Genomic DNA, 56,633 nt, shown 5'->3' on the forward strand with positions numbered 1-56,633 from the left:
CGCGGCCGCGCAGCCATCTCTCCGCCGCGCGCGAGCGCGACACGGCCAGGCCTGCCTGGATCGAGCGGCTCTTGAGCGACACCACGACGGCGTCGACCTCGGGCAGCGCGAGATCGTCCGCCGGCACGCCGATGGTCTGGACGGTGCGCAAGCCCGCGCGCGTCAGCGTGTTGGCGAGGTCGGAGGCGCCGGTGTAGTCGTCGGCGATGCAGCCCAGCGCAAGAGTCACGGCTTCACTCCAGCATAAGGCCTGAACCAGGCGAGCCCATCGGTGGTCTTACCGCGGGGATTGTATTCGCAGCCAACGAAGCCGGCATAGCCGAGCCGGTCGAGCTCTTCGAACAGGAACGGATAGTTCAGCTCCTCGCCGTCGGGCTCGTTGCGGGACGGGATGCTGGCGATCTGGACGTGACCGATGATCGGCATCATCTCGCGCAGCCGCATGGTGACGTCGCCGTGAATGATCCCGCAGTGATAGATGTCGAATTGGAGCTTCAGGTTTGGAAGGCGGAGCTCCTGGATCAAGTCGCGCGCGAAGCCGAAATCGTTGAGGAAATAGCCGGGCACGTTGCGCGCATTGATCGGCTCGATCACGACGTCGATACCGTGGGGCGCGAAGAACTCCGCAGCACACGCCACCGATTTGTAGAAGGCCTCGATCGCGACGCGCTCGCCGCGATTGGCGATGCCCGCCATCAGGTGCAGGCGCTTGACGCCGGTCGCCTTGGCATAGGGCAGCGCCGTCTCCAGGCTTGCCTTGAGATCATTGAAGCGCGAGGGAAGCGCCGCAAAACCCTTCTCGCCGGCGTTCCAATCACCCGGCGGCAGGTTGAACAGCGCTTGGGTCAGACCGTTGCGTTTGAGCCGCTCGCCGACCACCTCGGCCGGATGCTCATAGGGAAAGAGAAACTCGACGGCGGTGAAGCCGGCCTGGGCGGCGGCATCGAAGCGTTCGAGGAACGGCACCTCGGTGAACATCATCGAGAGGTTGGCGGCAAAACGGGGCATTGGAGTCCTCTTGCTTACTTGTCGCCGGGAAGCTTCACGCCGGTGACCTGCGCATACATCCGCGCCACTGACGCATCGTCATCGCGGCCCATGCCCGCGGCTGCCGTCATCAGGAACATCTGAAGCGCGGCGGCTGAGACCGGCACCGGGAATCTGGCACTACGCGCCATGTCCTGGATGATGCCGAGGTCCTTGACGAAAATCTCGACCGCGCTGCGCGGCGTGTAATCGCCGTCGAGCACATGCGGCATCCGATTCTCGAACATCCAGGAATTGCCGGCGGAAGCCGTGATCACCTCATAGACCTTGCGGATGTCGAGGCCCTGCTTGGCCGCGAAAGCCATCGCTTCGCTGGCGGCCGCGATATGCACGCCGGCGAGGAGCTGGTTGATCATCTTGAAAGCCGCCCCCTGCCCCGCGGCATCGCCGAGCTCGTAGAGCTTTGCGGCCATGGCGTCGAGCGCGGGCCGCGCCGTGGCAAAAGCGGCGGCGCTGCCGGAGGCGAGGATGGTCAGCTCGCCTTGCGCGGCACGCTGCGCCCCGCCGGAGATCGGCGCATCCAGATAGTGCCGGCCGGTCGCCTCCAGCTGCTTGGCGAGGCGCCGCGCCACGTCCGGGTCCATAGTCGCCGAGGATATGAAGACGCTGTCCTTCGGCATGGTCTCAGCCGCGCCATCCTTGCCGAACAGGATGGCCTCGGTCTGGGCGGCATTGACCACGACGCTGACGACGATTTCGGCAGCTTTGGCTGCTTCGGCCGGCGTCTTTGCGCCCGCGCCGCCGTCCGTCACGAAACGCGCGACGGCGTCGGCCGAGACGTCGCAGCCAGTAACGGCATGGCCGGCGCGCTTCAGCGAAGTCGCCATGCCGTATCCCATCGAGCCGAGCCCGACGACGGCGATACGCTGATTTTGTGACGTGGAGGCGGACATATGCAACTGACCCTTGCGAGCGTTTCCCGAATAGCCGCCCTTTGCGGCAGCTTGGCAACCGAATAACACGGCTTGGCCGCCCTGCCAAAGCGTGAGACAAGCAGGCATGACGGCCATGAGCAACGAGACAAGGCTGCGCGAGGATATCTGCCGCTTCGGACGGTCCCTGTTCGAGCGTGGGCTGACGCCGGGCTCCTCTGGCAATATCAGCGTGAGAATGGACGATGGCGGCTGGCTGGTGACGCCGACCAACGCCTCGCTCGGCTTCCTCGATCCGGCGAAGCTGTCGCGGCTGGATAGCCAGGGCCGGCTGGTTTCGGGCGATGCCCCGACCAAGGAAGTTCCTCTGCACACCGCGCTTTACGACACGCGCGGCAGTGCGCGCGCGATCGTGCATCTGCACTCCACCCATTCGGTCGCGCTCTCGATGCTGCCCGAGATCGACCCACGCGCCGCGCTGCCGCCGATGACAGCCTATTATTTGATGAAATGCGGCGCCACTGCGCTCGTGCCCTATTACCGGCCCGGCGATCCTGCGGTTGCCGATGCGATCAAGGGGCTGGCGGGGAAATACTCATCCGTGCTGCTCGCCAATCACGGCCCGGTGGTTGCCGGCGACACGCTGGAAGCGGCCGTGTTCGCGACGGAGGAGCTGGAGGAGACGGCGAAGCTGTATCTGCTGCTGCGCGGGATGAACCCGCGGTATTTGTCACCGGAGCAGGTGACGGATCTGGTGAAGGTGTTCGGGGTGGCGCTGCCGGAGCATGGGCACGGGCATTGAGCCCGGCTCTGTCTTCGTCATTGCGAGGGGCCCTTGCGACGATGCGGCGGACGGCGGCCACCACATCCACCGACGTCATCCTGAGGTGCGAGCCTTGCGATGCCATGCATCGCAAGGTGAAGCCTCGAAGGATGGGCTAGGCGCTCGCGGCCCATCCTTCGAGGCGCGCAAGGGCGCGCACCTCAGGATGACGGCTGAGCTTGTGGCTACAGACCAGAAAGCTACAGCCCCAGATACGCTTTGCGCACGTCCGGATTGCCCCTGATCTCGGCTGCCGCGCCCTGCATCAGCACACGGCCGGTTTGCAGGATGTAGGCGCGGTCGGCGATCTCCAGGCACTCCGCCATGCGCTGCTCGACGATCAGGACGGTCATGCCGGTGTCGCGGATGAGCTTCACGGCCTGGAAGATTTCATCCACCAGCTTGGGCATGATGCCCTGCGAGGGCTCATCCAGCATCAACAGCCGCGGGCGCGTCATCAGCGCGCGGCCGATCGCGAGCATCTGCTGCTCGCCGCCGGAGAGCGTCTCGGCGCGCTGCTCCAAACGCTCCTGAAGGCGCGGGAACAGCCTGAAGACGAGATCGAGCGGCTCTTCGCGGTTCGCTGCGCCCCGGTAGAGATAACTGCCGAGGCGAAGGTTATCGCGCACCGACAGACGTGGAAACAGCCGGCGGTTCTCCGGCACGTAGGCGATGCCGGTGGCCGTGATGTGATGCTGCGCCATGCCGTCGAGGCGCTTGCCGTCGAACGTCACGGTGCCCGAACGCAGGCGCTCGGCGCCGGCGATGGATTTGAGCAGCGTCGACTTGCCCGCGCCGTTGGCGCCGGCGACGCAGACGATCTCGCCCTTTTGGACCTCGATCGAGACCGCGGAGATCGCGACCAAGCCCTGGTAGGCCGTCGTGACTTCACGCACCCACAGCATGACGATCTCCCAGATATGCCTTGATCACCTTGGGATCGCGGACGACGTCGGCGGGCTTGCCCTCGACGAGCACCTTGCCGAGGTCGAGCACGATGGCCCGATCGACCAAGGGCATGACGATCTCCATGACATGCTCGACCATCAAGACGGTGATGCCGGCATCGCGCACCTTGCGCACCAGCGCCACGCCGGTCTGCGCTTCGGTCGGCGTGAGACCGGTGAGGACTTCGTCGAGCAGCAGCAATTTTGGCTCGGTCGCGAGCGCACGGGCGACTTCGAGGCGGCGCTTTTCGGCCGGCACGAGGTCGCTCGCGAGCACGTCGGCGCGCGCGGCAAGGCCGGTGAACTCCAGCACCTCATGCGCCTTGCGGCGCGCTTCGCGCATCACGGTGTTGCGCAGGAGCGCCCCGACGATGACGTTGTCGATGACACTCATGCTCTCGAAGCTCTTGACCACCTGGAAGGTCCGCCCAACCCCACGCTGGCAACGCTCGGCCGCCGGCAAGCTGGTGACATCCTCGCCGTCGAATAGAATCGAGCCTTGCGTCGGCGGCAGCACGCCGGCGATCAGATTGAACAGCGTCGACTTGCCGGCGCCGTTCGGCCCGATCAGGCCGACGATCTCGCCGCGTCCGACCGTGATCGAAACATCGCTGTTGGCGACGAGGCCGCCGAACCGCTGCCAGACGCCGCGGGTTTCAAGGAGCGCGGTCACCGCGTGGCTCCCTTCGCTTTTGAACGCGAGAACAGGCTCACCAGCCCCTGCGGCAAAGCCAGCGAGATCAGCACGATCAGCGTGCCATAGACGATGAGATCGACGCCGCGGCCGGAGCCGCCGATATAGGAGCGCGTGAGTTCAGTGAGCGGGATCAGGATCACGGCGCCGAGCAGCGGCCCCCACAGCGTGCCGATGCCGCCCAGCACCGCCGGCAACGCCATTAATAGCGAGAATTGGAAGCCCATGACGCTTCCGGGGTCGATATAGGAGACGAACTGCGCATAGAAGCTGCCGCCGACCGCGACCAGGAAGGCGGAGACCGCCGCAGCGCCCATCTTCGAGTTGAACACGACGACGCCAAGGCTCTCGGCCGCCTGCGGATTGTCCTTCACCGCCCGCCACCAATAGCCCCATTTGGAATCTTCCAGCCACCAGGTGACGAACCAGGCGACGCAGGCGAGCGCCAGCGCGAAGTAGAAGTATGGCAGTTTCGAGCGCGTGAACTGGAATTTCAGCCAGCTGTCGCCGCGCACGGGAATGTCGATGCCTAGCGCTGCGCCCGCCCAGTCCCAGTTCTGGATCAAGAGCAATCCGATCTCGGCGATCACGATGGTGGCGATCGCGAAGTAGTGGCCGCCGAGGCGGAAGCAGGGATAGCCCAGCGCCATGGCGATTACGGCCGAGATCAGCCCGCCGGCGATCATGCCGAACCATGGCAGCACGCCGAACTTGGTGAACAGCAGCGCAGTGGTGTAGGCCCCGAGCCCGAAATACAGCGCGTGCCCCAGCGAGATCTGCCCGCAATAGCCGGACAGGATGTTCCAGCTCTGCGACAACGCCGCGTACATCAGCGTCAGCACCATGATGTTCTGGACGTAGACGTCCTTGACGAACAACGGCACGATCGCTGCGACGGCCGCGAGGCCCGCAGCAGTGATGAGGTCGCGGCGGCGCCGCTCGACGAAATTCGTATCCATCACATCGACCCGAACAGGCCACGCGGCCGGATGAACACGACGAGCAGATAGACCGCGTAGATGCCGACCGACTTCAACGATGGCGGCAGGATCAACGCGGTGGTGGCTTCGACCAGGCCGACGATGATGCCGCCGGCAAAGGCGCCGAACACGCTACCGAAGCCGCCGAGCGCCACCGTGACATAGGCGATCAGCGCAAAGGATGCGCCGACGTCGGGATAAATGTAGAAGAAGGTCGCCATGATGGCGCCGGCAAGCCCGACCAGCGCGCCGCCAATGCCCCAGCCGAGCGCGAACACCCGGTTCTTGTCGATGCCGACGAGGGCCACCGCGCCGGGATCCTCACGGGTCGCCTCCAGCGCGCGGCCGAAATCGGTGCGGTTGATGAAGAGGTAGAGCCCGCCGAACGCGGCGATCGCGACCAGCGCGCCGAACAGCTGCGGCTGCGGAAGGAAGATGCCGGCGACCGAAACCGTCTTGCCGCCGAGCCATGAGTTGGGGACGCTGCGATAGTCGGCCGTGAAAAACAGCTGCGCCAGGCCGCGCATCACGATCGCAAGGCCAAAGGTCGCGAAGATCTGCACCATGCCGACATTGGCCTTGGCGCGCATCGCAAACCGCACGATCACGAGATAGACCGCCGCCCCCAGCACAAACAAGGCGGCGGCGGCCAGTGGCGCCGACAGCAGCGGATCGATCGCGAAGAACGTGAACAGGAAGAACGTCACGTACATCGCGAGCATCAGGAATTCGCCGTGGGCGAAGTTGACGACGTCCATCAGGCCGAAGATCAACGCCAGGCCAACGGCGATCAGTCCGTAGAGCAGCCCCATCAAGAGGCCGCTCGAAAGACTCTGGATAATAGTTTCGGCTGTCACGTGGCTTCGTCCCCCGCCCGGTCGCCTGATCGCTTATTTCATCGGCCAGATCGCATCGGCCACCGCCGCCTGCGTCGGGAAGATGGTGACGAACTTGCCGCCGACATACTGCAGGAGCACCGGGTCGGCGTCGTTGTTCTGGCCCATCTCGTCGAACTTGACGCGCTTCCAGGGCATGATGGTCTGCTCGCCCGGCATCTCGGTCGCGGCCAGCGCGTCGCGGATCTTCTCGCCGTCGGTGGATTTGGCGCGATTGATGGCATCAGCCATGATGATCATGGCCATGAACTGCCGCGACGTGTTGTCGTTGAGGTCCTTGCCCGACTTCGCCTTGAACAGATCGTTGATCTTGCCGACCATCGGGCGCTTCGCGGCGAGATCGAGAGAGAAGCTGCCGCGGGTGATCGCGCCCTCGAGCTTGTCGCCGACCGCGTCGTACAGCGCCTTCTCGGAGAAGCCGGCGGCCTGCGCCACGATGGCGTTCGGCTTGTATCCGAGCTCGGCCATGGTCTTGACCAGCAGGATGCCGTCGGTGGTGTAGCTCGACGGCATCAGCACGTCGGCATTGGCGGCCTTGAGCTGCTGCACCTCGGCCGAGAGCGACGGCGAGTTGGCGCGGTACTTGATGTCGGCGACGATCTTGTAGCCGCGCTCGTTGGCGAGCCTGGTCTGTGCGTTGGCGGAGTCGGTGCCGAAGATCGTGTCTTCGTGGAACAGCGCCAGCGTATTCGCCTTGGCGCCCTTCTTCTTCATCGCATCGAGGAAGTCGAACATCCCCGCCGAGAACATCTCGTCATGCGGCGAGGCGCGGAAATAGTATTTCAGGCCGCGGCGATGCAGGCTCGGCGAGGAGTTGTCCGCCGAGATGAACGGAGTCTGGTAGCGTTCGCAGATCTGGCTGATCGTGACCGCGACCGCGCTTTGATAGGTACCGAGGATGGCGCAGACCTTTTCCTGCGTGATCAGGCGCTCGGCTTCGGCCCGCCCCTTCTGCGGGTCGCCCTGGGTGTCGGCATAGACGAGACGGATCTTGGCGCCACCGAGACCCGGCAAGCCGACGCCCTTGGCGAGCGGAAGGTCGAGGTCCTGGTCGTTGTTGATGATGTCGACCGCCGTCTCGAACGCGCGCTGCGCATCGACACCCACCTGGGCGCCGGACCCCGACAACGGATAGGTCGCGCCGATCACCACTTCAGAAGTTTGCGCGCGCGCGGCTAGCGGCAGCAGCGCGGCAGCGGCGGTGGCTCCGAGCAGAACGTCGCGGCGAGTGATCGTCATTGGCAAAGTCCCCTATTATTCGAATTTTGCGTGTATCGCATGAAACGATTGTCAGATGGCGTAAAGCTCGAACAAGCAGCAGATGCTGCCTACTATATCACGGCCATGGTCCTGTTCTTCATATCCGTCACCAGCATCAGGCCGGGCGAATGCGTGATGGCGAACGGCAGCTTGGCAGCGTTGATGACCGATTGCGGCGTCACGCCGCAAGCCCAGAACACCGGGATCTCGTCATCGGCAACCGGCACCGGATCGCCGTAGTCGGGCTTGGCGATGTCCTTGATGCCGATCAGATGCGGATGGCCGAGATGCACGGGAGCACCGTGCACGGCGGGATAACGCGAGGTGATCTGCACCGCACGGATCGCATCCGCCGGCTTGAACGGACGCATCGACACCACCATGGGACCGGCGAACGGACCGGCCTCGCCGCAAGCGATGTTGGTGCGGTACATCGGCACGCGCACGTTCTGCTCGATGTGGCGGATCGGCATGCCCTCGTCGAGCAGCGCTTCTTCGAAGGAGAAGGAGCAGCCGAGCACGAAGGTGACGAGGTCGTCGCGCCAATGCTTGGTGACGTCGGTCGGCTCGTCCACGACCTCGCCGTCGCGCCAGACCCGGTAGCGCGGCACGTCGGTGCGGATGTCGAGATCGGCGCCCAGCGACGGGATGAAAGGGCTGCCGACGTCGGACATGCCGATGATCGGGCACGGCTTCGGATTGAGCTGGCAGAAGCGGTGGAAGGCGCCGGCATATTCGGCCGGCAGGATCGCCAGATTGCCCTGGACGAAGCCTGGAGCCACGCCGGCGGTGGAGGCGACCAATCCCCCGCGGTAGGCGAGCCGAGCCTTGCGGCTCGGAAGGGCGTCGGGCGTTTCAGTTTGCTGCGCTGCCACCAAAACAGTCATGTGATCGACCTGCCTATAAACTCGACAAAGACAAGCCAACACCAAGCGTGCTATAAAGTCTAATCGTCGTTTCTAATCAATCTCGATAAATCTATTTTATCGACTGGGAAAATCCTTCCAATGCTGGACTTCAGGTCGATCGAGACGTTCCTCTGGGTTGTGAAGCTCGGCAGCTTTCGCGGCGCCGCTCAACGCCTCAATACGACCCAACCGGCGATCTCCCAGCGCATCGCCCAGCTCGAACGCGAGATGGGCGTGAAGCTGCTCAACCGCGATCATCGCGTGGCCTCACCGACCCCGAGCGGCCGGCAGATGATGGTCTACGCCGAGAAGCTGATCGGCCTGCGCGCTCAGATGATGGCGGAGATCGGCGATGCTTCCGCGATGCGCGGCGTGATGCGGCTCGGCGTCGCCGAGACCATCGTGCACACCTGGCTGCCGCGGCTGGTGAAGAGCGTCAACGAGATCTATCCGAACCTGTCGCTGGAGATCGAGGTCGACATCACGCCGAACCTCACCGCGCGCCTGCTCGCGCAGGAGATCGAGCTCGCCTTCGTCGTCGGGCCGCTATCCGCTTCCGGCGTGCATAATCGCGTGCTCGCCGACTATCCGATCGGCTTCCTCGCCAGCCCCTCGCTCGGGCTCGGCAAGGGCCCCTTGACGCCGGCGCAGCTCGCGCGGTTTCCGATCATCACTTTCCCGCGCAAGACCAAGCCCTACGAGGTCGTGCGCGAGGTGTTCGACCGGCCGGAGCTGCCGCCGATCCGGCTGCATGCCTCCGCCTCGCTCGCGACCGTGATCCACATGGCGATCGAGGGGCTCGGCATCGCCGTGATCCCCGACGCCATCGTCGAGAACGAGCTGGCTGACGGCCGTCTGCAACTGCTCGATACCGATCTTGCGATCGCGCCCCTCACCTTCACCGCGAGCTGGCTCGCCTCGCCCGACGTCGTCGCCGTGGAGCGCGTCGCTGAGCTCGCCCGGCAGATTGCGCAGAGCAGCCTCGCGGTTGACGCGCCCGCGCTGGCGCGCCATTGAAAAAGGCGCCGGACAAGAGAGAGAACGACCGCATGAGCCGAGCCGCCACCAATCTGCAAATCGATTCCGCCCGCCTCTGGGGCTCAATCCACGAGACCGCAAAGTTCGGTGCGACGGCCAAAGGCGGCGTGCGGCGGCTGACGCTGAGCAACGAAGACAAGCAGGTGCGCGACTGGTTCCGCAAGGCCTGCGAAGACGCGGGCTTGGAGGTCCATGTCGACGCGCTCGGCTCGCAGTTCGGCCTGCGCAAGGGTCGCGACATGTCGAAGCTGCCCGTCGGCATCGGCTCGCATCTCGACACCCAGCCGACCGGCGGCAAGTATGACGGTATTTTGGGGACGCTCGGCGCGCTGGAAGTGATCCGCACGTTGAACGACGCCGGCATCGAGACCGAGGCGCCGATCTGCGTCGTGAACTGGACCAACGAGGAAGGCTCGCGCTTCGCACCTGCGATGATGGCCTCCGCCGCCTATGTCGGCGACTTCACCACGGACGACATTTTGTCGCGCAAGGACGCCGAGGGCACCACGGTCGGCCAGGCGCTCGACGGCATCGGCTATCGCGGCGACAAGCCGGTCGGCTTCCAGAAGCTCGGCTGCTTTGTCGAGCTGCACATCGAGCAGGGTCCGATCCTCGAGGCCGAAGGCAAGACCATCGGCGTGGTCGATTCCGGCCAGGGCGTGCTCTGGTACGACGGCAAGATTTCCGGCTTCGAGAGCCATGCCGGCTCGACGCCGATGCCGCTGCGGCGCGACGCGCTGGCGACGCTGTCGGAGATTGTGCTGGCGATGGAGGCCATCGCCAAGAAGCATGGGCCGAACGCGGTCGGCACCATCGGCGAGGCCGTCATCGCCAATCCTTCGCGCAACGTCATTCCCGGCGAGATCGCCTTCACCATGGATTGCCGCAGTGCCGACGGCGCCATCATGGACGCGCTCGATCGCGACTTGCGCGCCGCCATTGCCGAGATCGCCGGGCGCCGCAAAGTCGACGTCAAGATCGACCTGGTCTGGCGCAAGCCGCCGACGCATTTCGATCCCAAGCTCATCGCCGCGGTCGAGAACGCGGCGAAGACGCTCGGCTATTCCTCGCGCCGCATCACCTCCGGCGCCGGCCACGACGCCTGCAACCTCAACACCGTCATGCCGGCGGCCATGGTGTTCGTTCCCTGCAAGGACGGCATCAGCCATAATGAGCTGGAGGATGCGACGCAGCCGGACTGCGCCGCGGGCACCAACGTTCTCATGCATACCGTGCTGGCGATCGCCGGCGTCGCATCCTGATTGGAGACGAATATGCGCGGAGTTTTCGTCGACGCCAATGAAGCGCTTGCCGTGATCATGGAGCGGCTGGAGAAGCCTGGGGATCCCAAGGTCCGGATCCACAGGAACCCCGACATCAAGCCCGAGCAATATCCTGAAATCCTCGACGGCGCCGAGATCGCCATCGTCGATCATACGGCACTGCCGACCGAGGTCGCGAAGAAGTGCACCGGGCTGAAGCACGTCGTGTTCCTCGGCACCGGCGCGCGCAGCTACATGAATCCGGAGGAACTCGCCGAGCTCGGCATCTCCGTGCATCTGATCAAGGGCTATGGCGACACCGCAGTGGCGGAATCCGCGATCGCGTTGATGTGGGCCTCGGCCCGCGTCATCGCGATGATGGATCGCGAGATGCGCGGCGGCAATTGGCTGCGCGAGGACGGCATGCAGCTCACCGGCAAGACGCTCGGCCTGATCGGCTTCGGCGGCATCGCGGCGGAAGTTGCGCGCATCGCCTCCGGCAGCGGCATGAAGGTGATCGCCTGGAATCGCTCGCCGAAGAGCCACGCGGGCGTGGAGTTCACCGATCTCGATACCGTGCTGGCGAAGAGCGACGTCGTGTCGCTGCATCTGCTGCTCAACGACGAGACGCGCGGCATGATCACGCGCGAGAAGATCTTTGCGATGAAGCCCGGCGTCATCCTCGTCAACACCGCCCGCGCCGCGATCGTCGACGAGGCCGCCATGATCGACGCACTGAAGTCGGGCCACATCCGCCATGCCGGCCTCGACGTCTTCAACATCGAGCCGCTGCCGGGCGATCATCCGCTCACGAAATTGCCTAACGTGACGCTGTCGGCGCATTCGGCCTTCCGTACGCCGGAGGCGAGCGAGAACCTGATTGGCGCGGCATGGGAGCACTGCCGCCGGATCGTGAAGGGATAAAAGCAACAACAATGGCCGACTATCGCATCATCAAGGCAGAGCCGCTCACCAGCGCCATCCATGCCATCGTCAAGGCCGGCGGCTCCTCGGACCGTGAGGCCGAGCTCGTCGCCACCAATCTCGTCGAGGCCAATCTTAGGGGGCACGACTCGCACGGCGTCGGCATGATTCCGCGCTATGTGCAGAGCGTCACCACGGGCGGTCTCGCCGTGAACCAGCACGTCAAGATCGTCCTCGACACCGGTCCGCTGCTCACCCTCGACGGCCTCACCGGCTACGGCCAAGTGATCGGCCATGAAGCGATGGAGCTGGCCGCCGAGCGCGCCAAGCGCAACGGCGTGTGTCTCGTTGGCCTCTCCAACTCCCATCACATCGGCCGGATCGGCCACTGGGCCGAGCAGTGCATCGACCACGGGCTGGTCTCGATCCACTTCGTCAACGTGATCTCACGCCCGATCGTGGCGCCCTGGGGCGGCAGCGATGCTCGCCACGGCACCAACCCGTTCTGCGTCGGCATCCCGCGCAGGGGCAAGGACCCGATTGTGCTCGACTTCGCCACCAGCAGGATCGCGCAGGGCAAGACCCGCGTCGCCCACAACAAGGGCGTCGAACTCGAGCCCGGCACCATTATCGACAATGAAGGCAAGCCCACCGTTAATCCGCGCTATACCGTGATCCCGCCATACGGTGCCATCCTGCCGTTCGGCGAGCACAAGGGTTCGGGTCTCGCGCTGGTGTGCGAAATCCTCGGCGGCGCGCTCACCGGCGGACAGGTGGTCAAGGGCCCGTCCGACGGCAAATACAACGTCCTCAACGGTATGCTCTCGATCGTCATCGACCCGGATAAGCTCGGCACCGGCGAGAACCTCGCACGCGAGGTCGAGAGCTTCGTCGCCTGGCACACCGCCTCGTCACCCGGCCCCGGCATCGACAAGGTCAAGATCGCCGGCGAACCCGAGCGCGAGACCAAGAAGAATCGCCTCGCCGAAGGCATTCCGGTCGACCCGACCACCTGGCAGGACATTCTGGAGTCCGGGAAGAAGTTTGGGCTGGACCAGGCGACGATCGAGAAGATCGCGAGCTAGTCGGGAAGAGGCGGGTCCCTCGGCGTGCCCCGATCTCATGCAAAATTGCGCAAGAGAAACTGGACCGCGGCGAAAACGTCGGCGCACCTGCGGTGCGGATTGAACCGCCCCGCTTCGCATTGCGACAACGCGGATGTCCCGGCCTCTATCCGCCCCAGGGGTTCACATACTCTCCCGTCTCGCAAAGTTCGTGTCCGGTTCAAATCGGCAGCACGCCTCCGACCTCTACCTGCAACGGCTCGCCATTTATGAAAGCGAGCTCGACGAACCCGAGCGCACATTCACGGACAGCACAGAACGCCGCATCGACATCCATGCCTTTGGCCGCGATTTCGTACCGGAGTGCCAGGAGGGCTCCGACGAAGGCTATATCCTTCTGACCAACGGCATGAGCGAGCAGCGGATGCCTGGGGTACATGGCGACGCCAAGCCTCGCGCCGAGCTGATGTGGTACGTCCGCGAGCCGACGGAGGAGATTTGCGCCAATCTGCGCTGGCTCGCCAACCTGCCGTTCATCGACTCTACCTGGTTCGGCCTCGGTCACCGGGTCGCGTTGCCGAGACCGCCGGTTGCAGGAACGGACTTCGAGACTTTTCTGTTTCTCACGCCGATCATCGCTCCCGACAAGCGGATTGCCGAAACGCTGGAGATCGCGGGCGATCCAGTGGAGTTCCTGACCGTAAACCTGATCTCGCATCAGGAACTCGCACTGATCAAGTCCGAGGGACTGGATCCGTTTCTCGATCTCCTCGACGAGAACGACTATCCGCCGATCTTCGATCCGGCGCGGAAGTCGTACGTGTAGTCGAAGGGGTGAGTTATGCCAGCGGCCTGCGCTTTGCGCAGCCGCCGGCGAACCCACCCTACCCAATTCGCTTCAGTCCACCATATCCGCGACCGCCTTGCCGCACGCAGTGGTGTCGGCGTTGCCGCCGAGATCCTTGGTGCGCAGCGTGCGCTCGGCGAGCGTGCGCTCGATCGCCTCGACGATCGATTTGCCGGCTTCCTTCTCGCCGAGATGTTCGAGCATCATCGCACCCGACCAGATCATGCCGATCGGATTGGCGATGCCCTGCCCTGCGATATCGGGCGCCGAGCCGTGCACGGGCTCGAACACCGAGGGGAAATCCCCCTCCGGATTGATATTGCCTGACGGAGCGATACCGATGGTGCCGGTGCAGGCCGGGCCGAGGTCGGAGAGAATGTCGCCGAACAGGTTGGAGCCGACCACGACGTCGAACCAATCCGGATGCAGCACGAAGTTCGCGGTCAGGATGTCGATGTGGTACTTGTCCCACTTCACGCCGGGAAACTTCTTGGCCATCGCCTCCACGCGCTCGTCCCAATAGGGCATGGTGATGGAGATGCCGTTCGACTTCGTCGCCGAAGTCAGGTGCTTCTTCGGCCGCGACTGGGCGAGCTCGAAGGCGAATTTCAGGATGCGGTCGACGCCGGTGCGGGTCATCACCGTCTGCTGCGTCACGAACTCGCGGTCGGTATCCGGGAACATGCGCCCGCCGACGGAGGAATATTCACCTTCCGTGTTCTCGCGCACCACCCAGAAGTCGATATCGCCGGGCTTGCGGTTCGCCAGCGGCGACGGCACGCCGGGCATCAGCCGGACCGGGCGCAGGTTCACGTACTGGTCGAACTCGCGGCGAAATTTGATCAGCGAGCCCCACAGCGAGACGTGATCCGGAATCTTGGCGGGCCAGCCGACGGCGCCAAAATAGATCGCGTCGTGCTTGCCGATCTTTTCCTTCCAATCGTCCGGCATCATCTGGCCGTGCTTCTCGTAATAGTCCCAGGACGAGAAGTCGAAATGGTCGAAATGCACGGCGACCCCGTGCTTCTTCGCCGCCGCCTCGAGGACGCGCAGGCCCTCGGGCATCACTTCCTTGCCGATGCCGTCGCCGGGAATGACTGCGATCCGGTATTGTTTCTTGCTCATCGAGAACGTCCTTGGTTGGTTCGGCAGCCGCCGCCTTTGATCGCCTTGCAATGGACCAAACGCGGCGGCAGCGCAACGCTGCACTGCAATGTTGACGATGGCGCGACTGAGCGCCTACTGGTTTGATCCTGTTCCATCCCGCGAGAGTACCCCCTCATGGATTTGCATCTGCGTGGCAAGCGCGTCCTGATCACGGGCGCCTCCAAGGGCATCGGCGCGGCTGCCGCCGAGGCATTTGCCGAAGAAGGCGCGCACCTCCTGCTGGCTGCCCGCAGCGGCGACCAGCTCAAGGCGCTGGCGGATCGCCTGCGCTCGGCGCACCAGATCGATGCCGCAACCAGCATCGTGGACCTGCGCAAGACGGAGGACGTGGCACGGCTCGCGAAGGAAGCCGCCGACATCGACGTCCTCGTCAACAATGCCGGCGACATCCCGGGCGGCTCCATCGACAAGCTCGACGAGGCGACCTGGCGGCACGCCTGGGAATTGAAAGTGTTCGGCTATATCAACCTCACGCGGCAGATCTATGCGCAGATGAAGGCCAGGGGCGGCGGCGTGATCGTCAACGACATTGGCGCGGCCGGCGAGAAGTTCGATGCCAATTACATCTGCGGCAGCGCCGGCAATGCCGCGCTGATGGCCTTCACCCGCGCGCTCGGCGGCAAGAGCCTCGCCGACAACATCCGCGTTGTCGGCATCAATCCCGGCCCTGTCGGCACCGACCGTCACGTCACCCTGCTCAAGACGCGTGCCAAGCACCAGTTCGGCGACGAGACTCGCTACAAGGAATTCCAGAAGAGCCTGCCGCTCGGCCGTCCCGCACATGCGCGCGAGATCGGTGACCTCATGGCGTTCCTGGCGTCGGATCGCTCAGGTTATACCTCGGGGGTGATCTACACGGTCGATGGCGGCATCAGCGCCGGCTGGGGTTAGTTTCTTCCGTCGTTGCGAGCGAAGCAAAACGATCCAGGAATGCCCCAGCGGTCACAGACTGGATTGCTTCGCTGCGCTCGCAATGACGACAGGACAAGCACGGGAGTAAAATAATTGTCTCAAGACCTGATCCGCGAAACCGCGTGCACAGTCGTCGACAAATTGCGGTCGGGCGACGTCTCGCCGCTCGAACTGCTGGATGTGGTGGAGAAGCGCATCAAGGAGGTCGACGGCAAAGTCAACGCACTGCCGACGCTGTGTTTCGATCGCGCGCGGGATCATGCCAAGGCCCTGATGCAGAAGCCGGCCGGCGCGCGCGGCCTGCTCGCGGGCCTGCCGGTGCCGATCAAGGACCTGACTGACGTTGCAGGCGTGCTGAACACCCAGGGCTCGCCGATCTTTAGGGATAACATCCCCGCCAAGTCCGACCTCATGGTTGAGAACCTCGAGGCCAACGGCGCGGTCGTCTACGCCAAATCCAACACGCCGGAATTCGGCGCCGGTGCCAACACCTTCAACGAGGTGTTTGGCGCGACGCTCAATCCCTGGGATACTTCGAAATCCGCGGCCGGCTCCTCCGGCGGCGCGGCGGTGGCGCTGGCGACCGGCATGGCCTGGCTCGCGCAGGGCTCCGACATGGGCGGCAGCCTGCGCAGCCCGGCGAGCTTCTGCGGCATCGTCGGCATGCGGCCGAGCATCGGCCGCGTCGCGCATACGCCGAAGGCGGGCATCGACCGCAATCTCGGCGTGCAGGGGCCGATGGCCCGGAACGTCGAGGATCTCGCGCTTCTGCTGGACGCCATGAGCGGCGACTATGCCGCCGATCCGTTGTCGCTGCCGGCGCCTCTGACCTCGTTCCTGTCGGCCGCACAGTCCGGCAAGAGGCCCAAGCGCATCGCCTATTCGCCCGATCTCGGCATCACGCCTGTCGATCCCGAGGTCAAGGCGATCACGCGCAAGGCGGCTGAACGCTTTGCCGAGGCCGGCGCCGTCGTCGAGGAGGCACATCCCGACTGGCGCGAGGCGCATGAATGCTTCCACGTGCTGCGCGCCTTCGACTTCGCGATCAGCAAGGCACAGCTTCTCCGGACCAAGCGCGATCTGCTCAAGCCCGAGGTAATCTGGAACATCGAGGAAGGCCTCAAGCTCACCGTCGAGCAACTCGAGCGCGCCGAGGCCCAGCGCGTTGCTATGACCGCGCGCGCGGTCGAGTTCTTCAAGAACTATGATTTGCTGCTGACGCCCACCACGATCGTGCCGCCCTTCCCTGTCGAAAATCGCTATGTCGCCGAATGCGCCGGCAAGCGATTCGACAATTACGTCGAATGGCTCGGCATCGTCTACGCCATCACGCTGGCCTGCTGCCCGTCGCTGTCGCTGCCGTGCGGCTTCACGGCGTCCGGCCTGCCGGTCGGCGTGCAGGTGGTGGGCGCGCCGCGCGCCGATGCGCAGGTCATCGCCGGCGCGAAGGTGCTGGAGGACATTCTGGGTTTGCGCAGCACGACGCCGATCGACCCGAAGGTGAAGAACTGACGTATTCCCGATGACGACACCACCTCGCATCGCCCTCATCCACGCCCTCAAACACTCCATCGCCCCGATCGAGGCGGCGTTCGCGAAGGCGTCGCCCGCGGCGCGGTTGATGAACCTGCTCGACGACAGCCTGTCGGCGGATCTCGCGCGCGACGGCGCGCTCACCGAGGCCATGACCGAGCGTTTCCTGGCGCTCGGCAATTACGCCGCAGGGACCGGAGCGGACGGGATCCTGTTCACCTGTTCGGCCTTCGGCCCCTGCATCGAAGCGGTCGCGCGGGCGCACGCGCCGGTGCCGGTGCTGAAGCCGAACGAAGCCATGATCGAGCGTGCGGTGACCATGGGCAAGCGCATCGGCCTACTCTCGACCTTCCCGCCGACGCTGGCCTCGATGCCGCCGGAGTTTCCCACCACCGTCGAGGTCGTACCGAAGCTCGCCGAGGGCGCGCTGGCGGCACTCGATCGCGGCGACCGCGCAACGCACGACCGGCTGATCGCCGAAGCTTCGCGCGATTTGCGCGATTGCGACGTCATCGCGCTCGCGCAGTTCAGCATCGCCGCGGCCGCGCCGCTGGTCGCCAAAGTCACCGGCCGTCCGGTCGTGACAACGCCTGACAGTGCCGTCGACAAGCTAATGAAGCTGCTGAACGCGAGGACTTAAGTACCGGCCTTCTTGCGGCGCCGGGCATCCTTGATCGCAACGGCCAGAGCCCCCTTCGTCTCGTTGACAAAGTCCTCGACCAGCTCCTCGCGCGTCGCATGCGCCGCCTCGCCGGTGAACAGTCCCTGCTCGGCCAGCATCACCACGCCGTGCAGCGCCGCCCAGATCTTGAGCGCCTGCCGCTCGCGCAAATAGCCGACCGCCGGAGCCTCCAGGGCCTCGATCACGAGCGAAAAGGTCTCGCGCGTCGCCTCGTGCAGCTCGCTGCCCTTGGCCGCATATGAGACCGTGCGCGAGGCGAACATCAGCCGGTAGATACCGTTGCGACGCAGGCCGAAATCCAGCGTGGCCAGCGCGAGCCGCGACAGCTTCGATTGCTTCGAGGGCGTTGTCATCGCCTCGCGCAGAATTGCACTGAGCTGCCGGAAGGCTTCCGCCGTCACCGCCGCGAGCAAAGCCTCGCGGTCTGCAAAATGTCGATATGGGGCCGGCTGCGAAACGCCGAGCTGCCTGGCCAGCGCCTTGATGCTGATTGCCTCGGCACCGCCCCGTTCCGCTTCGCGCAGCGCGGCCTTGATCAAGGCATCGCGAAGATCGCCGTGGTGGTAGGTCTTCTCGGGCTTGCGAGCGAGTTGTGAGCGCATGTTGAACGAAGCCTATGAGATTGCGCTTGACAGGGGAAGTCCAACACGAATGTAATAGGCTATAACTTAGACAAGACCTAAATGAGGAAACGCGCCGCCTTCGGGGCAGGCGCCTACGACCGAGGAAGCCGCGATGACAGAGCGACTGAAGGTTCACGTCGATCCCGACAAGTGCCAGGGCCACGCCCGCTGCAAGGCGCTCGCGCCGGAGCTGTTCGAGCTCGACGAATACGGCAATGCCCATGAAGCCGGAGACGGCATCGTTCCGCCGGGCCTGGAAGACAAGGCCTGGCTCGCCAAGTCCAATTGTCCGGAAATCGCGATCAATGTGATCGAGGAGTAGCGCGCTTTCAGCGCGTTGCGCGTGCTTTCAGCGAACACGAGCCCTGGAGCTTCCGAGATGTCCGACGTCAGCCAGCCCGCCGCTCATCCGCCCGTGACCGACTGGGTTCACGATTTCGACCACACCGATCCGCAATGGACGGACGATCCCTTCCCCATCTGGGACGAGCTGCGCACCACAAGCCCGGTCGTGCACACCAATCGCTTCCTCGGCTGCTATCTGCCGACGACCTATGAGGCCGTGCGCGAGATCGCCAACGACACCGAGCATTTCTCCTCCCGTCGCATCATCGTCCGCGACGTGCGTCCCGAGATCAACAGAAACGCGGCTCCGCCGATCACTTCTGATCCGCCCGAACACAAGCCGGCTAAACAGCTTCTGCTGCCGCCGTTCACGCCCGACGCAATGAAAAAGCTCGAGCCGCGCGTCCGCGCCATCTGCAACGAGCTGATCGACGAATTCATCGCCGAGAAAAGCGTGGACGCGGCCGCGCGCTACACGAAGCACATTCCGGTGCGCGCGATCGCGCACATGCTCGGCATTCCCGAAGGCGACAGCGATCTCTTCGTCAACTGGATCCACATGATTCTGGAGCTGGGCATCAAGGACGAGACCAAGCTGCTCCAGGCCGTCCAGGAGATGAGCGCCTATTTCAGCGCCCATATCGAGGCGCGCAAGACGAAGCCGACCGATGACCTGATCTCGTATCTGATGAACGCGAGGGACAAGCAAGGCAATCCGCTGGAGGATTCCCACGTGCTGGGCTCGCTGCGCCTGCTCCTGATCGCCGGCATCGACACCACCTGGAGTGCGATCGGCTCCTCGCTCTGGCACCTTGCGAAAACGCCTGCCGATCGCGAGCGGCTGATCGCCGAGCCCGGCCTGATCCCGATCGCGGTGGAAGAGCTGCTGCGTGCCTATTCGCCGGCGACCATGGCGCGCGAAGTGGTCAAGGAGACCACCATTTCGGGTTGCCCGGTCAAGCCGGGCAACATGGTACTCTTGTCGTTCCCGGCTGCGAACCGTGACCCCAAGATGTTTCCGGACGCTGACAAAGTCGTGATCGACCGTCGCGAGAACCGCCACGCCGCTTTCGGTCTCGGCATTCACCGCTGCGTCGGTTCCAACCTTGCGCGCATGGAAATGCAGGTTGCGCTGGAGGAATGGCTCAAGCGCATTCCGGACTTCCGGCTCGATCCAGCAGGCACGGTGACATGGTCACAAGGCACGGTGCGAGGCCCCCGCCAGTTGCCATTCTTGCTCGGAAAGGCGATGTAGGCCTCTTCCAAATTGTAAGGAGAGGCCGGCGTGACAGAGCAAGCAACCAACCCGGCCTCCGACCACATCGACATCGCCGACGCCGAGCGGCGAATCAAGGCGATCTTCATCGGCTCCATAGGCAATCTCGTCGAGTGGTACGATTTCTACGCCTATACGGCGTTTGCGCTCTACTTCGCTCCTGCGTTCTTTCCCGGCGAGGACCCCGTCGTCCAACAGCTGAACGTCGCCGTCGTATTCGCGGCGACCTTCCTGATGCGGCCGCTGGGCGGCTGGTTCTTCGGCTACATCGCCGACCATTACGGCCGTCGCATCTCGCTCACGCTGTCCGTCGTCTTCATGTGCTTCGGCTCGCTGATCATCGCGCTGACGCCGACCTACGCGACGATCGGTTTCGCCGCACCGATGATTCTGGCGCTCGCCCGCGTGATCGAGGGCCTGAGCCTCGGCGGCGAATATGGCGCCAGCGCCACCTATCTCAGTGAAGTCGCCGACCCCAAGCACCGCGGCTTCTATTCCAGCTTCCAATACGTCACGCTGATCGGCGGCCAGCTCACCGCGATCATCGTGCTGCTGCTCCTGCAAAAGGTCTTCCTCACCCCGGAGCAGCTGAAGGACTGGGGATGGCGCATCCCCTTCGCGATCGGCGCGGCGCTTGCGATCTTTGCCGCGGTGATGCGACGCGGCCTGCACGAGACGGAGGCGTTCGAGGAAGCCAAGAAGGTGGTGAAGCCGACCGGCTCGCTCAGCAACCTGTTGCGCTATCCGCGCGAACTCTTGCTCGTCGTCGGCCTGACCGCCGGTGGCACTGCGGCGTTCTACACCTTCACCACCTACATGCAGACCTTCGTCAAGCTCTCGGTTGGGTTGACCGAGGACCAGACCACGTTCGTGATCTTCGGCACGCTGATCTTCGCGACCATCCTGCAGCCGATCTATGGCGCGATCTCCGACAGGATCGGACGCAAGCCGCTGCTGATCTTCTTCGGTGTCGCCGGCACGCTCGCCACCGTGCCGCTGCTGATGGCGTTGAAGGAGACCAAGTCGCCCTTCATCGCATTCATCCTGATCTGCGCCGCCTGGCTGTTCGTCGCCGGCTACACCTCGATCAACGCGGTGGTGAAGGCCGAGTTGTTCCCGACCAATGTCCGCGCGCTCGGCGTCGGCCTGCCCTACGCCATCACGGTCTCGATCTTCGGCGGCACGGCACCTGCGATCGCGCTCTATTTCAAGAGCATCGGGCACGAGGAATGGTTCTATTTCTATCTTGCAGGCATCATCTGCCTGTCGCTGATCATCTATGCTACAATGCGCGATACCAAGCATGCCTCCGCAATGCATCGGCACGAGTAGGCCATGAACGACGAGACGCCATCCGACAGCAAGCTGACGCGCACCAAGGAGAAGTGGGCGCGCGAGGGCCGCTTTCTCACGGGGAAGATCACGCGGCCGGAGGACCAAAGGCTGCCGCCCGGCCAGCACCTCACCAAGGATTGGCCGGTGCTCGATCTCGGGGTCGTGCCGCCGGTGTCGCGCGAACGCTGGCGGCTCGACGTCTATGGCGCGGTCGAGACTCCCGTGTTCTGGACCTTTGCCGAATTCGCCGCGCAGAAGCAGGCCCGCTTCACCTCTGACATTCACTGCGTGACGACCTGGTCCCGCTACGACAACGAGTGGGAAGGCCTCGCGACGCGCGAGCTGCTCGCACTCTGCCAGCCGCGCGAGGACGCACACTTCGTCGTGCTGCATTCCTATGACGGCTACACCACCAATCTTGCGCTGGAGGATTTTGCCGCCGAGGACGCCCTGCTCGCCCATAGCTGGTCGGGTCAGCCGCTGACGGAGGAGCATGGCGGCCCGGTGCGGCTGGTCGTGCCGCATCTGTACTTCTGGAAGAGTGCCAAATGGCTCCAGGCGATCGAATTCCTGACCAAGGATGCGCCGGGCTTCTGGGAAGTCCGCGGCTATCATAACCGCGGCGATCCCTGGGCCGAGCAACGCTATTCAGGCGATTAGGATCAAGCAAGGACGGGGGAAGCCCATGCCGACGGAACGCTTTCAATTCACCGGCCAAGGCGGGCATCAGCTTTCGGCCGCGCTGGAGTTGCCGGACGGCGAGCTCGCTGCGTTCGCCCTGTTCGCGCATTGCTTCACCTGCGGCAAGGACACGCTGGCAGCCAAGCGCATCGCGGTCGCGCTTGCCGCCAAGGGCATCGCGGTCCTGCGGTTCGACTTCACCGGGCTCGGCTCCAGCGAGGGCGATTTCGCCAATTCGACGTTCTCCTCCAACGTTGCCGATCTCGTGCGCGCGGCCGATCATCTGCGCAACGTCCGCAAGGCGCCGTCGATCCTGATCGGCCATAGTCTCGGCGGTGCGGCGATTCTTGCTGCAGCGGGACAGATCCCTGAAGCCAAGGCGGTCGTCACCATTGCAGCGCCCTCAGATCCCGCCCACGTCACGGGTCTCTTCAGTGAGCATCTCGACAACATCCGTGCTCAGGGTGAGGTCGAAGTCTCGCTCGCGGGACGCCCGTTCCGGATCAAGCGCGAATTCCTCGACGATATCGCCGAGCACCAGCTGATGAAGGACATTACCGGCCTGCACAAGGCGCTGCTGGTGATGCATTCACCGGTTGACGACACCGTCGGCATCGACAATGCGACCAAGATCTTCGTGTCGGCGAAGCACTCCAAGAGCTTCGTCTCGCTCGACCACGCCGACCACCTGCTGTCGAAACCGGCCGATGCTCTCTACACCGCCGATGTGATCGCGGCCTGGGCAAGCCGCTACGTCGAGACGGCAAAGCCCGCCAAGGCGATGGATCTTCCCGAGGCGCCGCGACAGGTCGTGGTGCAGGAGACCCGCAAGAGCAAGTTCAACCAGATCGTCTCGGTCGGGCCGCACCATCTGGTGGCGGACGAGCCTGTGGCTGCCGGCGGCGAGGATGCCGGCCCCGGGCCCTATGATTTCCTGCTCGCAGGCCTCGGCGCCTGCACCTCCATGACCATGCGCCTCTATGCCGACCGCAAATCGCTGCCGCTCGACCGCGTCACCGTCACGCTGAAACATTCCAAGATTTACGCCAAGGATTGCGCCGAGTGCGAGACGCGGGAGGGCATGCTCGACCAGATCGAGCGTGACGTCACGATGGATGGCGCGCTCGATGCTGAGCAGCGCAAGAAACTGATGGAGATCGCCGACAAGTGTCCGGTGCACCGGACCCTGACGTCCGAGATTCGTATCGTGACGAAGGCCATCGAGTAGCGCCGCACTAGAAACAGGATGCCATTGTCCGTACCGCCGCGCTGATCTCGCTCTCATGCCAGGCCGCAAAGCCGAGCAGCAGACCGTGATCCCTGGGACGGCCGAGCGCAAGGCTGGACAGAGCTCGCGTTTCGACCCCGGCGGCGACCAGTCGCTTGACCACGGCCTGATCGGCCCGACCGCGCTTGAGGCGGGCGACGAGCTGGATACCGCCGGGCGGCACCTCGACCGAGAGCATGCCACCGAGATGCCGCTGCAGCTCCTCGACGAGATGATCGCGGCGCGCGTGATAGAGCCGGCGCATCCGGCGCAAATGCGCAAGGAAGTGCCCATCGGCGATGAATTCGGCCAGCGCTTCCTGGATGTGGCTGGCGGCGATAAGCCCCATATGCTGCTGCGCAATTTCCAAGGTGCTGACCAGCGCCGCCGGCGCGACCAGATAGCCAAGGCGGATGTCCGACCTCATCGCCTTCGAGAAGGTGCCGACATAGAACACGCGGCCATGGGCATCCAGCCCCTGCAAGGCTGGCACCGGCCGGCTGTCATAGTGGAATTCACCGTCGTAATCGTCCTCGACGATCCAGGTCCTGCCGGGTCGGCTTGCGGCGAGAAACTCGGTGCGGCGAGCCAGCGACATCAACCGGCCGGTCGGGTGCTGATGCGACGGCGTCATGAAGATCAGCTTCGGAGCGCCAAGCCCCGGTGTCCGCTGCATGCCCTGTTCGTCCAGCCTGACGCCGGTCAGGCGCGCGCCGGATGCGTGAAAGGCAGCCGCCGCGCCGGGATAGCCGGGGTCCTCAACCCATACATTGTCCCCCGGCGAAATGAGTGTGGCCGCAATCAGCGTCAGCGCGGCCTGCGCGCTCGGCAGGATCATGATCTGGTCCGCCGTGGCGCGGACGTCCCTGCTCGTCGCCAGGTAGTGCGCCAGCGCTTCGCGTAGGCGCAGCCGGTTGACCGGTCCGAGCTCGCGTCTGCCTGCATGGACGGCGCTGCGGCGCAGGCACCGCGCCCAGACCTCGTTCGGAAACTCCCTGAAATCGCCCAGCCCTGGGCGCAGCGGTTTGAGCTGGCCCCGGTAAGACATCGGCCAGTCCGCCCGCTGGAGCTTGGTGGCCCAGGGCGAGAGCCGAGGCTTGCGGGCGCGCTCGCCCGCTGCGGCGGCGCCCGCTTGTTCGATGCGTTCGCGCCCGTCGATCGTGACCACGGGACGGCGACCGTGCGACGCTGCGAGATATCCCTCGGCCGCCAGCTGCTCGAACGCGTATGTGACGGTGTTGCGCGAGACGCCGAGATCGCTCGCAAGCCGTCGGCTCGACGGCAGCGCGCGGCCTTTGCCGAGGCGCCGGGTGGCGATCAAGCTTCGGAGCTGGCTCGTCAATTGCGCCACCAGCCCCTCGCCATCGGTCCGCTTCAGCTCGATCAGCCCGGAAACCGTCGTGTCGGACACTGGCACCCTAATGTTCTCCAATCTGGCACTTCTTCGGATGCCAGTTGGAATGCTATCCGGCGACCCGGATTGCTTCAAGGACCTGCGACATGAGCACCCTGTCACCCCGCACCGCCATCGGCCTGTTCCTCATCGTGGTGCTGGCCTGGGGCGTGAACTGGTCGGTAACCAAGCAGCTCGTGCAGTTCGTGCCGCCGCTGTGGAGCGCGGCGATCCGGAGCTGGATCGCGCTGGCTGGCTTGTTCGTGCTCCTCGGCCTCAGCAACAATCTGGTGATCCCGGAGCGGCGCGACATTCCCGTGATCCTGAGCGTGGCGCTGCTGCACATGACGCTGTTCTCTATCCTGGTTGCGGGTGGCCTTCGTTTCCTGCCTGCAAGCAAGGGCGTCGTGCTCGGCTACACCACGCCGCTCTGGGTCGCACTGGCCGCGCCCCTGCTCGGAAAGGACACGCTGACCGCGCCAAAGCTCGCCGGCGCTCTGCTCGGGCTGATCGGCCTTGCCGTCATCCTCAATCCGTCCTCGATCGACTGGACCAACACCAACGTCCTGCTCGGCGCCGGCATGGTCATCCTGGCCGCGATCTGCTGGGCTGCGAACATCATCTATATGCGCGCGCATCGCTGGATCGGATCCCCGCTCCAGCTCTTGTTCTGGCAGGTGCTCGTGGCAACGGTCGTGCTGTCGGTCGGCGCGACAGCCGTGGACGGCCTCCCGCACGTGGCGTGGTCGTGGCGGCTCGTGTTGCTGTTTCTCTATTCGGGACTGATCGGAACGGTGCTGGCCTATTGGGCGATGTCGATGGTGAACAAGAGCATCTCGGCCCTGACGACGTCGCTCGGCACCACCGGAACGCCGCTCGTCGGCATCGCCAGCGCTGCGATCCTTCTGAGCGAACCCATCGACATGAGTCTTGCGGTCGCGGCGGCGCTGATTGTCACCGGCATCGGTCTTGCGACGCTCGGCGACCGGTTGCTGCGCGGTCAGGCCACCGCGAGTGGCTGAACCCGCAAGCTCCCGCGCAGGCCTGCCGTGGTGCCGAGCAGGATGCCGGCGACGGCAACGAACGAGCCCAGCGCCAGCGTCGATAGGCCGGTGAGCCCCTGCCCGATCGAGCAGCCGAACGCCATCACGCCGCCGATACCCATCAGCGCTGCGCCGCCGGCCGAACGCAGCATGTGTCGCGGCGAGGAATAGCCTTCGAGCTGAAAACGGCGCGTGGCCAGCGCGGTGATCAGGCTGCCAGCGAAGACACCGGCGACCGTCGCGACGCCGAAGTTGGGCGTCAGGCCGGTCGAGAGCATAGCGTATTGCAGGCTATCGGCGATCGGCGCGACGAAGGTGAGCGAAGTCACCGGCACTGGATTGAACTCGTCGGCGCCGAGGAAACCGGTGACGGACCAACCGCCGGCGACGAGCAGGCCGACGATGATGCCCGCCGCGACCTGCCCCGGCGAGCGCCGAAACGCCGGATGCGCGAATGCAAACAGGACCAGCGCGACGGCGATCGCAGAGGCCGCGAGCGCCCGCGAGGTCGCTTCAGCCGCACCGAACGTTGCCAACAGCGACGGCAGCGCATTCGAGTTGACGGTGATCTGCGAGGCCTGAACCAGCGCAATGCGCGCCGGCGCGATTAGGCCCTTCAGCGTCATCTGCGCAGCGATGGCGAGCACGATCACGACGACGAAAGACCTGAGATTGCCGCGCCCGAGCAGCACCAGTGCGCGCGAGCCGCAGCCGTTCGACAGCACCATGCCGTAGCCGAACAACAGGCCGCCGAGGAACAGCACGGGCACCGAGAAGGATTGTTGGAGATAGATCGATTTGCCGAGATCGACCGTGCCGCTGCCCGCGAGGAATTGGCTCGCGGCGATCGCAACGGCCATCGCCAGCGCATAGGTGCGCACCAGCCGCCCATCCCCCTCAGCAAGCCAGCCGCGTACGCTGCTCATCAGGCAGAAACCGCTGAGCAGGCCGACCGCGCCATAGATCAATCCAATGACGAGGCCGGCGAGGATGACGAGTTGAGTGGACGACTCCATTTCTAAGGCTTCAGGACCACGCGGTCGCGCGAGGAGCCTGCGACGGCGACGTAAGCCTCCTTGGCGCGGTCCAGCGGATAGACAGCGTCTGCCTTGATCGGGAACGGCTTCAGATGCCCGCTCGCAAAGCCCGGGCCGAGATTCCGAAGCACAGCGCCGGTTGCGGCCGAGGACAGACCCAGCGTGTCGATACCGACATAGGTGTGCTGGCCGCGATAGAACTCGAGAATGTTGAACTGCACGATGCGGTCGATCGCGGCGATCAGGATCTGCCGGCCGCGCAAGGCGAGCGACTTGTGAGCCGCCTGGAAATAGGGATCGCCGACCGTATTGAAGACGATGTCAGCACCTTTGCCGCCAGTCAATTCGCGTACGCGCGTGGCGACGTCGCTCGCAGAGGCGTCGATCACCCCGATGGGTGTATTAGCGTGGCCTTCATAGGCCTCCGCCTTGCGCACCACGCCAATGACGTCTGCGCCTTGCCAAGTCGCGATCTGCACGGCGGCCTGGCCGACCTTACCGTTGACGCCGAACACCAGCACGGTCTCGCCACGCTTCGGGACGCCGGCCCGGCGAAAGCCTTCCATGGCCGTGACGAAGGGAACGCCGATGCCCGCGGCTTCCTCCCAGGACACTGCCTTCGGCTTCTCCACCACGGCATCGGCTTCGACCACGAGATGGGATGCGTGGGTGCCGTCGCGGCGGATGCCGAGATCCCCGGACGAGCCGAACACCTCTTGGCCAATCATGCCGGCCGGCCCGTCGATCACCACGCCGGAATAATCACGGCCGGGTGTGCGCGGGAACACGGCGTAGGGCATCAGCCCGGTCGCAGCCTTGACGTCGGATGGATTGACCGCCGCAGCCTTCACCTCGATCAGGAGGTCGTCCGCACCGCGCGTGAGCGCGTGACGCTCGATCGCCGGCGCGAGCGCAGCGGCGTTTTCGGCCTTGGCATTGAGGCGCACGCAGCGCGCTTCGACTGTTTTGGCATCGGCTGGCGACATCGGAAAACCCGCGATTTCTCGCCGGCCTTGTCGCCTCTGCGGCCGGTCAAGTCAATCCGTCCAGTCAGTCCTTGGGCCGCTTGTCGTAGAGGCGTTTGGCCTTGCCGAGCGAGCGCTCCAGCGTGGCCGGCGCGACTACCTCCACCCTCGAACTGATGCCGATCGTGTTCTTGATGTGGGTCGAGACGCGCTCGGCATGATCGACGAGCCCCCGACCGTCCCAGCTTTCCGATCTCGCCTCGGCGATGATGGTCAATTCGTCCATCCGCCCTTCGCGGGTCAGTTCCAGGACGAAATGGCCGCCACACCAATCGGTCGCGAGCAGCACCTCCTCGATCTGGGTCGGGAATAGATTGACGCCGCGCAGGATGATCATGTCATCCGAGCGGCCCGTCACCTTCTCCATGCGCCGCATGCCCGGGCGTGCCGTGCCCGGGAGAAGCCGCGTCAGGTCGCGGGTGCGATAGCGGATCACCGGGAAAGCTTCCTTGGTGAGCGAGGTAAAGACCAGCTCGCCCTTCTCCCCGTCGGGCAGCACCGCGCCCGTCTCGGGGTCGATCACTTCCGGGTAGAAATGGTCCTCCCAGATGTGCAGCCCGTCCTTGGTCTCGATGCATTCCTGCGCGACCCCGGGGCCGATGACTTCCGAGAGGCCATAGATGTCGGTCGCATCCATGTCGAAGGCGTCCTCGATCTCGGCTCGCATTGCGTTGGTCCAGGGCTCCGCGCCAAAAATGCCGATCTTGAGCGAGCACTGTCGCGGATCGAGCTTCTGCCGCTTGAACTCGTCGAGGATCGCGAGCATGTAGCTCGGCGTCACCGTGATGATGTCAGGGCGGAAATCGTTTATGAGTTGCACCTGCCGCTCGGTCATGCCGCCGGAGATCGGCACCACGGTGCAACCGAGCTTTTCCGCGCCGTAGTGGACGCCAAGGCCGCCGGTGAAAAGTCCATACCCGTATGCATTGTGGATGATCATGCCGGTGCGGCCACCAGCGGCGCGGATCGAGCGCGCCATCACGGCGGACCACGTGTCGATGTCGGCCTGCGTATAGCCGACGACGATCGGCTTGCCCGTGGTGCCAGAGGAGGCGTGCACGCGCACCAGCTTTTCGCGCGGCACCGCGAACATGTTGAAGGGATAGTTGTCGCGGAGGTCCGTCTTCACCGTGAACGGAAATTTGGCGAGATCGGAGAGCTCGCGGAAGTCGGACGGATGCACGCCGGCCTTATCGAAGCCCTTGCGGTAATGCGCGACGTTATCATAGGCATGCTTGAGCGACCAGGCCAGCCGCTGCTTCTGCAGGGCCATGATCTCGTCGCGCGAGGCGCGCTCCTGCGCGTCCATCTCGGCGCTATAGGTGCTGCCACCTTCCTTGCGTCTCGTCAGAGCCATCCTCGTTTCCCCACATTGGTTCGTTCTTCTTATTTGTCTTGCTGCGGCAGCCACGTGCCCGGAATGACACGCGAATGCCCGCGGAATTCCGCGATGGCGGTATCGTCTACGGTTACGCGCACGTCGTAGATGCCGGAGCGGCCGCCGCGGGTGACTTCGCGCGCTTTTGCGACGAGGCGATCCCCAAGCTTGCCGGGCTTGATGAAGGTGATCTGACCCTGCGCCGCGACGACGCGCTCGTTGTGCGAGTTGCAGGCGAATGCAAAGGCGGAATCGGCGAGCGTGAAGATGAAGCCGCCATGGGCGATGCGCTGGCCGTTGACCATGTCCGGCCGCACCATCATCGCCAGCGTCGCGAAGCCCGGACCGATCTCGATGATCTCCATGCCGAGACCCTTGGAGGCGTCGTCCTCCGCCCACATCGCGTCGGCGCAGGCGCGGGCAATATCCTCAGGCGACAGCTCGGCTTTGACGTTCACGCGCTTCTCCCGGCGAAATTTTTGTTCATGATGTTCTGCTGCCACGCCAAGACTGTCAAACGTGGTCGTAGTCGACCACGACCCGTTCCGACGACGGCTTGGCCTGGCAGGTGAGAACAAAACCGGCCTTCAGCTCCCAGGGTTCCAGCGAATAGTTGATGTCCATCGGCGCCTCGCCTTGGACCAGCTTGGCACGGCAGGTCGAGCACATGCCGCCCTTGCAGGCAAAGGGCAGATCGACGCCAGCCCGTAGCGCGGCATCGAGGATCGCCTCGTCCTCGGCAACGGGCACGTCGCGACGCTTGCCGTCGATGATGAGCGATGCGATCGCCTTCGGCGGCGCGTCGGGCGCAACAGCCTTCCTCGGCCGCGGCTTGCCGCCGAACTCGGAGACGAAGCGCTCGACATGGATACGCTCCTCCGCGATGCCGAGACTGCGGCAGGTCGCTTCGATGTCCTCGCTCATGCCTGATGGCCCGCAGATGAAGACGTGATCAACGCTTGCCGCCGGCACCAGCGAGCGCAAAAGCACCCTCACCTTGTCGCCGTCGAGCCGGCCATGCAGGATCGGGATGTCCTGCTCCTCACCAGAGATGACGTGGAAGATCGAGAGGCGATCGATGAAGCGGTCCTTCAGTTCCTCCAACGCCTCGAGGAACATGATGTTGTCGCTGGTGCGGTTGCCATAGAACAGGAAGAAGCCACTGTCCGGCTCGCGCGCGAGGATCCCCTTGACGATCGACAGGATCGGCGTGATGCCGGATCCCGCGGCAAAGCCGACATGGATGCGCCCGCTATCGGCCGGCGGGATCACGCCGAAGCGGCCGGTCGGCGTCATCACATCGAGCTCGTCGCCGCATTTCAGCTCGTCGGCCGCCCAGCTCGAAAACGCGCCGCCGTCGACCTTCTTGACGGCGATACGGATTTCGCCGTCGTCCGGTCCGGAGCAGATCGAATAGGAGCGGCGAACCTCCTCACCATCGAGCGAGGCGCGGAGGGTGAGGTACTGGCCCGGTGTGAAGGCGTAGTCGTCAGCGAGCTCGTCGGGGATGGCAAAGGTCATCGAGACAGCGTCGGAGGCCTCGCGGCGGAGATCGCTGACGGCAAGTCGATGAAAGCGCGGTGCGGCGGCGGACATTACGGGCACCCCGGATTCGAACCGTCATTGCGAGGAGCCGTTGCGACGAAGCAATCCAGTCTGCTTCCGCAGAAACAGACTGGATTGCTTCGCTGCGCTCGCAATGACGATGGGGTTGGCATCACGGGCCTCAATGACACTTGAAATAATCGAAGGGTTCGCGGCAGGACTTGCAGCGCCACAGCGCCTTGCAGGAGGTCGAGCCGAATTCGGACAGCAGCTCGGTCTTGTCGGAGCTGCATTGCGGGCACGCGACGGCCTGCTCGCCGAACAGGGCGCGGCGAGAGCTTGCAGCGTGCGGCGGCGCGATGCCGTAGGCGCGGAGCTTGCGGCGGCCCTCCTTGCTCATCCAGTCCGTGGTCCAGGCCGGCGACAACACCGTGCGCACCTTGGGACGACGGAAGCCCGCGCGTTCCAGCGCGATCTCGATTTCGAGCGCGATCATATTCATGGCGGGGCAGCCCGAATAGGTCGGCGTGATCGCGACCTCGACATCATCGCCGTCGACTATAACGTCGCGGAGCACGCCGAGATCGGCGATGGTCAACACCGGGATTTCCGGATCGACCACGCTCGCCGCAACGTTCCAGGCGCGTTGGCGCAGATCGCAATCGTGCTCCAGCACCGTCACCATGTCAGCCCCGGGAAGGTACGCTGCATCGACTGCAAGTCGGACAGGAGGTGACCGAGATGTTCGCTGTGCCGGCCGGAGCGACCGCCCTGCTGCATCCAGTCGTTCTGCGGCAATTCGAGCGTCGCCTCGCGGACGACATCGGACAGGATCGTCCGCCAGTGGCCGCGCAAGCTCCCGGGATCAACGGCGATACCGGCCTGAATCAGGGCGCGCTCGCTCTCGTCGACCGCGAACATCTCGCCAGTGAAGGCCCAGAGATGGTTGATCGCTCCTTGCGCCCGGGCATGGCTTTCGTCCGTTCCGTCGCCAAGCCGGATGATCCACTCCGAGGCATGGCGCAGATGATAGGCGCTCTCTTTCTCCGACTTGGCCGCAATCGCCGCAAGCGTCGCGTCGCGCGAGGTCATCATCGCCCGCCAGTAGAGATCGGCGAAGGCGGAGTAGAAGAACTGCCGCACCAGCGTGTGGGCGAAATCGCCATTGGGCTGCTCGACCAGCAGCAGATTGCGGTACTGCCGGACGTCGCGCAGATAAGCGAGCTTGTCCTCGTCGTTGTCCTTGCCCTCGGCCTTGGCGGCGTAGCTGTAGAGCTCCCGCGCCTGACCGATCAGATCGAGCGCGATGTTGGAGAGCGCCATGTCCTCTTCCAGCATCGGCGCATGCCCGCACCATTCCGACAGCCTGTGGCCGAGAATCAACGCATCGTCAGCCCGGCGCAACGCGTAAAGCACCAGCGGCGTTTCGGAGACCTGGATGTTGGCGACGGCCATCACATGTGCCCCACTTCTTCCGGCACCTCGTAGAAGGTGGGGTGCCGGTAGATCTTCGATTCCGCCGGCTCGAACATCATGCCCTTTTCGGCGGGATCGCTTGCGGTGATCGCGGTCGACGGGACGACCCAGATCGACAAACCCTCGCCGCGTCGGGTGTAGATGTCGCGGGCGGCCTGCAGGGCCATCGTCGCGTCGCTCGCATGCAGCGATCCGACATGCTTGTGCGCGAGCCCGTTGCGGCTGCGAATGAAGACTTCCCACAGCGGCGTGTTCGGCGTGGCCATCGTGATCTCCCTATTCGGCAGCCTGAGCTGTCTGACGCTGCGCGCGCTTGGCTGCATAGGCGGCCGCCGCCTCGCGCACCCAGGCGCCCTCCTCATGCGCCTTACGGCGCGCAGCCATGCGGTCGCGATTACAGGGGCCGTTGCCGGCAAGCACCTGCTTGAACTCGGTCCAGTCGATCTCAGAGTAGCGCCAGTGCCCGTCAGCATCCTGGATCATGCCGGGATCGGGAATGGTGAGGCCGAGATAGTGCGCCTGCGGCACCGTGGCATCGACGAACTTCTGGCGCAGTTCGTCGTTCGAGAAGCGCTTGATCTTCCACTTCGTGGAGGTGTCGCTGTGCTGGCTCGTCGCATCGGGCGGGCCGAACATCATCAGCACAGGCCACCACCAGCGGTTTAGCGCGTCCTGCGCCATCGCCTTCTGCTCGTCCGAGCCGCGGCACAGCGTCAGCATGATCTCATAGCCCTGGCGCTGGTGAAAGGACTCCTCCTTGCAGACGCGGATCATCGCCCGCGCATAGGGACCATAGGAGCATCGGCACAGCGGGATCTGGTTCATGATCGCGGCGCCGTCGACCAGCCATCCGATGGTGCCGATGTCGGCCCAGGTCAGCGTCGGATAGTTGAAGATCGAGGAATATTTGGCCTTGCCCGCGAGCATGGCATCGACCAGCTCTTCGCGCGAGGTGCCGAGCGTCTCGGCGGCGGCGTAGAGATAGAGGCCGTGGCCGCACTCGTCCTGCACCTTGGCGAGCAGCGCCGCCTTGCGACGCAGTGTCGGCGCCCGCGTGATCCAGTTGCCTTCGGGTAGCATGCCGACGATCTCGGAATGAGCGTGCTGGGAAATCTGGCGGGTGAGCGTCTTGCGATAGGCCGCCGGCATCCAGTCGTTCGGCTCGATGCGCTCCTCGGCATCGATGCGGGCCTGAAACTGCGCGGCTTTGCCAGCGTCCTCCAGACCGCGATCGTCGGTCTCGGCCGTGTTCAGCGCCTGGGTGTACATGCGCATCCTCCCGATTTGTTGGGAGGGAATATATAACACAAATTAGTTCATGCAAGATATTTCTGTAACATGTCCGTCAGGCGCCAAACCTTCGCTCCAGGAGCTTCCGGGCCGGTGGCAAGGCTCCCTTCTCGTTGGTTCCATGGCCATCGAGCCATTGCTCCGATGGGGCAAGGAGCGCGCGATAGATCTCGCCGCAGAGGTCGCGGGCGGCCCGGCCCGGCCAATCCGCCGGCAGCAGGCTCTCGGGCAGCAGTGGATCGCGCAGCACGACCCGGCGGTAATGGTGGATCAGGAGGATGCGCGCGGTGAAGGCATCGGCTTCCGACAAATCGGTGCCGCGCGCGAGTGCGGCCTGAAGTGGCTCGAAGGTCTTCATGAATTTCAGATAGGCATCCGCGGTGCGCTGCAGCGGCCAGCTCGCGCTGAGCAAACGGCGGCCGCTGTCATCCTCCGCCGAGACTTCGAGACGGATCGCGCCTGCGGCTTCGTCCGGCACCGGCACGCCCGACGGCGCGACCCAGACGCCCGGCAACGGACTGCCGAAGCCGGCATTGCGGAGCGCTTCGCGCGAGGCGTCGCGGTCTTCCCCATTGCCGATCAGGAGCAACTCGAAGCGGCCCGTCCAGTCGGACGGCGGCGGATCGTAGATGTGACGCGTGGCGGCCTCGAAGGTCTGGCGGCCCTTGTCGGCGAGCCGGTAAAAACTGTTGCGACCGACTTTTTCGCGCGTCAGCCAGCCGTCCGCCGCAAGGCGCGACATCGCGGTCCGCACGACGCCGCTGTCGATGTCGAGGCTTTCGAAGAATTGCAGCAGCGTGCCGAGCCACACCACACCGCCACGCGGCACGATGGCGTCGCCAAACACGGTGATGACGATGGAGCCGGTGCGCGACGGCTCGCGCTTGAGCTGGTCGATGATGCGGGACAACGGATGCGCCATGCGCGAGGCATAGCGCGTTTGGTGCGGGCGCGACAATGGACGCGAGCGACGCCTTGTCTCCTCCCCGCTGACAGCGAGGTGAAGAAGTGCACTACCGATACGGGTCGGGATACACCATGCTGCGCCAGCCGCTGCGATCGAACGGGCGCCACTGGCCGTCCTTCTGCGCGAGACGGTCGGCGACCGCATAGACCGCCGCGGGATGATGGCCCATGCCGCAATGGCTGCTTTCGACCTCGATGCTCTCGGTCTGTGCGCCCGACTTCTCCATGCAGCCTTGCCAGGCGCAAACGCCGTCGGTCCGGCTGAAGATAGCGGTGGTCGGCACCGGCGGCGGCGCGGCGAGCTCACCGCCAAAACGCGGATCGACCTCGTCGGCCTTGCGCCCGCTCGCCCATTCATAGACGCGCCATGCGTTGGTCGAGCGCGGATCGCCGGCGAAGGGGCTGCCGAGCGTGATCACCTGGCGCACGCTGTCCGGCACCATCTTGGCAAGCTGGCGCGCATAGATGCCACCAAGGCTCCAACCGACCAGGCTGATCTTGCGGCCGTGGGTGTCGTTGAGCTCCCGGATCTGATCGAGCATCGCGTCCTGAACGCCGGGCCGCAGGCCGTAGTTACGGCCTTGGCGCCAACCAGCCACCGCATAACCCTTGCTGCTCAGAAATGTGCGCAGTGCGCCCGTGGACGTGTCAGAGGCCACGAGGCCCGGCAGCACCAGCACCGGATGCCCATCGCCGCGCGGCGCGAGGCTCAGCAGCGGCAGCGCGCCGAGGAATGCGCCGAACTCGTGGATCGCGCGCCCCTCCAGAAACATCAAGGTGCGGGACGGCGGGCGCAGCGTCTGGGCAGTTGCAGTCATCAAATTTCCCCTGGGAAGAATTCCTGGAAAGGCCGCCGGCTACGAGGCCGACAAATGGTCACGAATTCCAACACCCCGGCTTCTTGATCGTTCCGCAGCGCAACATGAATCAGCTAGGCGGCCGGTTCCCGATATACAAGCGGGAGAGAGGCGAGGCGACAATAGGCCCGCGCGTTAATGCCAACGGCCGTGACGCAAAAGTCACAACCATCGGAGCAGGAATTCTACGGAGTAGAGCGCAAGTCCGGCCAGCCCGCCGATCAGCGAACCGTTGAAGCGGATGTATTGCAGGTCGCGTCCGATGTTGATTTCGATCAGCGAAATCAACTGCGACATATTCCACGCCTTCACCTGGTCCGAGATGAAAGTCGACACGCCGCCTTTCTGATCGGCGACGAAGCTGCGCAGCACGGTCACCAGGCCCTTGTTGATCTCTCCGCGCAGTTCGGCATCGCCCGCGAGCGCCTCACCTGCGGCGACGAACATGCCGGCGAGATGATGCTGAAGCACCTGCGTCTCGCCGCTCGCGCTGCGCTCGATGAAGGAGCGCGTGTTGGCCCAAACGGTGCGAGCAAGGGCCGCAAGCTCGGGCCGCGCGAGGAGATCGCGCTTCAATCCGTCGATGCGGTCGATATAGGCTTGGTCGGTGCCGAGCCGATCGACGAAGGTCAGCACCATGCGGTCGAACTCGCCGCGAAACGGATGCTTGGGATCGCTGCGGACCTCATTGAAGAACGCGGTCGCGGACGCCACGATCTTGTTCACCAGGAATTTGTCGGCGCGATAGAGCCTGAGCAGCGTCGGTAATTCCGCGCGCACCTTGTCGCGGATCATCGCCATCGTTTCCTGCTGGTTCAGCGTCTCGTGCATCACGCGCAGGAGATCGTCGAACAGGATCTGGTGCCGCCCTTCCGCCACGAAGCCACGCAGCGTGCCGGCGGCAAGTGGCGCGAGATCGATCGCCTGCAACTGCGACGACATGCGGCGGATGATGAAGGTCATCAGGCCGGAGCTCTCGGTCGCGGAGACGGCTTCCGGCAACAGGCGCAGCGCGAAACGGGCCAGATCGTCACTGCGCTTGCGGTCGCGCAGCCAGTCGGCGACGAAGGAGCCGAAATCGATTTCCTTCAGCTTGGCCTCGACCGGGCCGGCTTCGAGGAAATGCACCTGGATGAATTCGCCGAGCTTGTCGGCAATGCGGGCCTGATTGCTCTGGATGATCGCGGTATGCGGGATCGGCAGGCCGAGCGGCCGCTTGAACAGCGCGACGACCGCGTACCAGTCGGCGAGCCCGCCGATGGTCGCGGCCTCCGCGAAGGCGGCAATGAAGCCGAAGACGGGATGCACGGGCAACAACCACTTTGCGACCACGAACAGCGCCAACGTCGCGGCCAGTACCAGCGTCGCCAATGTTTTCACACGGCGAAGCTCGGCCGCGCGTTCGGCGTCACCGGGAGTGTCGAAGGAATAGGTGGCGAGTGGGATCATGACTGCATCACCCTACTCGTCATTGCGAGTGAAGCGAAGCAATCCAGATTCTTTCCGCGGAGACATTCTGGATTGCTCGGTCGCAAGGGCTCCTCGCAATGACGGCGGCAACACAAAAACAAAGGCCCGCCGAAGCGGGCCCCAAATTCAGTTTGCCGTCAGGCGCAGGATCAGGCGGTCTTGGTGTAGACCTTGGCGAAATTGTCCTGAGCGGACTTCGCACCGTTGGCGGCGAGCTTGCCGAAATAGTCGGCGGTCGCCTTGGCGCGCGAGACGAACACTTCACCGCGTGCGCGGAGCAGGCTCGACTGGATCTCGACGGCCTCGCTGACCGACTTGGCGGACGCGAGCTTGTCGATGCCCGAGAAGAACGCCTCGGCGTCTTCGTAGATCGCCTGCTGGATGTTGCGGCTGATCTTGCCGGCCTCGGCGACGGATTCGGTCACCGCGTTCTCGACGGCGGCGGTCACCCGCTCGGAGCCGGCGAAAGCTTCGGCGGCGCGGTCCTTGGCGGTGTTGGCGGTCTTCTTGACGAACTCGCGGGCAGCCTCAGGAACTTCCAAATTCTGGATGTTCTTGAAAGCGTCCTTGAAGCCCTCGAAGGCGGTGTTGGTTTCGGTCGTCATGGGGTTCTCTCCATCCTCATTGGTCTGAGCTATGGGCTCACCCCGTCCGCGTTGGCCCGGGGCACGGCTTATATGACACGGTTAATTGTGCGTCGCAATATTCATATTGCACCGCGATATCACGAAATCGTGAACAGCCTTAACAAGAGGCACTATGCTGCCTCGCCGGCCAGAAGGTTCCCGGCTGCTGGTTCCTAATGCTGGACGGCCCCCGGCAGCCCATAAGCCTCCATCTGGGCCTGGACCTGCGCGATGTTGTGCCCGAGCACGACGATGTCGTGGGTTTTGCCATCGACGTCCCGGACATGATTGCGCAGCAGCGCCTCGGCCTTGAAGCCGAGGCTCTCGAACAGGGCAATCGCGGCCTGCTGGTCGACCGTCATCTGCACCGACAGCTTTTCCAGGCCGGCACCGAGCGCAAGCGCAAAGGTCTCCTGCGACAACGCCTTGCCCACTCCCTTCCCGCGCACATCGGACGAGACCACCATGCGGATCTCGCCGACATGGGGCGACCAGGAATGCGGATCGCGCACCAGCGTGCCGCAACCGACGACCCGACCGTCCGTCACCGCCAACAGGCTCGTGATGGCTCCGCGCTCGATCTCCTTGACCCAGGCCGAGAGCACCTTCGGCTGGCTGATATTGCGCGGCAGGAACAACAGATCATGGGTCGGAAGAGCTTGGCCGAAGGCGAGCACCGCGGCTTCGTCGCCGGGTGACATCAGGCGAACCTCGATATCGCCGGCATCGGTCTTGACCTGACGCGGATAGGAACGGTGCTCACTCATGTCGATCTCTTTCCCAGCCAGGAGTCCAGTTTCGGCCACAGCCGCTTCACCGCGTTGGCACCGGCGACCAGCGAGACGTGACCGCCTTTCAGCATCACCTCTTCCTTGTCCTCCGAACCGATTTTCGCGATCAGGTGCTTTGCCGCATCATAAGGCACGATGTGATCGTGCTCGGCCACCGCATGCAGGATCGGCACCTTGATGTTCTCGAGCTTCGCCGCGCGGCCGCCGACCGACATGGTGTCGTTGAACAGCTTGTTGTCCCACATCAGGTCCTTGGTGATCGTGCGGAAATATTCGCCGGCCAGCGGCAGCGTGTCGGTCGCCCAGCGATCGAACATCCGGTAGGACTTGACGAACTCGTCGTTCCAAATGTTCTCCCAGAGCTGGATCTGGCTTACCGTGCGCGAGGCCGGGCGCAGCATCTCGAACGAGGACAGGATCATCTCCGGCGGCACGTTGCCGACGCTGTCGACGAGACGGTCGACGTCGAAATAGCGGCGATCGGAGAAATTGGAGAACAGCTTCATCTCGCGGAAGTCGATCGGCGTGGTGAAGCAGATCAGATTCTTCATCGGCCCGTCCTTGTGGATCGAGCCGTACAGCAGCGACAGCACACCGCCGAAGCAATAGCCGATGACGGACACGTCCTGCTCGCCGGAATCGGACTGCACGCGGCGGACGCAATCCGGGATGAAGTCGAGGACGTAGTCCTCCATGCGCAGGCTCTTCTCCTCCGGCCGCGGCGCGCTCCAGTCCAGCATGTAGACGTCGTAGCCGCGTCTGAGCAGGAACTCGATGAAGCTCTGGCCGGGCACGAGATCGAGGATGTAGCCGCGATTGGTGGTCGCCATCACGATCAGCACCGGCACCCGGTAGATCTCATCCGACATCGGCCGGTAATGATAAAGGCTCATCGTGCCGCGCGAATGCAGCACGTCCTTGGGCGTCGAGCCGAGCGTGGGGCCGGAGGTCGAGAAATATTCGACGCCCTTGATGCTGCGCTGGATCGCACGCTGCACCTCGGACTGGATGCGCTCCGGGATAGATGCGAAATCAAGTCCCGTTTGCGCGTTCATGTCTGCGCTCCGCCTTCGGAGGGCGGGCGCTTCGTCCGCGGCGGCCGCGGCGCGCTGTCCAGGCCGGTCGACATTCCGGAACTTGCCGCCATCTGACTCAGCATCGACTTGATCTCGCCGATCTGGGCTTCGACGGATTGGAGCCGCTCGGCCAGTCCCGTGACCTGCTCCCGGCTCGGCAGGTTCATCGTGACGAGATATTTCTCCATGAGCTCACCGAGCTGCTTCTGAGCACCTGCAGCAACTCCGCCCGCACGGTTCATCGCCTGGGAAAACTCGGGTCGAGACATGGCCTGGTTGGCGAAGGAGTTGAACCCCTTCTCCATCTCGCCCATCATCTTCTGCCACATGGCGACGGGGTCATTGGTCTTGTCGGTCATCGGCGTCCTCCTGAAATCGAGAGCTTCGATGCCCTTCTTTTTCGGCCATACCACACCGTTGCGAGGGGCCGGTCAACCGGCAAGCAGCCCGGTGCCGCACTCACGGCTTCTTTGCCGCGCCAAAGCGTGCAATACAGCATTGATCAGCAGCGAGGGATCGCGACCGTGACCGTCCAGACCATCCGCGCCAATGGCATCGACATCTGCTACGAGATCTTCGGCAACGACAATGCCGAACCGCTGCTGCTGATCATGGGGCTCGGCGCGCAGATGATCCATTGGGACGATGCGTTCTGCGAGCAGCTCGCCGCGCGCGGCTTTCGCGTGATCCGTTTCGACAATCGCGACATCGGCAAGTCGAGCCATCTCACGGGAGGCAAACGGCTGACGCCGTTCGAGCTGTTGAAGCTGCGCTTGTTCCGGATTCCCGTGGCGGCGACCTACAAGCTGATCGATATGGCCAAGGACACGGTCGGGCTGATGGACGCGCTCGGCATCAACTCGGCGCATCTGGTCGGGGCGTCCATGGGCGGCATGATCGCGCAGGAGGTGACGCTGTCGTTTCCGCAGCGCGTACGGTCGCTAACGTCGATCATGTCGACCACGGGCAATCCGCGCGTGCCGGGACCGACACGCGAGGCGGCCGCCATGCTGATGGCGCCGCCGCCGCGCAGCAAGGAGGAATTCATGGTTCGCTTCGGGCAGACCTGGAAGGTGTTGCGCGCCGGGCATTTTCCCGAGGAGGAAGCGCTGGACGTCGGGCGGGCCGAGCGGGTGTTCGCGCGCGGGCTCAACCCGGCCGGCGTCGGCCGGCAGCTCCGCGCCGTGCTTGCCTCCGGCAGCCGCAAGGAACGGCTCCGCGGCGTGAAGATTCCGACGCTGGTCATTCACGGCACCGTCGACCCCCTGGTCCGTCCCGAGGGCGGCAGGGACACGGCTGAGTCGATCCCGGGCGCCAAGCTCCTGATGATCGAGGGGATGGGCCACGCGCTGCCGATGCGGTTCTGGCCGGAGATCATCGGCGCGATCGACAAACATGCACATGGCGCGGCGGCCCAGGCAGCTTAGCTCTTCTTCGCGATCCAGATCACATGTCGGGCGCCGCCGCCTCTTCCGGTGGCGCGAACGTTCACTTCGTTGACGTCGAAGCCGGCGCTGCGCAGACGCCTGGTGAACGCCGGATTGGGTCCGGACGACCAGACGGCGAGCACGCCGCCCGGCCGCAGCGCCGTCTTCGCCGAGGAGAGCCCGCTCGCGCTATAGAGCGCATCATTGCCCTTCCGGGTCAGCCCTTCCGGTCCGTTGTCGACGTCGAGCAGGATGGCATCGAAGGCCGATCGTCTTGCCCGGATGATCTCGCCGACGTCGGTTTCCTGGATGCTCACCCTGGCATCATCGAGGCTGTCGCCGAAGACCTCAGCCATCGGACCCCGTGCCCATGCGACGACCGACGGGACCAGCTCGGAGACTACGATCTTCGCCTTGCTTCCGAGCACGGCGAGCGCCGCGCGCAGCGTAAAGCCCATGCCGAGGCCACCGATGAGAACGATGGGCTTTGCGCCCGTCTCGATCTGCTTGGCCGCCAGCGTCGCGAGCGCCGCTTCAGAGCCCGACAGGCGGCTGTTCATCAGCTCGTTGGCGCCGAGCTTGATGGAGAACTCCTTGCCGCGCCGCATCAGGCGGAGCTCTTCGTCGGAGCCGGGGATTTTGGCGGTGTCGAGCTTTTCCCAGGGAATCATGCCAGAGCTTTAGCACGATTAATCCGTAGCCCGGATGGAGCGAAGCGTAATCCGGGAAACACTCTCGTGAGGAAAAGACCGCCCCGGATTGCGCTACGTTCCATCCGGGCTACGGCGGCGAGGGCTTGGCCTATCCTCCCGCCCAGACGTCGAGCACATAGCGGTTCCTCGCGCCCATCTCGTCGATCCAGCGTGCGCTGGCAGCGGCATCGCTGCCGCTCTTCTCGCCGTGGATCGCGACGAGGGCCGCCTTCACGTCGGGCTCCATCTTGCTGCCGTCACCGCAGACATAGATGATCGCGCCCTGCTCGATCAGCGGCCAGACCTTGTCCTTCTGTGCGGCGAGGACGTGCTGCACATAGGTCTTCGGCCCGTCCGCGCGCGAGAACGCCGTGAACAGCTCGGTGATGCCGCCCGCCGCGAGCGACTTGAGCTCATCGGCATAGAGAAAATCCTGGTCGGGATGACGGCAGCCGAAGAACAGCATGGCCGGCCCGAGCGTGGCTCCCTTGGCCTCGCGCGCCGCGCGCTCCTGGAGGAACCCTCGGAACGGAGCAAGTCCCGTGCCCGGGCCGATCATGATAATGGGCACGGATGGATCATCGGGAAGCCGGAAGCCGGCCTTGGTCTCGCGCACCGTCGCATAGATCGCATCGCCAGCGCGCCGATTGGCGAGATAATTCGAGCAGATGCCCTTGTAGACACCGCGGCCGGAAGCGGCGGGACCTTCGACCACGCCGACCGTGACGCTGCAACGCGCCGGATCGACCGACGGCGAGGACGAGATCGAGTAATAGCGCGGTGCCAACAGCGAGAGCATTTCCAGATAGACGTGGAACGGAAGCTCGCAAGCGGGGTATTCGAGCAGCAGGTCGAATACCGATTTGCGTTTGGCCAGAATCTCGCTTCGATAACGCTCGAGCGGCTCATCCTCCTCGCCGACGAAGGCCAGCAATTTCGGCTTGGTGACCGGGCACCGGGTATGCTCGGCCATCGTCTGGATCTGCTTGCGCGTCGCGACCTGCTGCAGCTCGACGAATTCGCTGAGCAGGCGGCCGACCGACACGGCCGCGCCGACCGGCAATTGTGCGCGGCGACCTTCGGCAACCTGAAGCCTGATCTGGTCGGCGGGCAGGAAGCCGAAGCGGCGGGCGACGGAATCCACCAAAGTCGGATCGTTGCGCGGAACAACGCTCAAATGGTCGCCGACGCGATACGTCAGGTTGGACGGCAGCTGCACCTCGATGTGGCGCGTCGAGCGCTCCGACGGATTGGCCCCGCTCTTGTTCTGAAGCTCGTCGTTGACCAGCACTTTCATCGCGACCGCGCCGCCCTGGGCCACGATGGTGTTGACGGCGGTCACCGCCACCGGCTCGATCGCATAGAGCGGATCGTCCTCCGCGGTCCGGGTGAAATTCCAGTCGATGCCGAATTCCTTGGTGGCGACCTGGGCCGCCGCCGGGAACCATTTCTGAAACTGGCCGTCGAGATCGCTGCGTGCATCGCCTTCGCCGCGCGGATAGACCGCGCGCGCACCGCGCTTCGCCAATTGCTCGTCGATGAAGCGCGGCACCGATTGATAGGTCGCCGCCCAGTCGCTGTTGCCGCAGCCGAACACGGCGTAACGCACGTTGGCAAAGGCATCGTTCGGCAAGTCGCTGCCGAGCCATTTGACGAACTGCGTGGCATTGTCGGGCGGCGCGCCGTTGTAGGAGGCGCAGATGATCAGCACGCCGCCCTCCTGCGGCAGCTTGCCGACGTAATCGTCGAGCGGTCCGAGATGCACGGCAAAGCCGTTGATCTCGGCGAGATCGGCCATGCGCGTTGCGAGCTCCTCAGCGGTGCCGAGATTGGAGCCGTACAGCACCAGCATCGGCGTGTTGTGGCCGGGCCGCGTGGTGGGCTGGCGCTGCGCCTTCGGCGCGGAAGCCACGGCCGCGACCGGCCCGCCATAAGCACCGCGCTCGCGGTCGGCACGTGGGCGCACCTTGATCTTGAAGCCTTCCGGCTTCATCGTCAGCGTTTCCTTCAGATGCATCTGGTAGCGCTGGTGGTCGATCAGCTTGAAGCGCTGGAGGATCATGCCTAGCGCGAGCGCAGCCTCATGCATGGCAAAGCCCCGGCCGATACAGGCACGCTGGCCATTGCCGAACGGCTTCCAGGCATTGATCGGCCGCTTGGCTTCCGCCTCCTTGCTGAAATTCTCGGGATCGAAGGCATCCGGGTTCGGCCCCCAGACCGATGGATCGCGATGCAGCGCCGTCACAAGGATGGTGGTGAACGTGCCCTTCCTAAGCCTGTACTTGCCGCCGCCGATGGTCTCGTCATTGAGCGGCGAGATGCCGTAGGCGGGCGCCGGCGGCCACAGCCGCAGCGCCTCCTTGAGGATCTGCGTGATGTAAGCGAGCTGCGTCACCTGCTGATAGGTCGGCTTCGCATTGACATCGGGCCCGAAGACGCGGTCGACCTCGTCATAGGCCTTCTTGAGAATGTCCGGATGCTTGAGCAAGGCGTAGAGCGTGTAGGACAACAGGCCGCTGGTGGTCTCATGGCCCGCGATCAGGAAGGTGTTGATCTGGTAGCGGATGTTGATGTCGTCGAGCTGCTCGCCGGTCGCACGGTCGACGCCGGTCATCATCGCGGCCAGCATGTCCTTCTTGTCGTCGATCCCTTCCGAGCTCTTGCGGCGCTCGGCGATGATCTCGTCGACCATCCTGTTCATGAAGGCGACGTCTTCGGCGAGCGTCTTGCGCCGCTTCTGCATCCAGATCTGCTCGAACGGCAGGCCGCGCGTCATCATGATGGTTTCGAGCGAGCGCACGAGCGACTCGACGAAGGGATGGTAGTCCCGCCGGTAGAACGAATTGAAGCGGTACTCGAAGCCGCACAGGCCGATCGTGTCCAGCGTCAGCGCCGTCATATCATGGACGACGTCGATCTCGTCATCGGCGTTGAGCCGCTCCCATTTTTGGACCAGCTGCTCGGCGATATCGACCATGCTCGGATGGTAGGACTGCATGGCGCGGTTCCCGAACGGCTGGAGCAGGATGTTGTGCGCCTTGCTCCAGTTCGGCTCCCTGGTATCGGCCGTGAACAGGCCGTCGCCGCCGACCGCACGTACGCGGCGCAGCGCGCCGCGTACCGTCTTGTCGAAGCGCTTCTCGTCGGAGAGTTCGTCGACGAGATCATGGCCGGAGACGACGACGATCGGCGAGCGCATCATGTCGAGCCAGAAGATCGGACCGAGCTCCTTGGCAAGCCGCGTCAGATGCTGCACGGGGGCGGCTGCATCGAGCGACAACATGTTGCCGACCACCGGCTTGGTCGGCGGATGCGGGATCGGATCCAGACGGTTCTTCGATGACATTAAAAGTGCTTCCCCCTACCTCAATATTCACCGCCGTCATTGCGAGCGAAGCGAAGCAATCCAGAGATGTTTCCGCTGTGGCAGGTCTGGATTGCTTCGTCACTTCGCTCCTTGCAATGACGAGCTTGCAATGACGGATTAGCCAAACCGCCTTCTACGCCATTCGATCAGCTTGGCGCTGACCTCTTCCGGCTTCTCCTGCTGCGTCCAATGGCCGCTGTCCTTCACCAGATACTTCTCGAGATCGCCGATCAGCTTTTCCATGCCGTCGGCCGCCGATGGCGGCAGCACGGCATCGTTCTCGGCCATGATCATCAATGATGGCAAGTGGACGTGATGGTCCAATTCCTTCGACCGCTCCCAATTGCGGGTGAAGTTGCGATACCAGTTGATGCCGCCGGTGAAGCCGGTTTTCGTGAATGTATCGACGAACACCTTCTTCTCATCGGCCGACAGGATCGGCGTCCGCGGATCATGCTTGGCGTCGTAATTCGCGATCATCTGCGGAAAGGCCAGGTTGATCCGGGGCGAAGCACCGACGCCGGCAATCGGTTCTTCGGCCGGCGTACCGGCCGGCCGCGCGACCGGCTTGCGCATGAAGGCATCAAAGGTTTCTTCGACGTGGCTGCTGAAGATCCTGTCCGGCTCGCGGGCGGGATCTTGGAACTGGACGATGTACATCTGGTCGCCGAAGCGCTGGCGGAACAGCGCGATCGGGTCCGCCGGCGCACGGTCCCAATGCGGCGTGTTCACGCCGACCACCCCCGCGACGCGCGCGGGATGCCGCAACGGCATCTGCCAGACGACGAAGCCGCCCCAGTCGTGGCCGACGAAGATCGCCTTATCGATCCCGAGATGATCGAGCAGACCGACGAGATCGCCGGTCAAATGCTCCATGTCGTAGTCCTCGACCGGCTCGGGCCGATCGGACGCGCCATAGCCGCGCTGGTCGGGCGCGATCACGCGGATGCCGGCTTCGCTCAGCGCCTTGATCTGGTGGCGCCAGGAGAAGGCGAGTTCGGGCCAGCCGTGGCACAGCACGACCGGCGGCTTGTCGTTGGCCGGGCCCGCTTCGTAATAGCCCATGCGAATTCCATTCGTCGTCGCGAACTTGAGCGGCGGCATTTCAATCATCACGAACTCCTACTCGGCAGCGCCCTTGATGTCCGCGGCCGGCGGCGCGTAGGCCGCCTCCAGCGCGGCGAACTCTTCCGGCAGCATGTCGCACATCACCTGCACATGCGGAATGATGTTGGCGCCGACGATGAAGCCGAAGTCGAGTTGGTCGCGATAGCTCTGCACGGTGATGTTGAGCGCCTGCCCGTGGGTCGAGATCGACACCGGGAAGATGTGCAAGAGCTCTGCGCCCGCCGCGTAGAGCGTCTGCCGCGGTCCCGGCACGTTGGACACCGTGATGTTGGCGGCCGGCGGCAGCACGTCGGACAGGTTCGAGCGGCTGTAGAGCAGCGCCAGGATCTGCACCATGATCGGCGCACCCAGCATCGAGATGTTGGAGACCTGCGGCATCAGCGCCCGCAGCGGGTGCGACATCTCCTTGGATTTGGTGGATTGCGCGATGATGGCCTCGAGCCGCGCCTTGGGATCGTCGATATTGGTCGCGATCGAACAGATCATGCCGAAAACCTGGTTGTTGGCCTCGGTGTTGCCCTCCTCGCGCAGCGAGATCGGCACGGCGGCGGTCAGGGATTTCGCCGGCAGGGTGCCGTATTGCCGGAGATAGCGACGGACCACGCCGGAGGCGAGCGCCAGCACGACGTCGTTCAGCTTGCCGCCGGCCTGCTTGGCCAGCGCCTTGGATCGCGACAGCGAGATCGACACGCCGGCGAAGCTGCGCTCCGAGGAGATGGTCTTGTTGAGCATGGTCGGCGGCGACACCATGCTGGCGAGGCTCTCGCGCGACTTGGGATCGGCGACCTTGCCGAGCACGTCGGACACGCTTTTGAGCACGGTCGGAATGTTGCCTGCAAAGCGCACAGCGCTCTCGATCTGGTACATTGCATTGTCGAACAGGATCGAGCCGATGTCGCTCTTGCCAGTGCGGGGCAGTTGCAGGTTCTTCGCCGCCTGCGAAGCGTCCAGCGGCTGGCTGAACAGCTGCTGATAGGAATCGAGTAGGTTCGCAGCGATGTCGCGCGGCTCCTGCCCCGGCTTCGCTCCCGCCATCGGCGGATCAACCTGCCGCGGGATCGGCGAGATGTCGTAGATCATGTTGGTCAGCGCCGCACCGGCGCCGCCGTCAATGGCGGCATGGTGCATCTTGGAATAGAGCCCGACCTCGTTGTCCTTCATGCCCTCGAACACGTAGAACTCCCAGAGCGGACGGGCCCGGTTCAGGAGCTTGGCGTGCATCCAGCCGACGATGCGCTCGAGCGTCGCGCGGTCGCGCGGCTGCGGCAGGCTGGCGCGGAAGATGTGGCGGTCAATGTCGAACTGGTCGTCCTCGACCCAGGAGGGATGATCGATGTCGAGCGGCGCCTTCTCCAGCCGCGCCTTGAGGATCGGCGCAATGTGCAGGCGCGAGACGATCATTGCCTTGAAGTCTTCGAAGAAGTCGCCCTTGTAATCGTCGGGCAGGCGAAAGATCGCCATGCTTCCGACATGCATCGGCATTTCCGGCGTTTCCAGATAGAGAAACGACGCGTCCAGTGACGACAGCTTCTTACCGTCAGCCATAGTTCCCTCCCGCAAGATTTCGACGGGCGCCTTGGCGGCGCTTCTCGTCAGGCCGATACTGCCTGTTCCGCCGGGGCATATGCAATGGCAAACGGCCCGGACCGGTCAAATGGCGCGAATTCCCCCTCCGGCTGCGCCAGGCGGTCCGCCACGGCCCACAGCGCTGCGGGGTTCACGCCGAGCCCGATATGGCTCGCCAGGTGCACCTCGATGTTCTCGGCGCGGTCGGACGGGCGCAGCAGGCAGGTCCGCCAGTTGACGACACCGTCGGCGCGCGAATAGATCGACGTCGTCGGCACCGGCAGGTCCCCGGCGATCGCCTCGCGCAACGCGGCCAAATCTTCAACCCGCTCGCCGGACATCGCCTCGTAGAGCCGCGTAGCGTGGGTCGCCCGCACGTCGTTGGCGAAGGGGCTACCGAGCGTCACGACATAACGCACCATGTCGGGCGCCCAAAGCGCGAGATCGCGCGCGTAGACGCCGCCGAGGCTCCATCCGACCAGGCTCACTTTGTGTCCCGTGGCGGTGTGGATCTCGGCCAGGCGCGACCGCAGAGAATCCCGCATCCGTGCCACCCCGCCGAGATTGCGGCCCATCCGCCAGGCATGTGCCTCATAACCGAGCTCGCTGAGATAGCGCCGCATCGGCGCCATCGACAGGTCGCTGGCGAGGAACCCCGGCAATGCCAGCACCGGATGGCCGTCGCCCCTCGGCGCCCGCATCAGGAGCGGCGAGAGCAGCAGGCTCGCGTTGAGCTCGAACAAGCCGCGCGCCTCGGCCAACAGCAGGCCGAGAGGTGGCGGACGAAGCCGGCCCTCTTCCCGCATCCCGTCCCGTCCCGGCGACACTATTTCTTCTTGTCGCTGCTGCGCGTGCCACCGAGGCCCGCCATCGTGACGAACATGTCCTGAAACCGCTCGGCAATCTTCGGATCGAAGGTGAACCAGCTCTGGATCAGCGATTCCGGCGAGACCTTCTCGATGTTGCTCAGCACCTGCTGCTGCAGCTTCTCCATCACCGCCGTCTGCATCGGTGCCACATCGGGCAAACCGAAGAATTGGCGGGCCTCCAGAGGGGTGCAGTCGATTTCAATGTTAACTTTCATATCCCCTCCGGATGAGATTCGAGCGGCCTGTCGCAGTATCGCCGCGACTTGTGGTACGACGCAAGCGACCTGATCCCGGCCCGACATGTCCCGCCCGCAATCGGCCAAGTATGGTCAACCAAAGTCGAAAGCCGCAAGTCCTCTATGCCCGGCGGCATGACCAGCATTGCTGCACAGCGGCGCAACTTTGGCGCGTTCCTTGCTGGATGGCGCTTGCACGGGTCGAGAACTCTGGGCAACATGGATTCATCGGCCGGCCGAACAAATCAAAAATCATCGGCACGGCAGTGTGGAGAGGGTCAAGAATGTCAGTAGGTCGAAGTCTGTTTGCGGCGACGCTCGCCGGTGCGCTTGCGTTGTCGGTCTCGCCGGCGTTGAGCCAGACGCTGCGCTATGCCAACCAGGGTGACCTGAAGTCGCTCGATCCTTATACCCTTAACGAAAGCACCACCCACGCCCACCTCGGCCACGTCTATCAAGGCCTGACCGCGCGCGACAAGGATCTCAAGATCATTCCGGCGCTGGCGGAAAGCTGGGAAACTCCGGAGCCGACCCGCTGGCGCTTCCATTTGCGCAAGGGCGTGAAATTCCACAACGGCGATCCCTTCACCGCCGACGATGTGCTGTTTTCCGCGGATCGCGTTCGCAAGAAGGGGTCCAATATGCAGACCCGCCTTGCAGCCGACGTCAAGGTCGTCAAGGTCGACGATTACACCGTCGACTTCATCCTGCCCTCGCCCAACCCCATCCTGCATAACTCGTGGGATGTTTGGTACATCATGGACAAGAAATGGGCGGAGGCGAACAACGTCGTCGATCCGACTCCGGTCGCGGCGACCACGCCGAGCTACGCCTCGCTCAATGAAAATGGCACCGGCCCCTTCATGATCGAAAGCCATCAGCCCGGCGTGAAGACCGTATTCAAGGCCAACCCCAACTATTGGGGCAAGGTGGAAGGTAATTTGAAGGAGATCATCTTCACCCCGATCTCTTCCGACGCGACCCGCGTCGCCGCGCTGCTGTCGGGCGAAGTCGACGTCATCGAGCCGGTGCCGATCCAGGACATCTCCCGCGTCGATTCCAGCCCGAACGCGCAGGTCCTGAAAGGGCCGGAGCTACGCACCATCTTCCTCGGCTTCGACCAGACCCGCGACGAATTGCTCTACTCCAACGTCAAGGGAAAGAATCCGTTCAAGGACGTCCGCGTCCGCGAGGCCTTCTACAAGGCGATCGACATCGAGCTGATCAAGACGCGCGTGATGCGCGGATTGTCGACACCGTCGGCGCTGATGATCGCCCCGGAATTGTTCGTGCTCTCCAAGGACTTCACGCGGCCGAAATTCGACCCTGACGGCGCCAAGAAGCTCCTGACGGGGGCCGGCTATCCCGACGGCTTCGAGGTCACCATGGATTGTCCGAACGATCGCTACGTCAACGACGCCGCGATCTGCCAGGCCGTGGTTGGCATGCTTGCCCGCATCGGCGTCAAGATCAATCTGCTGGCGCAGCCGAAGGCTCAATATTTCGCCAAGGTCTTGAAGCAGGGCAACTACCAGACCTCGTTCTACCTCTTGGGCTGGACGCCGAGCACGATGGATTCCCACAACGTGCTCTATGACATCATGGGCTGCCGCGACGATGCGAAATCTTCGCGTGGCGAGGCCAATCTCGGCGGCTATTGCAACAAGGAGTTCGACGCCATCACGGACAAAGTGCTGGTTGAAACCGACACCTCCAAACGCAACCAGCTGATCAAGCAGGCGTATGAAATCAGCATCAAGGATTGGGCCTACGTCCCGCTGCACCAGCAGGCTCTGGCCTGGGGCGTATCGAAGAAGGTCAACCTGCCGCAACGTGCCGACAATCTGGTCATGTTCCATTGGGCGACCAAAAAGGAATAGCGTCCGTTGAACACGAGGTTCCGGAAGCGTTAGGCGTCCGGGACCTTTCCTTTTCCGGCTGACAAGGACGTCAGCCGCACGCACACCCAAGGTCAGTGGAAGGCATGCTCGCTTTCACTCTTCGCCGCGCCATTCAGGCCATCGGCGTCATGTTCGCCGTCGGCATCATCGCGTTCTCGATGTTCCGCTTCGCCGGCGACCCCGTCAACCAGATCGTCTCGATCGACACGCCTGCGGCCGAGCGCGCAGCCGTGCGCAAGTCGCTCGGCCTCGACGATCCCGTGCCGGTCCAGTTCGTGCGCTATTTCGCCGATGCCGTTCAGTTCAAGTTCGGCGTCTCCTACCAGTTCCGCCAGCCGGTCTCGACGTTGTTGATGGAGCGGATGCCCGCGACCCTCGAACTCGCAATCTGCGCGACCGTCTTTGCGATGGTGCTCGGCATCCTGATGGGGGTCTATTCGGCGCTCAGGCGCGACACCTTGCTCGCCAAACTATTCCAGGCGGTGTCACTGATCGGCATCTCGCTGCCGACCTTCCTGATCGGCATCCTCCTGATCTATCTGTTCGCGGTGACATTGGGCTGGCTGCCCTCGTTCGGCCGCGGTGAAGTGATCAAGCTCGGCTGGTGGACGACGGGCCTGCTCACGCTGTCGGGACTGAAGGCACTGATCATGCCCTCGATCACGCTCGGCCTGTTTCAGATGACCTTGATCATGCGGCTGGTGCGCGCGGAGATGCTAGAAGTGCTGCGGACCGACTATATCCGCTTCGCTCGCGCCCGCGGGCTGACCACCCGCGCCATCCATTTCGGCCATGCGCTGAAGAACACGCTGATCCCCGTGATCACGGTGGCCGGGCTTCAGTTTGGCTCGGTTATTGCATTTTCGATCATCACGGAGACCGTGTTCCAATGGCCGGGCATGGGACTTATGTTCGTGCAGGCCGTGCAAAACGTCGATATCCCGATCATGGCCGCCTACCTGCTGATGGTTTCGCTGATCTTCGTCACCATCAATCTGGTGGTCGATATCCTCTATACCGTGGTCGATCCGCGCCTGCGCTCGACCGTCGGTCGCGCCGCATAAGGCAGCCTATGCCCGACGCAGTGGTTTCCAATTCCGGCGAGCAGAGTGCAAAGCCGCCCCGTGCCGCCCAGAGCTGGTTCAGCCGGGCGCTCGACAGCGACCTCTTCTATTCGTTCCGCCGCTCCAAGCTCACCATGGTGGCGGCGGCGATCACGCTCGTGTTCTTCCTGCTCGCGATCTTCGCCAACTGGCTTGCGGTGCAGAACCCCTTCGACCCCGCACAGTTGCAGTTGATGAATTCGCGGATCTCACCGTTGTGGACCGCGGACGGCCAGAGCCCGTTCCTGCTCGGCACCGACGAACAGGGCCGCGACGTGTTCTCCGCCATCCTTTACGGCATGCGCATCTCGCTCGCCGTCGGCGTCGCCGGGGTGATCTTCGCCGGTGCCCTCGGCATCGCGCTCGGCCTGATCGCCGGCTATTTCGGCGGCGCTGTTGACGGCGTGATCATGCGGATCGCCGACGTGCAGCTCACCTTCCCCGCCATCCTGATTGCGCTGCTGGTCAACGGCATTGCGAAATCGGTCCTCGGCAACCGCTTGGACGCCACCAGCATGCTGGTCGTGCTGGTGATCTCGATCGGCCTGAGTTTCTGGGTGGGTTATGCCCGCACGGTGCGCAGCTCAGTGATGGTCGAGAAGAACAAAGACTATGTAGCCGCCGCGCAGCTGATCGGCCTGCCCGCACCGAAGATCATGCTGCGGCACGTGCTGCCCAACACGATGGGTCCGATCCTGGTCATCGCCACGATCAACCTGGCGCTCGCCATCATCACCGAGGCGACGCTGTCCTTCCTCGGCGTTGGCCTGCCCGACACCATGCCTTCGCTCGGCACGCTGATCCGGATCGGCAACAACTATTTGTTCGCAGGCGAATGGTGGATCGTCGCCTTCCCCGGTATCGCGCTGGCGGCGCTGATCCTGTCGATCAACCTGCTCGGCGATTGGCTGCGCGACGCGCTCAACCCGAAACTCCGATGAGCGTGCGTTCCAAATGACCGAGCCCGTCCTCTCCGTGCGTGATCTTCATGTGGAGTTCGCCTCCCGCCGCGGCACGCTGCGCGCCATCGACGGCGTCTCTTTCGACATCGCCAGGGGCGAGGTGCTCGGCGTCGTCGGCGAATCCGGCGCCGGCAAGTCCGTCACCGGCCTCTCCGTGATCGGCCTGATCGATCCGCCCGGCCGCATCGCCGGCGGCGAGATCCATCTCGCAGGCCTGCGCATCGACAATTTGCGGCCCGAGGAGATGCGCCGCATCCGCGGAAAACGGATCGGCATGATCTTCCAGGATCCGCTCACCTCGCTCAATCCGCTCTACCGGGTCGGCGACCAGCTCGTGGAGACGATCCGAACTCATCTGAATCTGTCCGAAACGGCGGCCCGCCGCCGCGCCATCGACCTGCTGGCCGAGGTCGGCATCCCCGCGCCGGAAAAGCGCATCGACGGCTATCCGCACGAGTTCTCCGGCGGCATGCGCCAGCGCGTGGTGATCGCGCTGGCGATCTGCGCCGAGCCGGAACTGATCATCGCGGACGAACCGACCACCGCGCTCGACGTTTCCGTGCAGGCGCAGATCATCTCGCTGATCAAGCGGCTCGGGCGCGATCACGGCACCGCCGTGATGCTGGTGACCCACGACATGGGCGTGATCGCGGAGACGTCGGACCGCGTCGCGGTGATGTATGCCGGCCGCATTGCCGAGATCGGGCCCGTGCAGGATGTCGTGAAGAACCCGCTGCACCCTTACGCCAAGGGCCTGATGGGCGCGATCCCGACGCTGGCCGGAGACCACGACCGCCTCGTGCAGATCCCCGGCTCAATGCCGCGCCTGTCGGCAATCCCGCCCGGCTGCTCGTTTAATCCGCGCTGTGCGTTCGCCTTCGATCGCTGCCGGGTCGATCGCCCCGAACCGCTGCCGCGCGGCGCGCAATCGGTCGCTTGCCATCTCTATGACAATGTGCCGGCGGAGAGCGCAGCATGAGCGCTCCCTTCGTCCAGGCGACAGACTTGCGCCGCGTCTTCGACGTCTCGAAGCCCTGGCTCAACCGCGTGCTCGAAGGCGGGCACCTCGAATATCTCAAGGCGGTCGATCACGTCACCTTCGACATCCGGAAGGGTGAGACGTTTGCATTGGTCGGCGAATCCGGCTCCGGCAAGACCACGGTGGCACGGATGGTCGTCGGCCTGCTGCCGCCGAGCTCCGGCGACGTACGGATCGACGGTGTGTCGATGACCGATCCCCGGCAGGCGGCGGCACGGCGGAAGCTGCGCCGCCGCATCCAGATGATCTTCCAGGACCCCTATGCGAGCCTGAACCCGCGCTTCCGCGTCGATGCCATCATCTCCGAGCCGATCCGCGCCTTCGATCTGATCCAGGGTGAACGTGACATTCAGGCGCGCGTCGGCGAGCTGCTCAGCGTCGTCGGCCTGCACCCCGACGACCGTCTGAAATTTCCGCACGAATTCTCCGGCGGCCAGCGCCAGCGGATCGCGATCGCCCGGGCACTCGCATCGGACGCCGAATTCATCGTCTGCGACGAGCCGACCTCCGCGCTCGACGTCTCCGTGCAGGCGCAGATCCTGAACCTGATGCGCGACCTCCAGGACAAGTTCGGCCTGACCTACATGTTCATCAGCCACAACCTCGCCGTGGTCCGTCACATGGCGAGCCGCGTCGGCGTGATGTATCTCGGCCGCATCGTCGAGATCGCGGAGGGCCGCGAGCTGTTTGCGCGCCCGCGCATGCCCTACACCAAGATGCTGCTCGGTGCCGTACCTGATCTCGCGATGAGCGGCCGTCAGCGCATTCCGGTCAAGGGCGAGATCCCGAATCCGATCCATCCCCCCTCCGGCTGCGCCTTCAATCCGCGCTGCCCGCTGGCCTTCGATCTCTGCCGCAAGGACACGCCGGAGCTGATCGACGGCGTCGCCTGCCACGCGGTCAACACCGCGCCGGTGCCGGCGTGACGCGCGCGTGCCATGCAACCTGTGCATTTGGCGCTGGCGCGGCGCTGTGATCAATTGCGCGCGTCGCAAACGAGGTAGCCCATGGCCAGCAACGTCAATCCCGATCCGTTCACGACGAGGCCGGAGATCGAAGGCACGTTCGGGGTCGTCGCCACTACGCATTGGATCGCGACCGCCGTCGGCATGAGCGTTCTGGAAAAGGGCGGCAATTCCTTCGATGCCGGTGTCGCCACCGCCTTCACGCTTCAGGTGGTCGAGCCGCATCTTAACGGGCCCGGCGGCGACGTGCCGATCATCGTCCATGACGTCAAGCGTGGCCGCACCGAGGTGATCTGCGGCCAGGGCCCGGCCCCGGCGCGCGCCACCATCGCGCATTACAGGAGCGAAGGCCTCGACATGGTGCCCGGCACCGGTCTCCTCGCGGCCTGCGTGCCCGGCACCTTCGAATCCTGGATGATGCTGCTGCGCGACTACGGCACGATGCGCCTGCGCGACGTGCTGGAGCCCGCGATCTCCTATGCCCGCGACGGCTATCCGCTGGTCGAGCGCGCCTGCGCCACGATCCAGACCGTCGAGCAGCTATTCCGCAACCACTGGCCGACCTCGGCCGCGGTCTATTTGCCGAACGGCAAAGTGCCCAGGCCCGGCACGCTCTTCACCAACAAGACGCTGGCCGCGACCTATGCCCGCATTCTCGGCGAGGCCGAAAGCGGCGGCGGTGGCCGCGATGCCGAGATCGAGCGAGCGCGAAAGGCCTGGTCGGAGGGCTTCGTCGCGGAAGCCATCGACAAATTCTGTCGCACCCAGGAAGTGATGGACGTCAGCGGCTCGCCACATCGCGGCGTGCTCTCGGCCGACGACATGGCGCGCTGGCAGCCGACGGTCGAGGCACCGCTCACCTACGATTACGGCCGCTACACCGTCTGCAAAGCCGGCGTCTGGAGCCAGGGCCCCGTGACGCTGCAACAGCTCGCGCTGCTCAAGGGCTTTGCGCTCGACGGCCTCGACCCAACCGGTCCGGACTTCATCCATCTCCAGATCGAATGCGCCAAACTGGCCTTCGCCGACCGCGAAAAATTCTACGGCGACCCCAAGTTCACCGAGATCCCGATCGCGACCCTGCTGTCGGATGCCTACAACGACGAGCGCCGCAAGCTCGTCACCGACAAGGCCTCGCTCGACTTCGTGCCCGGCTCCGTTGAAGGCTTCGGCGGCGTGGTAAAACTGCGCCGCGCAGAAGGGCAGCGCGAGGCGGTCGGTGCGCTCGGTGCCGGCGAGCCGACGGTCGGGCGCTTCGGCGAAGTGCGCGGCGACACCGTGCATTTCGACATCATCGACAGGGACGGCAACATGGTATCCTCGACGCCGTCGGGCGGCTGGCTGCAATCCTCGCCGATCATTCCGGAGCTCGGCTTTTGCCTGGGCAGCCGCGCCCAGATGTTCTGGCTGGAGGAAGACCATCCCGCCGCGCTCGCGCCGGGCAAGCGGCCGCGCACCACGCTGTCGCCGACCATGGCATTGCGCGATGGCGAGCCGTATCTCGCCTGGGGCTCGCCCGGCGGCGATCAGCAGGACCAGTGGATCACGCAGTTCTTCCTGCGCCACGTCCATTGCAACCTCAACCTCCAGGAGGCGATCGACGCGCCGGCCTGGCACTCCGAGCATTTTCCGATCTCGTTCTGGCCGCGCACCGCGCGCCCGGGCGTGCTCGTCGTCGAGAACCGCGTGCCCAAGGCGACGATCGAGAATCTGCGCGAGCGCGGCCACATCATCGAGGTCGGCCCCGACTGGTCGGAAGGCCGCCTCACGGCGGCCTCGCGGGTCGGCCCGCGCCGGCGCGCCGCCGCCAATCCGCGCGGCATGCAAGGCTACGCGGCGGGACGCTGAGAGCAGCACATGACCTGGTCGATCATCGCGCGCGATCCTGCCACCGGCCAGTTCGGCATCGCGGTTGCGACACGCTTCTTCGCCGTCGGCGCACGGGTCCCGTACATCGCCGCCGGTCTCGGCGCCATCGCAACGCAGGCCTTCGTCAATCCCTATTACGGCATCGACGGCATC

Annotated in this window: 57 protein-coding genes (1 of these 57 only partly in view); 23 read left to right on the top strand and 34 right to left on the bottom strand. The window is 64.5% G+C overall.

The features are described from left to right. The 3 genes from SE91_RS37720 to ltnD all read right to left on the bottom strand — a co-directional run. Positions 1-229, bottom strand: a 229-nt coding sequence (locus tag SE91_RS37720) for a four-carbon acid sugar kinase family protein (RefSeq protein ID WP_502687147.1), incomplete at its 3' end; no start/stop codon positions are given. Beyond that, on the bottom strand, positions 226-1,008 hold the full coding sequence (gene otnI / locus SE91_RS21185; protein WP_061848976.1) for a 2-oxo-tetronate isomerase: 783 nt from the start codon (positions 1,006-1,008) through the stop codon (positions 226-228). The genes SE91_RS37720 and otnI, both read right to left, overlap by 4 nt. A 14-nt stretch (positions 1,009-1,022) precedes the next feature. Next, positions 1,023-1,946: an L-threonate dehydrogenase gene (gene ltnD / locus SE91_RS21190; protein ID WP_502687148.1), complete on the bottom strand. Its 924-nt coding sequence runs from the start codon at positions 1,944-1,946 to the stop codon at positions 1,023-1,025. A 100-nt stretch (positions 1,947-2,046) separates the two neighbouring features. Between ltnD and otnC the strand changes: the two genes are divergently transcribed. Next, positions 2,047-2,721 (top strand): 3-oxo-tetronate 4-phosphate decarboxylase, encoded by a 675-nt coding sequence (gene otnC, locus SE91_RS21195; RefSeq protein ID WP_061848978.1) that lies wholly within the window; start codon positions 2,047-2,049, stop codon positions 2,719-2,721. A gap of 221 nt (positions 2,722-2,942) precedes the next feature. Here otnC and SE91_RS21200 read toward each other — a convergent pair whose 3' ends face one another. From SE91_RS21200 to SE91_RS21225, 6 genes are all read right to left on the bottom strand, one after another. After that, positions 2,943-3,647 (bottom strand): ABC transporter ATP-binding protein, encoded by a 705-nt coding sequence (locus SE91_RS21200; RefSeq protein WP_061848979.1) that lies wholly within the window; start codon positions 3,645-3,647, stop codon positions 2,943-2,945. Continuing rightward, positions 3,631-4,362, bottom strand: a complete 732-nt coding sequence (locus tag SE91_RS21205) for an ABC transporter ATP-binding protein (RefSeq protein WP_061848980.1) — start codon at positions 4,360-4,362, stop codon at positions 3,631-3,633. Before SE91_RS21205 ends, SE91_RS21200 begins: the two co-directional genes overlap by 17 nt. Then, positions 4,359-5,342, bottom strand: a complete 984-nt coding sequence (locus tag SE91_RS21210; RefSeq protein WP_008550150.1) for a branched-chain amino acid ABC transporter permease — start codon at positions 5,340-5,342, stop codon at positions 4,359-4,361. The genes SE91_RS21205 and SE91_RS21210 overlap by 4 nt, the downstream gene beginning before the upstream one ends. After that, entirely contained in the window at positions 5,342-6,220 is an 879-nt protein-coding gene (locus SE91_RS21215; protein ID WP_061848981.1) for a branched-chain amino acid ABC transporter permease, read from the bottom strand. Before SE91_RS21215 ends, SE91_RS21210 begins: the two co-directional genes overlap by 1 nt. A gap of 33 nt (positions 6,221-6,253) precedes the next feature. Continuing rightward, a complete protein-coding gene (locus SE91_RS21220) occupies positions 6,254-7,498 on the bottom strand; it encodes an ABC transporter substrate-binding protein (RefSeq protein ID WP_060735476.1) in 1,245 nt (414 codons plus the stop codon). 92 nt (positions 7,499-7,590) lie between these two features. After that, on the bottom strand, positions 7,591-8,406 hold the full coding sequence (locus SE91_RS21225) for a putative hydro-lyase (protein ID WP_060735475.1): 816 nt from the start codon (positions 8,404-8,406) through the stop codon (positions 7,591-7,593). Positions 8,407-8,526: 120 nt separating this feature from the next. Between SE91_RS21225 and SE91_RS21230 the strand changes: the two genes are divergently transcribed. The 5 genes from SE91_RS21230 to SE91_RS21250 all read left to right on the top strand — a co-directional run bounded on the left by SE91_RS21230 (position 8,527) and on the right by SE91_RS21250 (position 13,541). Then, a complete protein-coding gene (locus SE91_RS21230; protein ID WP_060735474.1) occupies positions 8,527-9,444 on the top strand; it encodes a LysR family transcriptional regulator in 918 nt (305 codons plus the stop codon). A 32-nt stretch (positions 9,445-9,476) separates the two neighbouring features. After that, positions 9,477-10,727, top strand: coding sequence for a Zn-dependent hydrolase (locus SE91_RS21235; protein WP_061848982.1), 1,251 nt, complete (start codon positions 9,477-9,479; stop codon positions 10,725-10,727). Positions 10,728-10,739: 12 nt separating this feature from the next. After that, positions 10,740-11,651, top strand: coding sequence for an NAD(P)-dependent oxidoreductase (locus SE91_RS21240; RefSeq protein ID WP_061851228.1), 912 nt, complete (start codon positions 10,740-10,742; stop codon positions 11,649-11,651). An 11-nt stretch (positions 11,652-11,662) separates the two neighbouring features. Then, the gene (locus tag SE91_RS21245) at positions 11,663-12,736 is read left to right on the top strand and encodes a malate/lactate/ureidoglycolate dehydrogenase (RefSeq protein WP_061848983.1); all 1,074 of its coding nucleotides are present in this window, start codon (positions 11,663-11,665) and stop codon (positions 12,734-12,736) included. A 133-nt stretch (positions 12,737-12,869) separates the two neighbouring features. Continuing rightward, positions 12,870-13,541: a suppressor of fused domain protein gene (locus tag SE91_RS21250; protein WP_245318487.1), complete on the top strand. Its 672-nt coding sequence runs from the start codon at positions 12,870-12,872 to the stop codon at positions 13,539-13,541. Between the two features lie 72 nt (positions 13,542-13,613). Here SE91_RS21250 and SE91_RS21255 read toward each other — a convergent pair whose 3' ends face one another. After that, positions 13,614-14,687, bottom strand: coding sequence for a tartrate dehydrogenase (locus SE91_RS21255; protein WP_060735473.1), 1,074 nt, complete (start codon positions 14,685-14,687; stop codon positions 13,614-13,616). 156 nt (positions 14,688-14,843) lie between these two features. On the opposite strand from SE91_RS21255, the gene SE91_RS21260 reads away from it, so the two are divergent. From SE91_RS21260 to SE91_RS21270, 3 genes are all read left to right on the top strand, one after another. Next, entirely contained in the window at positions 14,844-15,620 is a 777-nt protein-coding gene (locus SE91_RS21260; RefSeq protein ID WP_061848984.1) for an SDR family oxidoreductase, read from the top strand. A 114-nt stretch (positions 15,621-15,734) separates the two neighbouring features. After that, positions 15,735-17,153, top strand: coding sequence for an amidase (locus SE91_RS21265; protein WP_060735472.1), 1,419 nt, complete (start codon positions 15,735-15,737; stop codon positions 17,151-17,153). Between the two features lie 10 nt (positions 17,154-17,163). After that, positions 17,164-17,814: an aspartate/glutamate racemase family protein gene (locus tag SE91_RS21270; RefSeq protein WP_061848985.1), complete on the top strand. Its 651-nt coding sequence runs from the start codon at positions 17,164-17,166 to the stop codon at positions 17,812-17,814. On the opposite strand, the gene SE91_RS21275 is transcribed toward SE91_RS21270, so the two are convergent. Then, a complete protein-coding gene (locus tag SE91_RS21275; RefSeq protein WP_061848986.1) occupies positions 17,811-18,458 on the bottom strand; it encodes a TetR/AcrR family transcriptional regulator in 648 nt (215 codons plus the stop codon). The two genes, SE91_RS21270 and SE91_RS21275, sit on opposite strands and share 4 nt — an antisense overlap. Before the next feature lie 133 nt (positions 18,459-18,591). On the opposite strand from SE91_RS21275, the gene SE91_RS21280 reads away from it, so the two are divergent. The 5 genes from SE91_RS21280 to SE91_RS21300 are packed head-to-tail and all read left to right on the top strand — an operon-like array spanning position 18,592 to position 23,344. Further along, positions 18,592-18,801 (top strand): ferredoxin, encoded by a 210-nt coding sequence (locus SE91_RS21280; RefSeq protein WP_061848987.1) that lies wholly within the window; start codon positions 18,592-18,594, stop codon positions 18,799-18,801. Positions 18,802-18,858: 57 nt separating this feature from the next. Continuing rightward, positions 18,859-20,079 carry a cytochrome P450 gene (locus SE91_RS21285; RefSeq protein WP_061848988.1) on the top strand — a complete coding sequence of 407 codons (1,221 nt, stop codon included), beginning with the start codon at positions 18,859-18,861 and terminating at the stop codon, positions 20,077-20,079. Between the two features lie 30 nt (positions 20,080-20,109). After that, entirely contained in the window at positions 20,110-21,432 is a 1,323-nt protein-coding gene (locus SE91_RS21290; protein WP_061848989.1) for an MFS transporter, read from the top strand. Between the two features lie 3 nt (positions 21,433-21,435). Then, entirely contained in the window at positions 21,436-22,095 is a 660-nt protein-coding gene (locus SE91_RS21295; protein WP_008550184.1) for a sulfite oxidase-like oxidoreductase, read from the top strand. A 25-nt stretch (positions 22,096-22,120) separates the two neighbouring features. Then, a complete protein-coding gene (locus tag SE91_RS21300) occupies positions 22,121-23,344 on the top strand; it encodes a bifunctional alpha/beta hydrolase/OsmC family protein (protein ID WP_061848990.1) in 1,224 nt (407 codons plus the stop codon). A 7-nt stretch (positions 23,345-23,351) separates the two neighbouring features. On the opposite strand, the gene pdxR is transcribed toward SE91_RS21300, so the two are convergent. Next, positions 23,352-24,800: a MocR-like pyridoxine biosynthesis transcription factor PdxR gene (pdxR, locus tag SE91_RS21305; RefSeq protein ID WP_061848991.1), complete on the bottom strand. Its 1,449-nt coding sequence runs from the start codon at positions 24,798-24,800 to the stop codon at positions 23,352-23,354. A gap of 83 nt (positions 24,801-24,883) precedes the next feature. Here pdxR and SE91_RS21310 point away from each other — a divergent pair, with 83 nt between their 5' ends. Beyond that, positions 24,884-25,798: a DMT family transporter gene (locus SE91_RS21310; protein WP_060735469.1), complete on the top strand. Its 915-nt coding sequence runs from the start codon at positions 24,884-24,886 to the stop codon at positions 25,796-25,798. Here the strand turns inward: SE91_RS21310 and SE91_RS21315 are convergent. The 16 genes from SE91_RS21315 to SE91_RS21390 form a co-directional block, all read right to left on the bottom strand. After that, a complete protein-coding gene (locus SE91_RS21315; RefSeq protein WP_061848992.1) occupies positions 25,777-26,835 on the bottom strand; it encodes a YeeE/YedE family protein in 1,059 nt (352 codons plus the stop codon). The genes SE91_RS21310 and SE91_RS21315 overlap by 22 nt on opposite strands. A 2-nt stretch (positions 26,836-26,837) precedes the next feature. Beyond that, a complete protein-coding gene (locus tag SE91_RS21320) occupies positions 26,838-27,842 on the bottom strand; it encodes a quinone oxidoreductase family protein (protein ID WP_061848993.1) in 1,005 nt (334 codons plus the stop codon). 64 nt (positions 27,843-27,906) lie between these two features. Next, the gene (paaK, locus tag SE91_RS21325) at positions 27,907-29,238 is read right to left on the bottom strand and encodes a phenylacetate--CoA ligase PaaK (protein ID WP_061848994.1); all 1,332 of its coding nucleotides are present in this window, start codon (positions 29,236-29,238) and stop codon (positions 27,907-27,909) included. A 29-nt stretch (positions 29,239-29,267) separates the two neighbouring features. Then, on the bottom strand, positions 29,268-29,717 hold the full coding sequence (paaI, locus tag SE91_RS21330) for a hydroxyphenylacetyl-CoA thioesterase PaaI (protein WP_061848995.1): 450 nt from the start codon (positions 29,715-29,717) through the stop codon (positions 29,268-29,270). 55 nt (positions 29,718-29,772) lie between these two features. After that, entirely contained in the window at positions 29,773-30,855 is a 1,083-nt protein-coding gene (gene paaE, locus SE91_RS21335; protein ID WP_061848996.1) for a 1,2-phenylacetyl-CoA epoxidase subunit PaaE, read from the bottom strand. Positions 30,856-30,985: 130 nt separating this feature from the next. Beyond that, the gene (gene paaD / locus SE91_RS21340) at positions 30,986-31,489 is read right to left on the bottom strand and encodes a 1,2-phenylacetyl-CoA epoxidase subunit PaaD (protein ID WP_061848997.1); all 504 of its coding nucleotides are present in this window, start codon (positions 31,487-31,489) and stop codon (positions 30,986-30,988) included. After that, positions 31,483-32,259 carry a 1,2-phenylacetyl-CoA epoxidase subunit PaaC gene (paaC, locus tag SE91_RS21345; RefSeq protein ID WP_061848998.1) on the bottom strand — a complete coding sequence of 259 codons (777 nt, stop codon included), beginning with the start codon at positions 32,257-32,259 and terminating at the stop codon, positions 31,483-31,485. The genes paaD and paaC overlap by 7 nt, the downstream gene beginning before the upstream one ends. Further along, positions 32,259-32,546, bottom strand: coding sequence for a 1,2-phenylacetyl-CoA epoxidase subunit PaaB (gene paaB / locus SE91_RS21350; protein ID WP_008136594.1), 288 nt, complete (start codon positions 32,544-32,546; stop codon positions 32,259-32,261). The genes paaC and paaB overlap by 1 nt, the downstream gene beginning before the upstream one ends. Positions 32,547-32,556: 10 nt before the next feature. Next, positions 32,557-33,549 carry a 1,2-phenylacetyl-CoA epoxidase subunit PaaA gene (paaA, locus tag SE91_RS21355; protein WP_008550205.1) on the bottom strand — a complete coding sequence of 331 codons (993 nt, stop codon included), beginning with the start codon at positions 33,547-33,549 and terminating at the stop codon, positions 32,557-32,559. Positions 33,550-33,625: 76 nt separating this feature from the next. After that, positions 33,626-34,492, bottom strand: a complete 867-nt coding sequence (gene paaX, locus SE91_RS21360) for a phenylacetic acid degradation operon negative regulatory protein PaaX (protein ID WP_061848999.1) — start codon at positions 34,490-34,492, stop codon at positions 33,626-33,628. 91 nt (positions 34,493-34,583) lie between these two features. Further along, entirely contained in the window at positions 34,584-35,354 is a 771-nt protein-coding gene (locus SE91_RS21365; protein WP_061849000.1) for an esterase/lipase family protein, read from the bottom strand. 201 nt (positions 35,355-35,555) lie between these two features. Further along, positions 35,556-36,842 (bottom strand): DUF445 domain-containing protein, encoded by a 1,287-nt coding sequence (locus tag SE91_RS21370; protein WP_061849001.1) that lies wholly within the window; start codon positions 36,840-36,842, stop codon positions 35,556-35,558. Between the two features lie 170 nt (positions 36,843-37,012). Next, positions 37,013-37,468 carry a phasin gene (locus SE91_RS21375; RefSeq protein WP_060735463.1) on the bottom strand — a complete coding sequence of 152 codons (456 nt, stop codon included), beginning with the start codon at positions 37,466-37,468 and terminating at the stop codon, positions 37,013-37,015. 194 nt (positions 37,469-37,662) lie between these two features. Next, entirely contained in the window at positions 37,663-38,256 is a 594-nt protein-coding gene (locus SE91_RS21380) for a GNAT family N-acetyltransferase (RefSeq protein ID WP_061849002.1), read from the bottom strand. Further along, positions 38,253-39,335, bottom strand: a complete 1,083-nt coding sequence (locus SE91_RS21385; RefSeq protein WP_061849003.1) for a PHA/PHB synthase family protein — start codon at positions 39,333-39,335, stop codon at positions 38,253-38,255. Before SE91_RS21385 ends, SE91_RS21380 begins: the two co-directional genes overlap by 4 nt. Further along, positions 39,332-39,715, bottom strand: a complete 384-nt coding sequence (locus tag SE91_RS21390) for a hypothetical protein (RefSeq protein WP_060735462.1) — start codon at positions 39,713-39,715, stop codon at positions 39,332-39,334. Before SE91_RS21390 ends, SE91_RS21385 begins: the two co-directional genes overlap by 4 nt. A 156-nt stretch (positions 39,716-39,871) precedes the next feature. Between SE91_RS21390 and SE91_RS21395 the strand changes: the two genes are divergently transcribed. After that, positions 39,872-40,783, top strand: a complete 912-nt coding sequence (locus SE91_RS21395) for an alpha/beta fold hydrolase (protein ID WP_061851230.1) — start codon at positions 39,872-39,874, stop codon at positions 40,781-40,783. Here SE91_RS21395 and SE91_RS21400 read toward each other — a convergent pair. The 6 genes from SE91_RS21400 to SE91_RS21425 form a co-directional block, all read right to left on the bottom strand. Further along, positions 40,780-41,454 (bottom strand): spermine/spermidine synthase domain-containing protein, encoded by a 675-nt coding sequence (locus tag SE91_RS21400; protein ID WP_061849004.1) that lies wholly within the window; start codon positions 41,452-41,454, stop codon positions 40,780-40,782. The genes SE91_RS21395 and SE91_RS21400 overlap by 4 nt on opposite strands. A 130-nt stretch (positions 41,455-41,584) precedes the next feature. After that, complete coding sequence (locus SE91_RS21405; RefSeq protein ID WP_061849005.1) at positions 41,585-44,821, bottom strand: bifunctional cytochrome P450/NADPH--P450 reductase; 3,237 nt, start codon at positions 44,819-44,821, stop codon at positions 41,585-41,587. 138 nt (positions 44,822-44,959) lie between these two features. Beyond that, a complete protein-coding gene (locus SE91_RS21410; protein WP_061849006.1) occupies positions 44,960-45,955 on the bottom strand; it encodes an alpha/beta fold hydrolase in 996 nt (331 codons plus the stop codon). 9 nt (positions 45,956-45,964) lie between these two features. Then, positions 45,965-47,515 carry a wax ester/triacylglycerol synthase domain-containing protein gene (locus tag SE91_RS21415; protein ID WP_061849007.1) on the bottom strand — a complete coding sequence of 517 codons (1,551 nt, stop codon included), beginning with the start codon at positions 47,513-47,515 and terminating at the stop codon, positions 45,965-45,967. 47 nt (positions 47,516-47,562) lie between these two features. Continuing rightward, complete coding sequence (locus tag SE91_RS21420) at positions 47,563-48,363, bottom strand: esterase/lipase family protein (protein ID WP_061849008.1); 801 nt, start codon at positions 48,361-48,363, stop codon at positions 47,563-47,565. Continuing rightward, the gene (locus SE91_RS21425; protein WP_008550241.1) at positions 48,363-48,620 is read right to left on the bottom strand and encodes a DUF6489 family protein; all 258 of its coding nucleotides are present in this window, start codon (positions 48,618-48,620) and stop codon (positions 48,363-48,365) included. Before SE91_RS21425 ends, SE91_RS21420 begins: the two co-directional genes overlap by 1 nt. A 305-nt stretch (positions 48,621-48,925) precedes the next feature. Between SE91_RS21425 and SE91_RS21430 the strand changes: the two genes are divergently transcribed. The 7 genes from SE91_RS21430 to SE91_RS21460 all read left to right on the top strand — a co-directional run. Then, complete coding sequence (locus SE91_RS21430) at positions 48,926-50,521, top strand: ABC transporter substrate-binding protein (protein ID WP_061849009.1); 1,596 nt, start codon at positions 48,926-48,928, stop codon at positions 50,519-50,521. A gap of 104 nt (positions 50,522-50,625) precedes the next feature. After that, positions 50,626-51,606, top strand: coding sequence for an ABC transporter permease (locus tag SE91_RS21435; protein ID WP_061849010.1), 981 nt, complete (start codon positions 50,626-50,628; stop codon positions 51,604-51,606). An 8-nt stretch (positions 51,607-51,614) separates the two neighbouring features. Then, a complete protein-coding gene (locus SE91_RS21440; protein ID WP_061849011.1) occupies positions 51,615-52,586 on the top strand; it encodes an ABC transporter permease in 972 nt (323 codons plus the stop codon). A 13-nt stretch (positions 52,587-52,599) separates the two neighbouring features. Further along, the gene (locus SE91_RS21445) at positions 52,600-53,586 is read left to right on the top strand and encodes an ABC transporter ATP-binding protein (protein ID WP_060735457.1); all 987 of its coding nucleotides are present in this window, start codon (positions 52,600-52,602) and stop codon (positions 53,584-53,586) included. After that, a complete protein-coding gene (locus SE91_RS21450; protein ID WP_061849012.1) occupies positions 53,583-54,572 on the top strand; it encodes an ABC transporter ATP-binding protein in 990 nt (329 codons plus the stop codon). The genes SE91_RS21445 and SE91_RS21450 overlap by 4 nt, the downstream gene beginning before the upstream one ends. An 81-nt stretch (positions 54,573-54,653) precedes the next feature. Continuing rightward, positions 54,654-56,459: a gamma-glutamyltransferase family protein gene (locus SE91_RS21455; RefSeq protein ID WP_061849013.1), complete on the top strand. Its 1,806-nt coding sequence runs from the start codon at positions 54,654-54,656 to the stop codon at positions 56,457-56,459. A gap of 9 nt (positions 56,460-56,468) precedes the next feature. Next, positions 56,469-56,633: the beginning of a DUF1028 domain-containing protein gene (locus SE91_RS21460; protein ID WP_061849014.1), read on the top strand. 546 nt of this gene lie beyond the right edge of the window; the window shows 165 of its 711 coding nt (coding positions 1-165); it begins with the start codon at positions 56,469-56,471; its stop codon lies beyond the right edge, outside the window.

It is taken from the genome of Bradyrhizobium sp. DOA1, assembly GCF_001593325.1.
Taxonomy (GTDB): domain Bacteria; phylum Pseudomonadota; class Alphaproteobacteria; order Rhizobiales; family Xanthobacteraceae; genus Bradyrhizobium.

Coding starts and splice junctions, on each gene's coding strand:
- SE91_RS21200 (WP_061848979.1), bottom strand. CDS start 3,647: ATGCTGTGGGTGCGTGAAGTCACGACGGCCTACCAGGGCTTGGTCGCG.
- SE91_RS21315 (WP_061848992.1), bottom strand. CDS start 26,835: ATGGAGTCGTCCACTCAACTCGTCATCCTCGCCGGCCTCGTCATTGGA.
- SE91_RS21235 (WP_061848982.1), top strand. CDS start 9,477: ATGAGCCGAGCCGCCACCAATCTGCAAATCGATTCCGCCCGCCTCTGG.
- SE91_RS21220 (WP_060735476.1), bottom strand. CDS start 7,498: ATGACGATCACTCGCCGCGACGTTCTGCTCGGAGCCACCGCCGCTGCC.
- SE91_RS21255 (WP_060735473.1), bottom strand. CDS start 14,687: ATGAGCAAGAAACAATACCGGATCGCAGTCATTCCCGGCGACGGCATC.
- SE91_RS21285 (WP_061848988.1), top strand. CDS start 18,859: ATGTCCGACGTCAGCCAGCCCGCCGCTCATCCGCCCGTGACCGACTGG.
- SE91_RS21440 (WP_061849011.1), top strand. CDS start 51,615: ATGCCCGACGCAGTGGTTTCCAATTCCGGCGAGCAGAGTGCAAAGCCG.
- SE91_RS21275 (WP_061848986.1), bottom strand. CDS start 18,458: ATGCGCTCACAACTCGCTCGCAAGCCCGAGAAGACCTACCACCACGGC.
- paaD (WP_061848997.1), bottom strand. CDS start 31,489: ATGGTGACGGTGCTGGAGCACGATTGCGATCTGCGCCAACGCGCCTGG.
- paaC (WP_061848998.1), bottom strand. CDS start 32,259: ATGGCCGTCGCCAACATCCAGGTCTCCGAAACGCCGCTGGTGCTTTAC.
- SE91_RS21435 (WP_061849010.1), top strand. CDS start 50,626: ATGCTCGCTTTCACTCTTCGCCGCGCCATTCAGGCCATCGGCGTCATG.
- SE91_RS21370 (WP_061849001.1), bottom strand. CDS start 36,842: ATGATCCCACTCGCCACCTATTCCTTCGACACTCCCGGTGACGCCGAA.
- SE91_RS21240 (WP_061851228.1), top strand. CDS start 10,740: ATGCGCGGAGTTTTCGTCGACGCCAATGAAGCGCTTGCCGTGATCATG.
- paaK (WP_061848994.1), bottom strand. CDS start 29,238: ATGGCTCTGACGAGACGCAAGGAAGGTGGCAGCACCTATAGCGCCGAG.
- SE91_RS21385 (WP_061849003.1), bottom strand. CDS start 39,335: ATGAACGCGCAAACGGGACTTGATTTCGCATCTATCCCGGAGCGCATC.
- SE91_RS21425 (WP_008550241.1), bottom strand. CDS start 48,620: ATGAAAGTTAACATTGAAATCGACTGCACCCCTCTGGAGGCCCGCCAA.
- SE91_RS21430 (WP_061849009.1), top strand. CDS start 48,926: ATGTCAGTAGGTCGAAGTCTGTTTGCGGCGACGCTCGCCGGTGCGCTT.
- paaE (WP_061848996.1), bottom strand. CDS start 30,855: ATGTCCGCCGCCGCACCGCGCTTTCATCGACTTGCCGTCAGCGATCTC.
- otnC (WP_061848978.1), top strand. CDS start 2,047: ATGACGGCCATGAGCAACGAGACAAGGCTGCGCGAGGATATCTGCCGC.
- SE91_RS21225 (WP_060735475.1), bottom strand. CDS start 8,406: ATGACTGTTTTGGTGGCAGCGCAGCAAACTGAAACGCCCGACGCCCTT.
- SE91_RS21320 (WP_061848993.1), bottom strand. CDS start 27,842: ATGTCGCCAGCCGATGCCAAAACAGTCGAAGCGCGCTGCGTGCGCCTC.
- SE91_RS21260 (WP_061848984.1), top strand. CDS start 14,844: ATGGATTTGCATCTGCGTGGCAAGCGCGTCCTGATCACGGGCGCCTCC.
- SE91_RS21300 (WP_061848990.1), top strand. CDS start 22,121: ATGCCGACGGAACGCTTTCAATTCACCGGCCAAGGCGGGCATCAGCTT.
- SE91_RS21415 (WP_061849007.1), bottom strand. CDS start 47,515: ATGGCTGACGGTAAGAAGCTGTCGTCACTGGACGCGTCGTTTCTCTAT.
- SE91_RS21405 (WP_061849005.1), bottom strand. CDS start 44,821: ATGTCATCGAAGAACCGTCTGGATCCGATCCCGCATCCGCCGACCAAG.
- SE91_RS21280 (WP_061848987.1), top strand. CDS start 18,592: ATGACAGAGCGACTGAAGGTTCACGTCGATCCCGACAAGTGCCAGGGC.
- SE91_RS21380 (WP_061849002.1), bottom strand. CDS start 38,256: ATGAGTGAGCACCGTTCCTATCCGCGTCAGGTCAAGACCGATGCCGGC.
- SE91_RS21450 (WP_061849012.1), top strand. CDS start 53,583: ATGAGCGCTCCCTTCGTCCAGGCGACAGACTTGCGCCGCGTCTTCGAC.
- SE91_RS21295 (WP_008550184.1), top strand. CDS start 21,436: ATGAACGACGAGACGCCATCCGACAGCAAGCTGACGCGCACCAAGGAG.
- SE91_RS21455 (WP_061849013.1), top strand. CDS start 54,654: ATGGCCAGCAACGTCAATCCCGATCCGTTCACGACGAGGCCGGAGATC.
- paaX (WP_061848999.1), bottom strand. CDS start 34,492: ATGGCGCATCCGTTGTCCCGCATCATCGACCAGCTCAAGCGCGAGCCG.
- SE91_RS21365 (WP_061849000.1), bottom strand. CDS start 35,354: ATGACTGCAACTGCCCAGACGCTGCGCCCGCCGTCCCGCACCTTGATG.
- SE91_RS21310 (WP_060735469.1), top strand. CDS start 24,884: ATGAGCACCCTGTCACCCCGCACCGCCATCGGCCTGTTCCTCATCGTG.
- paaA (WP_008550205.1), bottom strand. CDS start 33,549: ATGTACACCCAGGCGCTGAACACGGCCGAGACCGACGATCGCGGTCTG.
- SE91_RS21270 (WP_061848985.1), top strand. CDS start 17,164: ATGACGACACCACCTCGCATCGCCCTCATCCACGCCCTCAAACACTCC.
- SE91_RS21375 (WP_060735463.1), bottom strand. CDS start 37,468: ATGACGACCGAAACCAACACCGCCTTCGAGGGCTTCAAGGACGCTTTC.
- SE91_RS21230 (WP_060735474.1), top strand. CDS start 8,527: ATGCTGGACTTCAGGTCGATCGAGACGTTCCTCTGGGTTGTGAAGCTC.
- SE91_RS21410 (WP_061849006.1), bottom strand. CDS start 45,955: ATGATTGAAATGCCGCCGCTCAAGTTCGCGACGACGAATGGAATTCGC.
- SE91_RS21245 (WP_061848983.1), top strand. CDS start 11,663: ATGGCCGACTATCGCATCATCAAGGCAGAGCCGCTCACCAGCGCCATC.
- SE91_RS21210 (WP_008550150.1), bottom strand. CDS start 5,342: ATGGATACGAATTTCGTCGAGCGGCGCCGCCGCGACCTCATCACTGCT.
- SE91_RS21390 (WP_060735462.1), bottom strand. CDS start 39,715: ATGACCGACAAGACCAATGACCCCGTCGCCATGTGGCAGAAGATGATG.
- SE91_RS21250 (WP_245318487.1), top strand. CDS start 12,870: ATGTCCCGGCCTCTATCCGCCCCAGGGGTTCACATACTCTCCCGTCTC.
- paaB (WP_008136594.1), bottom strand. CDS start 32,546: ATGGCCACGCCGAACACGCCGCTGTGGGAAGTCTTCATTCGCAGCCGC.
- SE91_RS21400 (WP_061849004.1), bottom strand. CDS start 41,454: ATGATTCCCTGGGAAAAGCTCGACACCGCCAAAATCCCCGGCTCCGAC.
- otnI (WP_061848976.1), bottom strand. CDS start 1,008: ATGCCCCGTTTTGCCGCCAACCTCTCGATGATGTTCACCGAGGTGCCG.
- SE91_RS21445 (WP_060735457.1), top strand. CDS start 52,600: ATGACCGAGCCCGTCCTCTCCGTGCGTGATCTTCATGTGGAGTTCGCC.